The following is a 57,671-nucleotide window of genomic DNA, read 5'->3' as shown; positions in this document are numbered from 1 at the left end:
CAGATCCCACAGGTGGGCCCGTTCGGCTTCGTCGAGTTCGAGCACCTTGGCCACCGCGCCGAGCACGGTGTCCGACACTCCGGTGAGGTTGCCACGCTCAAGTCGGGTGTAGTAGTCGACACTGACCCCGGCCAGCAACGCGACCTCTTCCCGGCGCAGCCCCGGGACCCGTCGCTTCGCCCCGTAGTCCGGAATGCCTGCTTGTTGCGGGGTTATCCGGGCCCGACGGGTGGTGAGGAACTCCCGAATGTCTTTGCGCGGGTCCATGGATCCCAGCCTAGGACGCGGCATCAACGTGTAGGGGGGTTTGCTGGTACCCCGGTAAAGCGCGTCCTGTTGCCGACGGTGTCGACACGGTTGACTGACCTTCAGAGATCAGAAAACCGAGCCACCCCGACAGCCGAGGAGCGCAGCATGGATTCCGTCACCTTTGCCAACGGCCCGATCAGCATGGCGGGCAACCTCTTTCTGCCGCCGGACTTCGATCCGGAGCAGAGTTACCCGGCACTGGTCACCGTGCACCCCGGCGGGGGAGTCAAGGAGCAGACTGCCGGTCTGTATGCCGGAAAGCTCTCTGAACAGGGCTTCGTCACGCTGGCCTTCGACGCGTCCTATCAGGGCGACAGCGGCGGCGATCCGCATCATCTGGAGGATCCGGATGCCCGCGTGGAGGACATCCGGGCCGCGGTGGACTACCTTCAGTCGCTCGACTACGTCGACGCGGAGCGCATCGGTGTCTGGGGTGTCTGTGCCGGCGGCGGCTACGCGGTCACAGCCACCATGACCGATCACCGCATCAAGGCGGTCGGCACGGTCAGTGCGGTCAACATCGGCGCATCGTGGCGCCGGGGCTGGTACGGCACCGGAGTCGACTCCGATGCGCTGCCCACCCTGCAAGCCACCGCCGCTCAGCGCACCGCCGAGGCACGCGGCGCCGAAGTGGCGTTTGCTCCCTATGTCCCCGCGCAGCTCGATGCCGACACCCCATACGACCTGAAGCAGGCCGCCGACTACTACCTGACCCCGCGAGCACAGCATCCGAACGCGCAGAACAAATATCTGATGAGCAAGAGCCTGTCGAAGATCTTCGCGTTCGACGCGTTTCACCTCGTCGAAGACCTGCTCACCCAGCCGATCCTGATGGTCGCGGGCAGCGACGCGGGATCACTGTGGGCCACCACCGGGCTGCATTCGCGGGTCCGCAGTGACAAGAAACTGGTGATCGTCGACGGCGCCACCCACATGGACTTCTACGACGTACCCAAATACGTCGATCTCGCTGTGGCCGAAGCAGTTCCGTTTTTCCACCAGAACCTGAAAGGACACTGACATGGCACTGGACAACAGGGAATCCGTCACGGTCAAGACGCCGTACTGGGACATCGCTGCCGACATCTACTTCCCGCCGGATTTCGACGCGTCGGGCAAGTACCCGGCGATCGTCAGCATGCACCCGATCGGCAGCTGCAAGGAACAGACATCCGGCAATGTCTACGGCACGGCCCTGGCCGACGAGGGCTTCGTGGTCATCGCCTTCGACGCGAGTTTCCAGGGCGCCAGCGGAGGCGAACCGCGCTTCATCGAAGATCCGACCCAGCGGGTCAAGGACGTCAGCCACGTCATCGATCACCTCGTGACGCTGCCCTATGTGGACGAGAATCGGATCGGCATCATCGGCGTGTGCGGTGGTGGGGGGTACTCGATCAATGCCGCAACCACCGAACGGCGCATCAAAGCGGTCGCCTCGATCACCGGAGTGAACTTCGGGCGGCTGATGCACGAGGCGTTCTCCGGTTACGACCCGATCGGGACGCTGGAAGCTGTTGCGGCGCAACGTACCGCTGAAGCCCGAGGTGGGGAGTTGAAGGTGAACAACCGCTGCCTGCCAATCCTCAGGTGGCGGCCGAGCAGGGCATCACCGAGATCGATGTCAGCGAGGCCACCGAGTACTACCGCACGCCGCGCGGGGAAAAGCCCGGTGGTGCAACGAGTTCACTCTTCTCGCATCAGGCGACCGCGGTCGGATGGGATGCCTTCAACAGACTGGAGGTGCTGCTCACGCAGCCGACGATCATTGTGATCGGCGACAAGCCGGGTGCGTTCGGTGCCTACCGCGACGGGATGGAGGCATACCGCCGGGCGGCGTCGAAAGACAAGGAACTCGTGGTGGCCGAGGGCTTCTCGCACTACGACCTGTACGACAAGCCCGAACCTGTCGGCATCGCGCTGTCGAACGTGGTTCCCTTCTTCAAGAAGCACCTCTGAGCTCAGCGTCGTAGATACCGCACCGGCATGGTGCGTGGATGGCCGTCGACGAATCCCAGTGTGGTGGTCGCGTAGGGCGCCAGGGCGCGGCTGCGGGTGACCGCGCTCGACGCGACGTATTCGTTGTCGGGGTCCGTGCCGCCGGGCTGACGGATGTACGGCCGGATCAAGCGGTACATGCCGGTGCGGGTCTCGTGCATCTGACCGAACGCGTCGGGGTACACCTGCGTTCGGGTGGCGTGCGTCTCGTCCTCGACGGCCGGTGGCGCCGCGCCCGGCGACCGCTGATCGAACGCGGTGGGGTCGAAGGCCAGACCATAGCCGCGTGCACGACCCACCATCCACAGCAGCGCGATGTCGCTCAGATCGTGGTCCGGATAGCCGCCGCCGACGTCGGAGTGTACCCCGGAGAACCACACCTGCTCCACCCGTTGACCTTTCGGCGGATCCGGCTGTTCGGCCCACAGCGTCGGCTGGAACGGGCCCCGCTTCTCGTCGATGGCCAGCGCCTGGAAAGCCGCGTCGACGTAACTGCTCAGCGCGGTGTCATGGAACGCCCATCTCTCGTTCACCAGCTGGGCCAGACCGAAGCCGCTCACCGGAATGCCCAATGCGCCGACCGTGTCCCAGACGCCGATGAAACGGATCCGCGATTCGTAGGAGTACGAGCGCCGGAACAGTGTCGATTCGGTGCTGCGCGGGTGGGTCTTGCTGCTGCGGTCGCGGTAGAGCGCGTACGCATCGTCGATCCGGTTGGTGTGCTGCGGCCGCAGAATGCCGGCGTTGCGGACGAAACCGGCCGTGCTGCGTGCGGTGAAGGCACCACGGCTGAAGCCGAAGAAGAACAGTTCGTCCCCCGGGGCGTAGTTCTCCACCAGGAATCGATAGGCCTCGATGACGTTGTGCGACAGCCCGTATCCGAACGCGCCGCCGATGACGCGCTCGCCGCGGCCGGTGCCGACCCCCAGGGAGTAGAAGACGCGCTGCTCGATTCCCTTGGCGCCGTGATCTGCCACCGCTAGGGCGACCTTGGTGACATTGGTCGGGGCCAGTTGATCGGGGGTGTTCCAGGTTCCGTCGCAGCACACCACCAAACGTTTCGGCATGTCACTCCCTCGCCTGGATAGCCGACCGGTATCACAGCAAGTTTGACTGTGCCAGAAGGCTTATGGTCGACATTCGGCGTGGGCCGCTTCCCGGGTGCTTGCGTGGGCAACCAGAATTCAGCGCAGGCGCAGCACCACTTTGCCCCTGGCGCTGCGGTTTTCCAGCGCGGCGATGGCGTCGCCTGCGCGCTCCAGGGGATAGACCTCAGGCGTCGGCGCTGCGATGGCACCGTCGGCGAGCAGCGGTTGCAGCTCGGCCCACTGTTCGGCGAGGTAGCCCGGGTGGGTGAAGGTCCAGGCGCCCCATCCGGCACCGACCACGTCGACGTTGTTGAGCAGCAACCGGTTCACTTTGACGGTCGGGATCTCACCACCGGTGAACCCGATCACCAGCAGTCGGCCTCCCACCGCCAACGAGCGCAGCGAGTCGGTGAACCGGTCGCCGCCGACGGGATCGACGACGACGTCGACCCCGCGCCCGGCTGTGAGCTCCTTGACCGCGTCGCGGAAGCCGTCGGCCAGCACCACGTCGGAAGCTCCTGCCGCCCGGGCGATCTCGGCCTTCTCCTCGGTGGACACCACGGCGATGGTGCGTGCGGCGCCCAGCGCGGGTGCCAATCGCAGCGCCGCGGTGCCGATGCCGCCGGCCGCACCGTGCACCAGCACCGTCTCGCCCTTCGCCAGCCGGCCACGCGTCCGCAGCGCGAAATGCACCGTCATGTCGTTGAACAAGATGCCCGCCCCGGCTTCGAATGACACCGAATCAGGCAGCGCAAACACGCGATCCGGCGGCAGCACAACCACTTCGGCCATCCCGCCGGACAGCATGGTCAGCCCGAGCACCCGGTCGCCGGCCGCCACGTGCGCACCCTCGGGGGCGCTGCGCACCACGCCTGCGACCTCGGCGCCGGGGGTGAAGGGCAGCTCGGGCTTGTATTGGTAGAGGCCGCGGGTCAGCAACGCGTCGGGGAAAGCCACTCCGGCCGCATGGACGTCGATGACCACCCCGTCGCTGTCGGCCGGTTCGTCGATCTCGACCAGCTGTACCGCCGACGGTCCATCGAGCCGGGTGATCTGTGCTGCGCGCATCGGGGCCTCGTTTCTGTGTCGGGTCGGGCCCAATTCTGCGCCTGCCCCCCGCGGGGTTCTCGTCCGGTCCGGGTAACGGCAGCCGCTCTCGACAGGTGTCAAGTTCGTGTCCTAGCATCAGCCGATGCTCACAGCCCGCGCCGCGGTCATGTTCGACGCCGGAGCCGATCCGCACCTGACCGACGTCCAATTGCGCGATCCGGTCGGCGACGAGGTGCTGGTGCGCATCGACGCGGTGGGCATCTGTCACACCGACATCAGCGTCGCCGCCCGATTCCGCAAAGTGCCGATGGTGTTCGGGCACGAAGGCGCAGGGACCGTGGTCGCGACGGGACCGCAGGCCGGGCGCAGGGTCGGTGAACAGGTGGTGCTCACGTTCGCGAGCTGTGGCGAATGCTGCAACTGCGCCGCGGATCGGCCCGCCTACTGCGACCGCGCCACCGACCTCAACATGCGGGGTGGGCGTCGCGACGAGTCCAGCGCGCTGCGCCTCGATGGAGCGCCGATCGCCGGAGGCTTCTTCGGCCAGTCCAGTTTCGCCACCCACGCCATCGCCCGCACCCGCAACGCGGTGGCCCTTCCGGAGCCGATCGACCCGGCCCTGGCGGCGCCGCTGGGCTGCAGCGTGCAGACCGGGGTGGGCGCCGTACTCAACGTGCTCGCGCCCGACGCGGGCGATTCACTCGTCGTCTTCGGCGCGGGAGCCGTGGGCCTGTCATCCGTCATGGCCGCCCGCATCGCCGGTTGCCGAACCATCGTCGCCGTCGACCCCATCGAGCAACGACGCACGCTGGCAACGGAATTGGGTGCCACCGCCACCATTGACCCGACCGGCGTCGACGTCGCCGCCGCGGTGCTCGACGTCACCGGGGGAGCGGGAGCCGCGATCGACACCACCGCGCGTCCCGACGTGATCGCCGCGGCGGTCGGGGTGCTGCGCACGCGCGGGTCCCTCGCGCTGGTCGGCCTCGGTGCGCTGACCGCCGAGCTACCCGTCGCGCTCATCATGGGCAAGGGACTGGCGCTGCGCGGCGTGGTCGAGGGCGACAGTGAACCGCAAACGTTCATACCCCGGCTTGCGGACCTGTATCGCCGCGGCGAGCTGCCGTTGGACAAGCTCGTGACGACCTACCCATTCGACGACTTCGACTGGGCGTGGGCCGCCGCCAAGGCCGGTGAGGTGGTCAAACCGGTCCTGATTACCGGCGGGTAGGCTGCCAGTTCAGTGCACTTCCTCAAGGCAACGACGCCGACGATCGGAGCATCGATGACCGCAGCAGCACTTCCCCAGCTACCTCCTGGACGTCCGCTGCAGGTCCGCGGCACCGACGGGGTCCGGCTGCACGCCCAGGTGTTCGGGCCGGCCGACGGTCAACCGATCGTGCTGGCGCACGGCATCACGTGCGCCATCAGGGTGTGGGCGCACCAGATTGCCGACTTGGCCACCGATCACCGTGTCATCGCCTATGACCACCGTGGGCACGGCCGCAGTGAGACGCCTCGTGGGCGCCGCGGCTACAGCCTCAACCACCTGGCCAGCGATCTGGACGCCGTGCTGGACGCCGCCCTGGCACCGGGGGAACGGGCGGTGATCGCCGGCCATTCGATGGGTGGCATCGCGATCAGTGCGTGGTCGCAGCGCTACCCGCAGAGAGTGCGCGAATGCGCGGCCGCGGTCGCGTTGATCAACACCACCACCGGAGACCTTCTGCGCGACGTGCAGCTGGCGCAGGTTCCCGCGCGGTTGAGTGCGACCCGGATCCGGGCTGCCGGGACCCTGCTCAAGACGTTCGGCGCGACGCCGGTGCCGCACCTGGCCGACGGACCCAACAAGCGGTTCGTGTCCTACCTTGCCGTGGGTCGCGATGCCGACCCCTGGGTCGCGCAGTGCGTCTACGAGCTTTTCGCCTCGACACCGGCCGCGGGGCGGGGTGGTTGGGCGCGCGTCCTGGTGGACAACCTGGGGTCGCAACATATCTCGCTGCGCAACCTGGCGGTGCCCACCCTGGTGATCGGCAGCGTTCAGGACCGGTTGCTGCCGATCAACGCGTCGCGCCGGATCGCCGCGGACGCGCCCAACCTGGCCGCGTTCGTCGAGCTCACCGGCGGCCACTGCGCCATCCTGGAGCGTCCCGAGCAGGTCAACCACCAGTTGCGGGCGCTGGCCGACTCGGTGGCCACACAGGAACGCGTCAGCTAGGGCCTGCGAGCGCCTCAGCGACCTCGGTGGCGGCGCGTTGCCCGGAGCGCACGGCGCCGTCGAGGAACCCCGTCCACCGGTCGGCCGTCTCGGTGCCGGCCCAGAAGATGCCGTCCACTGGTTTGCGCAGCCAGGGCCCGTAGGTGGTCCAGGACTTCGGCGGCACGGCCGCTGTCGGTCCGCCCGGGGCGAATTCTTCTGTGCCCCAACAGTGGTCGACATAGTCGATGGGCTTCAACGCGGCGTTGCCGAACAATGTGGCGAAGCCGGCGAGCGCCTGGTCGCGTCGTTGGTCGGCGGGCAGCGGGTCGAACGCACGGGCGTCGGTGAACCCCAGCAGGATGCCGGGGCCGTCGTCGGGGCTGACGTCGAAGGTGATGAACACCGGCCCCTCGTCGGACAGCGCCTCACCCGAGCAGCCGCCGGCCCGCCAGAACGGCTTGTCGTAGGCGGCATACGCCTTGCTCAACGTGCCCTGGGGCCAATGCTTGGTGAGCTCCGTGTACTGGGTGGGTAGCGGCGGGTCGAACGTGATCTGTGCGCGATGCTGGGGCGCGATGGCCACGATCACCGCACGGGCCGACGCCTGGCCTCCCGCGTAGCCGACCACGACGCCGCCGTCCGGTCGGCGCTCGATGCGCTGCACAGGCGTTCCGAGCACGACGCGCTCACCCAGTTCCTCGGCCATCCGCAGGGCGATCTGCTGGGTGCCACCCGGGAAGCGGTCCTGCTGAGCGCCGCCTTTGACGTCGAGCAGGCGGCCCAGCCCACCGGCGGCCCTGATGTAGCGCACGGCGTGCAGCATCGATACCGCATCCGGTTCGGCACCCCAGGTGACCCGCGACATGATCGCCATCAGGTTGCGGGTCGAGGCGCTGGCGTGCACCGAGCGCAGCCAGCGCTCCATGGTGATCTGGTCCAGCTTGCGCGCGGTGGCTCCGCTCCACGGTTCGGACACCCGGACCTGGCGACGCAGCCGCTCAAACCTCCATTGGATGCGCGACACGTCGACCAGTTCGATGATCGACAGTTTCGGGATGGTGCTGCGATAGGACCGCACCTTGCCATGCCAGCGGATCAGGTTCTTGCCGCGGCTGTAGGTCGGCACCGTCTCGCAGCCCAGCTCGGCCGCCAATTTCAGCACCGCGTCCTGCGTCGGCCCGACGAACGTGCCGCCGAGGTCCACCGGGACACCGGCGATGGTCGTGGTCGACGAACGGCCCCCGACCCGGTCGCGGCCCTCAAGCACCAGCACGTCGTGCCCGAGGCTCTCCAATTGGCGGGCGGCCGCCAGCCCGGCGAATCCGGCCCCCACCACGACGACGTCGGCGTTGGTTGGGATGCTCATCTGACTAGGCTCTCACGCCATGCAGGTGCTGACGGCGTTGTTCGGGCCGATGGACGCGATCGACCGGGCTCACGCCCTCCGCGAAGCCGGTGCCACTGGCGTTTTCACCTTCGAAGGCCCGCACGACGTGTTCGCACCTTTGACGTTGGCCTCGACCGTGGGTGGCCTGGACCTGCTGACCAATGTCGCAATCGCCTTTCCGCGCAACCCCATTCAGCTGGCCCACCAGGCCGTCGACCATCAATTGCTCTCCGGCGGGCGGTTCACCCTCGGGTTGGGCACGCAGATCCGGACCCAGATCGAAAAGCGCTACGGCACCGACTTCGACCGCCCGGTGGCGCGGATGACCGAATTGATCGCCGCCCTGCGAGCGATCTTCGCGGCATGGCAGACGGGCGAAAGGCTGAACTTCCAGGGAGAGTTCTACCGGCACACGCTGATGACACCCACGTTCACGCCGCGCGACAACCCCTTCGGGCCGCCACCGATCTACGTCGGTGCCCTCGGGCCGCGGCTGACACGGGCGACGGCCCAGTTCGCCGACGGGCTGCTGGTCATGCCGTTCGGTTCTCGACGGTTCCTGCACGACGTGACGCTGCCCGCGGTGCGGGACGGGCTGAGCGCCTCCGGTCGCGAGCTCGCCGATTTCGCGGTGGTCCCGGAGATCATCGTGTCGGTGGGAGACGATCACGACGCGACGCGGCGGCTCCTGGCGTTCTACGGGTCCACGCCGGCGTATCGGCCCGTGCTCGACGTACACGGCTGGGGCGACCTGCAACCCGAACTCAACGCGCTGTCCAAGCAGGGCCGATGGCAGGACATGGGTTCGCTGATCGATGACGAGATGCTCTACACCATCGCTGCGTGCGGTAGCCCGAGTGAGATCGCCACGCACATCCGCGACCGGGTGCGCGGGGTGTCCGACAGGGTGTGCCTGTATCAGCCCGGCCCCATCCCGGTCGATTCGCTGGCCGAGATCGTTGACGCACTCCGCACCTGAGGTCTTAATGTGGATGGTACGCAGCGGGACCAGAGGAGGTTCGCATGGCGGCCACAGAACCCGATTACACGGATGTTCTCATCATCGGGGCGGGTATCTCCGGTATCGGTGCGGCCTACCGCATCCATGAGAAGAACCCTCACCTGACCTACGCGATCCTGGAGCGCCGCGCGCGCATCGGCGGAACGTGGGACCTGTTCCGCTATCCGGGAATCCGATCCGACAGCGACATCTTCACGCTCAGCTTCCCGTACGAACCGTGGACGAGGCCCGAAACTGTCGCCGACGGTGCCGATATCCGCGACTACCTCACCGAAACCGCCCACAAATACGGGATCGACCGCCACATCCGGTTCAACACCCATGTGTTGTCAGCGGATTGGAACTCGTCGACCGACACCTGGACTGTGCAGGTGCAGCACGACGGGCAGCCGCGTACGTACCGGGCGCGGTTCCTGTTCTTCGGCAGCGGCTACTACAACTACGACCAGCCATACACGCCGGATTTCCCGGGGATCGGCGACTTTCGTGGCGAGGTGGTGCATCCACAGTTCTGGCCGGAAGCCATCGACTACACCGGCAAGCGGGTGGTGGTGATCGGCAGTGGCGCGACAGCGATCAGCCTGATTCCGGTGCTGGCCCAGCGCGCCGCGCACGTGACCATGCTGCAGCGGTCGCCGACCTACATGTTGTCGATGCCGCGGATCGACCCGATGGTCCAGCGGATCCGGAAGATCTTGCCGCGCAGGGTGTCCCACCAGGTTGTGCGGTTCCGCAACGCGATGATCCAGGTTCTGCTGTACCTGATGTTCCGCAAGGCGCCCGAATTCGGGCGCAGGCTCATCCGTAACCGCACCACGACCGCGTTGCCGGCTGGCTACCCCGTCGACGTGCATTTCAAGCCGCGGTACAACCCGTGGGATCAGCGCATGTGCTTTGTGGTCGACGGCGACCTGTTCGAACAGATCAGTTCCGGGCGCGCCGACGTGGTGACCGACCACATCGACCACATGGATGCCAGCGGCATCGTCTTGCGCTCGGGCGACCGCCTCGACGCCGACATCATCGTCACCGCAACGGGTTTGCAGTTGCAAGCCCTCGGCGGCGTCACCCTGAGCATCGACGGGGCCGAGGTGCAGCCGACCGAGCGCTTCGTCTACAAGGAATTCCTGCTCGAAGACGTACCCAACATGGCGTGGTGCATCGGCTACACCAACGCGTCGTGGACGCTGCGCGCTGACATGACCGCCCGCGCCGTGGCGAAGTTGTTGGCCTACATGGATTCCCACGGGTACACCCACGCCTATCCGCACCGGGGGCCGGGCCCCATACAGGAGAAGCGGACCTGGGATCTGGAGGCGGGCTACATCAAGCGCTCCGAACATGCGCTACCCCGCTCGGGTACCAAGCGACCATGGCATGTTCGGCACAACTACGTGCTCGATGCCATCGACCACCGCTTCGACCGCATCGAGGAGTCCATGGTGTTCGGTCGTGCACCCGCAGTTGCCCAGGCCACGCCCGAGTCGGAGTCCGTCGCCTAGGCACCGCGAGCGTGCGTGTCTGTCCTCCGACACGCCGTGTCTCGTCAGCACTTCGCGCACGCTCGTCACAGCGTGCGGACGCGCAGTCCTGGCTTGAGGAGCCCTGTCAACGCTTTCCCCCGCGAGTTTCTCCCGCGAGCAGACGCAAAGGTTCGCCAGGCCCGGCGTGTCGGGCACCTCCATGTCTGCTCGCGGGAGAGAAAGTTTCGCGGGAGAAAAAGTTTCGCGGGAAAAAAGTTACGGGGCGACAGTCAGCCAGTCCTGGAAACCCGACGGGTCATGGCGGCCCAACGCACCGTGCTCGAACAGACCCCAGCCCTCCACGGGTGCACCGTTGCCTTCGGTGCACACTGCGCGGCCGACGTGGTCGATGACGCCGAACCCGGCCCTGCCGATGATCGCGGGGTCGGTCATGTCGTAGGTGACCCGTTCGGTGAACCGGTGGCCTTTCCACATGCCGTGCAGCCAGTCGACGTCACCGCCGTAGCCGCCGCCCACGTGAATCGGCACGGGCAGTTTGGATTCCACGTCGAACCGCACGGGCGAGCCGTCGGGGGCCGTGGCGTCGATGGTGGCGCCGGCGGGAATGCGGGTTCCGCTGCGGTAGTGGATCTTCACGCGCGGCCAGCCGAGTTGCTCGACGCGGCCGTCCTTCCAGATCCGCGTGCAGTCGTTGAGCGAGCGGAATCCGTCGGGGTCTTCTTGGATGATGATGACGATCGAGAACTCGTCGAACGCGATCGGTACGTAGAGCCACCACATGCCCTCGAACGGCGGGTCGGCCGGTCGGCCGGCCGGCTCGGCCTCGCCGATCGGCCGGATTCCCCAGGAGCGGTCCCGCGAACCGATCCACGTTGCCGGGTCGACGGCGATGTGCTCCCCATCGATCTCCAGATGGCCTGTCCACGAACCCAATTGGGCGAACCGCTGGGCGTCGAGGGTGACGCGGTTGCCCTGTCGCATCAGATGTGGCTGTTCCTGGACGACGTCGAACAGTCCGTTCCAGGTGAGATCGGCTGCGATGCCGTCGGTTTCGTCGAGGACGATGCGCACCTGCTGCAGAGGCTCGGTGACCTCGACGCGGTAGCCGAGGACATGCTGGTGCAGCCGGTCCTGGTCGACGGCATCGGACAGATGGACCGCGGTTTGCGTGTCGCCGCCCTGCCCGAATTTGCCGCTGCCGCGGCGGGACACCAGCAGATAGGCATCCTTGACCCCGAGGTTGGGGTAATAACCGATGCCCGTGATGACGAAGATGTCGCCGGTGCGGTCGTGAGCGTTGAAATACGAGCGGTCGTAGAAATTCCGGTCTGATGATCCGGGCCACGCGATGGGCTGGGGGACTTGATGTACCGGGAATTCGTCCATGGGGCCGAGCATCAGGGTGTCTCCTCGATCATGCGTTGCAGCAAAGGGCGGTGGTAGAACAGCGTTTCGACGTCGTCGGGTTTCTCCATCTCGCCGAAGTGCACGCGGCGTGCGCCGGTGCGCATGAACACGCAGGCCCACACCACCCCGGAATAGACGTAGAACCACTTCAGGTCACCGACCTCGACACCGCTGTGCTCGCGATAGGTGGCGCGGACATCTTCCTCGCGCAGCACATCGGGCAGTCCGGGCAGGCCTGCCATGCTGCACAGCTCCTGGAACACCATGTGCGCGTAGATGATCCACGCGACGTCGAACTCGCGCGGGCCTACCGTGGCCATCTCCCAATCGAGGACGGCGGCGGGTCGGAAATCCTGGTAGAGCACGTTGCCGATGCGCGAGTCGCCCCAGACCAGGACAGACTCACCTGCCGCGACATCCTCGGGGAAGTGCTCTTCCAGCCATCGCAGCGCCCGCTCGACCAGCGGCGACCGGCCGACATCCGGTACGGCGAATTCGTACCAGTCCTTGAGCCAGCCGAAGTGCCTGCGCAGTGCGGTGTCTCCCGGCGGGTCGGCCTCGATCAGGAAACCAAAGGTGCTCTCTGCGTTGGGAATCGCGTGCAGCTGGGCCAGTACGCGCACGGTTGAGTCCTGCAGTGTCCGCTGCTGCTCGGTGGTGGCGTCGGCGAACCAGTTGTTGCCGAACGTGTAGGGCATGACGTCGGGCGGCACCACACCGTCGACGCGGTCCATCAGGAAAAACGGCCGGCCCAGCACCTCGCCCGTGGGTTCCAGCCAGCGCACCGTGGGAACAGGGACATCGGTCAGTTCGCGCGCCAGCCGCATCACCTCGAACTGGTCGCCCAGCCGGTATGCCGAAAACACGGGCACGTCGTCGTCGCTGGGTGCCACGCGGGCCACCCACTGCTGTTCTCTGGCCTCGCCGTCTTCGGTCCAGCGTCCCGTGAGAATGATTGTCTCCGAAGACATTCCGTTGGAGTCGACGCCGCTTTCCACGGTGATCTCCGGCGCCACGCCACCGGGCATCACCGTGGAAAGCCACTGTGACATCACCGCGGGCAGATCGCTGGTGTCCCGACTGGACCGTTGCAGTCGGTTGACGTCCTCTACGGCCCGTTCAGCGGCCACAAGCTTTTCCTTCCGGACGGAATTACGATACTGTGGGTAGCGTTATGAAAGCAGACCCGTCTACGAATGGCAAGGTTTCCGGCGCCGGCCGCCCGCGCGACCCGCGCATCGACGCTGCCATACTGCGCGCCACCGCGGATCTGCTTGTCGAAATCGGCTATTCAGCAGTCACCATGGCCGCCGTCGCCGAACGCGCGCAGACCACCAAGACAGCGCTGTATCGGAGGTGGTCGAGCAAGGCCGAACTCGTGCACGAGGCCGTGTTCCCCGCGGCGCCGAGTGCGCTGGCCACCCCGGCAGGCGATGTCGCCGCCGACGTGCGGGCAATGATCAGCGCCGCTCGCGACGTGTTCACCAGTCCCGTGGTGCGTGCCGCCTTGCCGGGGCTGGTCGCCGACGTGGCCGCCGACCCCGAGCTCAACGCCCGGGTGATGGCCCGCTTCACCGGGATGTTCGCCGCGGTGCGCGAGCGGGTGGTCGACGGCATCGCCCGCGGTGAGGTGCACGCGGACGTCGACCCCGACCGGCTGGTGGAGATCATCGGCGGGGCCACCATGCTGAGAATGCTGTTGTGGCCGGGCAGCGACCTCGACGACGAATGGGTGGCCCAGACCACCGCGATCGTGGTGCACGGTGTGACGATCGGGCGGTGACTCCCGACCCTTTTGCGTCACGGTGAGGACAAACCTTCCGGGTGGCCTCAGTGCTGCATAGTCTGTGGCCACGTGACGCTTACTGCCCCACGTTCAGCGGCCAAACCCACTGCGCGCACCGTCGCGTTGGGCAGTGCGGTCGGCACCACGATCGAGTGGTACGACTTCTATCTGTATGCCACGGCCGCAGCGCTGGTCTTCAAACCACTGTTCTTCCCGAACATCTCATCGACAGCGGGAACGCTGGCCTCGTTCGCGACCTATGCGGCGGGGTTCGGGGCGCGGCCGCTCGGCGCGCTGATCTCAGGTCACTACGGAGACCGGTTGGGACGCAAGGCTGTTCTGGTGACCGCGCTCGTCGGGATGGGCCTGAGCACTTTCGCGATCGGGCTTTTGCCGACGTACGCCCAGGTTGGGCTGCTGGCTCCGGCACTGCTGGTGAGCCTGCGGTTGCTACAGGGCCTTGCGGTGGGCGCGGAATGGGGCGGCGCGGCACTGCTCTCGGTGGAGCATGCGCCGGCGGGGCGCCGCGGCCTGTTCGGCAGTTTCACGCAATTGGGCTCGCCGGCAGGCATGTTGCTGTCGACGGGGGTCTTCTACGCGACGAGGACGATCACGGGCCCCGATGCCTTCCTCAGCTACGGCTGGCGAATCCCGTTCCTGCTGAGTGCCGTTCTCGTCGTGATCGGGCTGGTGATCCGGCTCAGGCTCACCGACGCCGAGGTGTTCACGCGAATCCGGGACCGCGGCGAGGTGGTGCGGTTGCCGGTGCTGGAGGTGCTGCGTACCCAGCCGCGAAATGTGTTGATCACCACCGGGTTACGGTTCTCACAGATCGCCCTGTTCGTCCTGCTGACCACGTATTCACTGACCTACCTTGCGGATTCAGAGGCGGGCAGCCAGGTCGGCCTGACAGCCGTCCTCATCGCGTCGGCCATCGGCCTGATCAGCACGCCGGCGTGGGCGATGCTGTCCGACCGGGTGGGCAGACGGCCACCGTATCTGTTCGGTGCGGTGGCGGGTTTGGTGGCCCTGACCCTGTTCTTCGTGGCCGCCGGCACCGGATCCCACGTCGCGATCGTGCTGTCCATCGTGTTCGGGATCAACATCGCGCACGACGCCATGTACGGGCCCCAGGCGGCCTGGTTCGGTGAACTGTTCGACACCCGCCTGCGCTACAGCGGTGCATCGCTCGGGTATCAGATCGGTGCGGTGCTCTCGGGTGGATTCGCACCGTTGATCGCAGCGGCTCTGCTGGTGGCCGGTGGGGGCAGCCCCTGCCTGATCGTCGGGTATTTCGCGGTGCTGACCGCGATCACGCTGGCATCCGCCTACTTCGCGCGGGAAACAAATCTGGATCAGATCGGGGATGCGCAATGAACAGGATCTATCTCAACGCCTTCGACATGGCCTGCGTCGGACATCAGTCAGCAGGGCTGTGGCGTCATCCCGACGACCAGGGCTACCGCTACCGCGAGCTCGGGTACTGGACGGAGTTGGCCCGCACGCTGGAGGCCGGTGGCTTCGACGCGTTGTTCCTCGCCGACGTGCTCGGCGTCTACGACGTGTACGGCGGTTCACGGGATGCGGCCGTGACCGATGCCGCGCAGGTACCGGTCAACGACCCCACGCTGACCGTGTCCGCCATGGCGGCGGTCACCGAAACCCTCGGGTTCGGCGTCACGGTGTCGCTGACCTACGAGCAGCCCTACGCTCTGGCCCGCCGATTCTCGACGCTGGATCACCTGACCGGCGGCCGGGTGGCCTGGAACATCGTCACCTCCTATCTCGACAGTGCCGCCCGTAATCTCGGGCTGGACGCCCAGATCCCGCACGACGAACGCTACGAGATCGCCGAGGAATACCTCGAGGTCTGCTACAAGCTGTGGGAGGCGTCGTGGGAGCCGGGCGCCGTGATCCGCGACCGCGATCGGGGCGTGTTCACCGACCCGGCCAAAGTGCATGACATCGAGCACAAGGGCCGCTACTTCAACGTCCCGGGGCCGTTCCTGTGCGAACCGTCCCCGCAGCGCACGCCCGTGCTGTTTCAGGCGGGCGCCTCGCCGCGCGGAGTCCAGTTCGCCGCGGCGCACGCCGAGGCGGTCTTCGTGTCGGGCCCGACGCCCGAGATCGTCGCCAAGCCGGTCAAGGCGCTGCGCGACGCCGCAGCCGAACACGGCCGAGATCCGCAGTCCATCAAGGTGTTCACGATGCTGACCCCGATCGTCGCCGAGACCCATGAGGCGGCCGTCGCCAAGCTGCACGACTACCGGCGGTATGTGAGCACCGACGGTGCGCTGGCGCTGTTCGGCGGCTGGACCGGGGTGGACCTGGCCGAGCTCGGCCCGGACGAACCCCTGAGATACGTCCAGACCGAGGCGAATCGCTCTGCGCTGGCGTCGTTTACCACGCCGGACCGCTCGTGGACGGCGGCGCAGTTGGCCCAGGAGGTCGGTCTCGGCGGCCGCGGGCCGGTGGTGGTCGGTTCACCCACCGAAGTTGCCGACGAACTCGAACGTTGGGTCGAGGAAGCCGGCGTCGACGGATTCAACCTGGCCTACGTCACGACGCCGGGCACCTTCGTCGACTTCGCCCGTCACGTGGTGCCCGAGCTGCGCCGGCGTGACCGGGTCCCCGCTGACACCGAGCGCGTCACCCTGCGCGAGCGGCTCGGCGGTACCGGACCCCTGCTGGCTGCGGATCATCCCGGTGCCGTCTACCGGCCGCCGGGCTGGTTCTGAGCTGCGGTCAGCGACGCTGGGCTCGCTCGATGCACTCCTCCAGATAATTCGCGAAACGTGCATTTTGGACAGCGTCGCGGATGCCGTCACCATCCATGACAACGATCAGGTACGGCTCGCGGGTAAGGCTCGGATGCGTCCCTGCCCAGGTACGTAAGGCTCACGGTGCGCCGATCAGCGCACGGACATTCATTCGCGCCTCCATATGGGCACAGAATGACAGACGACACCGACATCGCAGAGCAGAAAGGTGTCGCCATGACGGAGCAACCGTTCCCTGCGGACTGGCAGATCGCACTCGTGCTGGTGCCTCACCCGGACGATCCCGAGTACGGCGTCGGTGCGGCCGTCGCCAAGTGGACCGATTCCGGCAAGACCGTGCACTACGCCCTGGCCTCTCGTGGCGAGAGGGGAATCGCCGGCATGCCGCCCGAACAGGCCGGACCGTTGCGGGAAGTGGAGCAGCGCCGGTCGGCGGCCCTCGTCGGAGTCAGCGACGTGGCGTTCTGGGACTTTCCGGACAGCGACATCCGCAACACCCCCGAGCTGCGGGCCAAGATCGCCGCGACCATGGCGAGCCTGCATCCCGACCTCGTCGTCACGATCTACAGCGGCCCGAGCTGGGCGCCCGACGCGCCCAACCAACGAGACCACATCGAGTTCGCGCACGCGGTCGCGGAGGCGTACGACAGTCTGGTCGAGCCGCCTGCGTGGCTGTTCGAGAACGGGCCGGACCCGACGCACTACGAGCTGGTTGACGGCTATACCGATCGGGCCGTCGAATCGCTTGCCGCCCATGAGGTTTACCTGTCGGTGCTCGATCCGCACACGCCCATCGTCGAACAGGCCCGCCGCCAGGTGGAGATGACCACGCCGGTACGCGAGGCACTCGGGGGACGCACGGTCGAGTTCATCCTCAAGCGACACCGCTGAGCAACCAACCGGGCCACCTACCATCTACTTGTGCGAGCCGTGGTGTATCCCGAGGTCGGTGTGCTGCCGACGGTTGTCGATGTGGCCGATCCGCAATGCCCTGCCGATGGCGTGATCATCGACGTGGCCGCGACGGGAGTGTGCCGTTCCGACTGGCATGCCTGGCGCGGTCACGATCCGGTCGAAGTGCCGATCATCCCCGGGCACGAGTTCGCCGGGACCATCGCAGCGGTCGGCACGGAGGTCACCGGCTGGCAGGTGGGGGAGCGGGTCACGGTGCCGTTCGTGCTGGGTTGCGGGCTGTGTGAGTACTGCGTCGCCGGTGACGCGCAGGTGTGCCCCGACCAACTGCAGCCCGGGTTCACCCTGCCGGGCTCCTTCGCTCGGCAGGTGGCTGTGCCACGCGCGCAGACCAATCTGGTGCGGCTGCCGGATACCGTGTCGTTCGTCGCGGCGGCAGCTCTGGGGTGCCGGTTCGCCACGTCGTTTCGAGCGGTCGTCACCCACGGCGCCGTGCGGCCCGGACAGTGGGTCGCGGTCCATGGCTGCGGTGGCGTCGGTCTGTCGGCGGTGATGATCGCGAAAGCCTTCGGCGCCAACGTCGTTGCCGTCGACCGCAGCGCGGAAGCCCTCGCGACGGCCGGTGCGCTGGGCGCCGATGAACTGATCAACGGCGCTGAGATCGACGACGTCGCAACCGAAGTCGTCCATCGCACCGGGGGAGGGGCGCACATCGGGGTCGACGCCATCGGCCATCCCGCGGTCGCGGCTGCCTCGGTGTCCTCGCTGCGCCGTCGCGGCCGCCACGTGCAAGTGGGTCTGTTGCTCGGCGACGCCGCACAGACCGCTCTGCCGATGGACCGCGTGATCGCCCACGAGCTCGCGGTGCTCGGCTCGCACGGGATGCCCGCCGTGGACTATCCGGCGATGCTCGAGCTCCTTGCGAGCGGTGCGCTCGACCCGGAACGGCTGGTGACCCGGGTGGTCGGACTCGACGAGGCCGGTGCGGCGCTGGCGGCCATGGATGCGCCGACGGGTCCCGGGATGACCATCATCGAACCCTGTCGTTCAGCCTGAGTCGTACCATCAGCCTGTGATCAGCGCTTCGCAGACCAACGGCAGCAGCCATACGGTGCTGGCCGAGGTCGACAGCACCTCCTACCGGTCGCTGCGGCACCGACCGGTGTCGCGTGCCGAGCGGTACGCGATCGGTAAGGGGCTGCGGAAGCGAGTTCCGCGTCGCACGCTGGCAGATTGGGATCTGCGCATCGGCCGGCCCGACCCGATCCAGCTGATTACGATCAGCCACGAAGGCCGCGTCGACCGGCTCATTCCAATCCGGGTCGGCCGTATGGTCGCGTCCCCGTACGGCTTTCTGCGTGGTTCGGCGGTGGTCATGGCCGACGACGTCGCGCACCTCCCGAGCACCGGCATCAACCCGGTCGTCTGCGGTGACGCGCATCTGGGCAACTTCGGGTTCTATGCGTCGCCCGAGCGGGATCTGGTCATCGATCTCAACGATTTCGACGAGGCCCATCCTGGTGGGTGGGAATGGGACCTGCGCCGGTTGGTGGCCAGTATCTGGGTCGCGGGCCGGCACAACGGCGCCACCGAAGAGCAGTGCGCCACGTCGGTGCAAGCCTGTGTTGCGTCCTACCGCAAGCAGATTCGCTGGCTTGCCGATCAGCCGCTGTTCGCCCGCTCGTTCCAGCGGATCGGCGCCGACGAATTGGCGGCCGAGGCCGGGGGCAAGCTGCAGGACGAGGTGAACCGCGCCGCCAAGCGAGCCCGCAACCGCACGAGTGACCGCGCCCTGCCCCGGTTCACCGAGGAGGTCGCGGGAGTACGCCGGCTGGTGGAGGAGCCCCCGCTGATCACCCGGCTGTCCGAACCGGACGCCGATCAGCTCGCCGAAGCGCTCGACGAGTATCTGTGCACGCTGGCCCCGCACTGGCGTCGCATGCTCGGTGGTTACACGCTCGTCGACGTCGCGCACAAGGTGGTCGGCGTCGGCAGTGTCGGATTGCGTGCCTACGTGGCGCTGCTCGAAGGCTCGACGCCCGACGATGTCATCTTCCTGCAGCTCAAACAAGCCCGCCGGTCGGTGCTCGCGCGGTACGTCCACGGTGAATCCGCCTGGCACGCGCACCAGGGACAGCGTGTGGTGGAGTATCAGCAGGCGCTACAGACCGTCAGCGATCCACTACTGGGCTGGACGAGCATGGACGGTCGACAGTATTACGTGCGGCAGTTCCGCAATATGAAAGGCACCATTCCGCTGGATGCCATCGATGCCGACGCGCTCACCGACTACGCGGGTGTGGTCGGACAGCTGCTCGCGAAGGGCCATGCCCGCACGAGTGGCGCGTCGATGATCGCCGGCTACATGGGCGGCTCGGACCGAGTGGATCAGGCGCTGTGTCTGTTCGCCCGGCGGTATGCCGATCAAACCGAGGCCGACCACGCCGCGCTGGTTGCCGCTGTGGATCGTGGGCTGCTGCCCGTGGAGCGCGGGGTCTGACTGTCGAGCCGGTCGCTACGCCGAGCGGGTCGACGATCGCGGAGCCGGATCCTTGCGCGAGAGCGGATCGCCGACCTCGACGCCTGGGGCGTCGTGAACGTGGTGGGCGAAGGCCGCCCTGATCGCGGCCGCGTCACCCGACTGGATCGTGGAGATCAGATCCAGGTGAACTTGTGCGACGTCGCGCGCGTCCCGGAACGCCTCATGGTCGACGATGAAGAACAACCGCAGTTTCGATTCCCAATCCCGCCAGATGGACAACAGGGATGCGTTGCCGCACCGCTCGTAGAAATAGCGGTGAAACGCCAGGTGCTTCTCGATTTCAGTGACCGGGTCCTTGCCGACTGCACGGTCGAGTTGCTCGACGATCCGGCGCAGATTCTTCCAGTCGGCCTCTTTGAGGTTCGCGATTGCCAGGCTCACCGCATACGGCTCGAGCAGGGAGCGCAGCGCCGCGATCTCGGCGACTGTGGCGGGGGAGACCGATGCCACGAAAGCGCCCTTGAACGGCACCTTCTCAACGAGACCTTCTTCTTCCAGCCGGCTCAGGGCCTCGCGTACCGGTGAGCGACTGATCTTCATCTCGTCAGCGATATGGGCTTCGCGCAACTGTGCGCCAGCCGGGAGCTCGCCCGACAGGATCGCCTGCCTGATCTGCGCGAGAACAGCAGTCGGCGCCTTTTGGTGCTCAAGCGGTGCGAACGTGGCCACGGTCTTCTTTCCCTGATGGAATCTAGTCGACAGTATACGGCCGCCCCAGCTACGTTAAGCCCAGCCTGCGCGGCCGAGTCAATGGACCACGTCGGTCGAGATTGGCGCCAGCCAGGTGTCGGTCACGGTGTATCCCGTCGGGAATGGGTCGGATGGATCCAAGACCACTTTGGTGAAATCGGTGATCCAGGCCTGGCCGGCGATGCTGGGCACCACCGCCGCGAGATCGCCCTGTGTGGTGCAACTCTCGATGACGCCATCGAACTGCGTCCCGATGATCGATCGGTGAATGAAGTGCTCACCGGGTTCGATCTGGCCGCGCGCATGCAGCACCGCCAGTCGTGCGGATGTGCCTGTACCGCACGCGCTGCGATCCACACGCCCTGGTGAGACGATCACAGCATTGGAAGCGGTCAGTTGCCCGTCGACTCGCTCGATCGGTGTGGTGAATTCGGTCTGGGTGATGCCGGGATATTCGGGATGGACTGGGTGCACAGCCGAAAGCTGTTCGGCAGCTGCCTCTTTGATGCGCTGGCCGAGATGGCATAGATCGCGGGCCTGCGCTGGTTCAATGCGCAGACCTACGGTTGCGGCATCGACGAGCACATAAGCCATGCCGCCCCAGGCGACATCGACGGTGAGCGGGCCGATGCCTGGCACATCAATCTCTGCGTCGAGGTGATAGACAAAGGCCGGCTGATTGATGAACCGAACACTGGTCACCTTGCCGTCATTACAAGCGCATTCGAGCTCGATCAGTCCCGCCGGTGACTCCAGCGTGAGGGTGGTGATCGGCTCGATCATCGGGACCATCCCGGTTTCGAGCAATACGGTGGCCACGCAGATGGTGTTGCTGCCCGACATCACCGGGTACTCGGTCGATTCCATCACCACGTAACCCATGGCGGCCTTCGGATTGCTGGACGGGAGAACGACGTTGGTCGATCGCACGACATTGCCGCGCGGCTCGTGCAGCAGCCGCTGCCTGAGCTCGTCGCGATGTTTTTGTAGATAGTTGCGCTTGTCGAACATCGTCTGGCCGGGTACGTCACCGATCCCACCGACCACCACGTTGCCGATCTCTCCCTCGGCATGACATCCCACCACGTCGACGAGATTGGTCAACCGCATGTGCTATTCCTCTCCGAAGCTGTTGTGCCGCTCAAGTGTCGCGCGGTGCTCTCATGGATCTGGCCAGCGGTGGGCCGGCAGACGCCGGCCCACCACGGAGATATCTGGAACCGTCAGCGGTAGCCCCTGCTGAGTGCCTCCTCGGTGTCTTTGCGTACCTTGGCGGCGATCTCGGGAGACAATGGCAGCCGTGGAGGACGGCACGCGCCCCCCTTTCGGCCTGCAACATCCATTGACAGCTTGATTGCTTGTACGAAGGCCGGTTTCGAATCCCAGCGCAGTAGTGAGTGTAGGTCCCGATACAGCGGCAGCGCCTGGTCGAGGTCCTGTGCAACGGCGAAGTCCCACAGTTGCGCAGAAGCGACCGGCAAGGCGTTGGGATAGCCCGCGATCCACCCTTTGGCGCCCGCAATCGCCAGTTCCAGGACCACGTCATCGGTACCGACAAGCACGTCGAGGTCCGGAGCGAGTTCCTGAAGCTCGTAGATGCGGCGCACGTCCCCGCTGAACTCCTTGACCGCGACGATCAGGCCCTCGGCGTGCAGCCGAGCCAGCAGTGCCGGCGACAGGTCGACCTTGGTGTCGTATGGATTGTTGTATGCGACCACGGGCAGACCAGCTGAGGCGACCTGTTCGTAGTGGGCGACGACGATGTCGTCGTCGGCGCGGTATGCGTTGGGCGGCAAGGACAGTAGGGCGTGGGCGCCGGCGTCTTTGGCTTGGCGAGCCCAGTTGAGCGCCTCACCGGACCCGTAAGCGCCCGTGCCCGGCACGACAGAGAATCCGTCGGGTGCCGCTTCGACGGCGACGGCGACGACCTTGGCGCGTTCCTCACGGCTCAGGCACTGGTACTCGCCCAGAGAGCCGTTCGGAGTGACGCCATGGCAGCCGTTCTCGGCGAGCCACTTGACGTGTTCTGCGTACGCGTCGTAATCGACCGACAGGTCAGCGTTGAAAGGCAGCGCTGTCGCCACCACGATGCCGTGCCACGGTTGCGTGGTCATTGGCCCTCCTCGTTTTGGTTGTTGCATGTTGTCGACAATGTACTACATCGAAGGGTCGGCGCAAAGCGCCATCGGTACCTCGTTCGTGCACGCCCCGAACCAGTTATTCGGCGCCATCGACCTTGCGGGCGGCCGCAGCCGGCCAACCGACCAGCAGCACGGTGAGCGTGCAGATCAACAAGATTGCTGTCGGGACGGTCCACGCGCCGGTCCCGTCGTGCACGGCACCAACAAGGAGGGGGCCCACTGCAGCCGTCAGATATCCGACTGTCTGCGCCATGCCGGACAGCGCGGCGGCCGCCTTGGCGGTGTGCGACCTCAAGACGAACAAACTCAACGCCAGCCCGATCCCGGATCCCTGCCCTGCGCCGAGAAGAATCGCCCACACTGTCTCCCACCGGCCGGGGGACAGGAGCAGTCCGGTCGATCCACATCCGAAGCCCAGTGCGGACGCCAGCACCAGCGGACGTTGATTGCTCAGGCGCACAGCGATGACGGGAACGACCAGGGACGTCAACATGCCTGTTGCGCTCATGGCTGCTGAGCACAACGCAGCGGTCGATTCCCGGTTTCCGGCGTCGTGCACGATGGCCGGCAGCCAGGCGATCAGGGCGTAGTAGATGAGTGACTGCACGGCCATGTAACCCGCGACTGCCCATGCCAGCGATGACCGCCACATCCGACTCCCGGCGTAGGCGGCTGTGGTGTCTGTGGGCGGTCGGATGGCGCGGGGGATCCACGAGGCCAGTGCCGCCAGCGTCAGTAGCCCCCACACCGCAAGCGCGGCACGCCAATTGTCATGCAGCGCCGCGGTGATCGGCACGCTGATACCAGCCGCCAATGCTGCGCCGCCATTGAGGCACAGTGAGTAGACGCCCATCATCAAACCCACCCGGGTCGGGTAGTCGCGCTTGATGGCGCTGGGCAGGAGAACGTTGGTCACGGCAATCCCTGCACCGGCGAGTGCCGTGCCGATGAACAGGCCCGTCAATGACGGCAGCGCGCGTACGGCGATACCGCATCCGAGAATGAGCAGGGCGCCGACGAGGGTGCGGTTCAGCCCCCACCGCGCGCTTGCCCGAGCCGCACATGCGGAAACGACTCCGAAGCACAACAGCGGCAATGTGGTGAGGATGCTGATCGTGGATGCGGTGAGGCCCGTGTCGTCTCGAATTCGAGTGGTCAGCACGCCGACTGCCACCAGCGGGGGTCGCTGATTGAGTGATACGGCGATCAACCCGAACAGTACGCCGATGGTCTCCCAACCTGTGCGCACCGCCGGGGCTGTCATGAATTCCGACCACAGAATACGGTGAAAAACCCTGTGCTAGAACGCGATACAGCGACGCCCGCGGCCGATTCCAGGGCGCCGGGATATGCGACGGTCCGCCGCTCGGTGGTGGTATCGAAAGCCGGCGTCACGAGCGCCTTCCTCTGCTCCGTGCGCGCACATGTCTGGCCGCCGACCTCTTGTGGCGGTGCAGTACCAGCAGGTCTGTGGTCGAACCCCGGCCGCGCGCAAATTCCGCTTGCCTCACCGTCTAGCGTGGCATATTGTCGACAAAACACTACGTCCAATCTACCGCCTCGGCACCGGTGACGGGTGCATTCTCAAATCACGCTGGAGCAAGGAACAGAAAAAATGACCCTTGAAGACAACGCGTTACCCACGCCACGCGCAGCGGTGGGAGGACACCAGCACGCCGCTGACGACGCGCAACATCTGGAGAAATTCGGCTATAAACAGGAGCTCAATCGAGCACTCGGACTGTTCTCGTCCTTCGGCGTCCAGTTCACGTCGATCTCGGTCGGCTCGGTACTGTTCACCACCATCATCGTCGGCTTTGGCTTCTTCGGGCCGGCCTCGTTCTGGCCCTTCATCATCGGCGGAGCGCTACAGGTCTTCGGCGTGGGACTTGCAGTCGCCCAACTGGTCTCCGCATTTCCGCTCAGCGGCGGGGTCTACCAGATCATCAGCCGTCTCGCCCCGAAAGCCCAATGGCTGGCCTGGCAGGGCGGATGGTGGCTGGTCATTGCGCACACCGTCGCGGTGGGCGCACTCGCGGTGAGCATGGTGCCGTTCATTGCCGGTTGGTTCGGTATCGATGACCTCTCGGCCGGACAGGTCACGCTGTGGGCGATCGGCATCATCGTCTTGGTCACCTTGGTCAACATCGCCGGCGTAAGGGCTGCTGCTGTTCTCAACAACGTCGGCGTCGTGGCCGAGGCGGCGATCATCATCATGGTCATCGTCGGCCTGGTGGTCGCGCACTACGATCGTGCCCCCGCGTCCGTACTGTTCGACACAGCGGGCACCACGGCCGACCGGCCCGCATGGATCGCGTTCCTCTTCGGAATGATCCTGCCCGCCTACGCCATATCGAGTTTCGACGCAACCGGCAACGCGGCCGAGGAAACCAAGAATGCCGCGCGCAACGCCGCGCTCGGAACTGTGCTGGCCAACACCGCAGCCGTCATCGGCGGAGCCGTGTTCTTCTATCTACTGGTGCGGGCCATCCCCAACGTCGACGCGGTGATGGCCAGTGCCACACCGGTGAAGCTGATCCTGGACTCGACCGTGGGCACCACCGTGACGACGATCTTCGAAGCCGTCGCCATCGTTGCCCTGATGGCTTGTATCGCGATGCTGCAACTGACCGCCGTCCGTGTGATTTGGTCTCAGGCCCGCGATCGACAGATGCCGGCGGCACGTTGGCTGCACAAACTCAACGGCAACCGCATCCCGATGAACGCGACGTTCGTCGTGACGCTGATCTCCATCATGGTGTGCTGCTGGTCGTCGCTGCTCACGGTTCTGTCGGCCATGACCGCCCTCGCCTGGGCGCTCGCCTACGGCGTCGTCGTCATCGTCGGCTTCAACGCCGTGATCCGAAAGAGGCTGCCCGAACACCCCTTCAACCTCAAGGCCGCTTCGCCGATAGTCTTCCTCGTCGCGATTGTTTGGTCGGTTGTGCTGTGTGCCCTACTCGTGTGGTCGGATTGGCTGCGTGTCGGCGTCGGAATGCTGGTCGCCATCGGCATCGGATTCCTGATCTACTTCACCATTCCGTCTGCAGATCGTGGCAATCTGCAACGCGAGGGGATCCACGACTGATCCGCGACGCACTCGACGAGCCGCACTACACAGGTCCGTTCTCACGTCGACAACGGGCCACGCAGAAAAGGAGCTTCCACCAAATGGTTTTCACAATGCCGCAGCTACCCCGCGTCGCCAACCTGATCGCAGGGGAATGGGTCGACGGTTCGGGCGCCGACACTCTCGACGTTCTCAACCCGGCCACGGGCGAGGTGTTGACGAGTTTCAGGGGATCCACGGCCGACGACGTCGACGCGGCGGTCGCCGCCGCTCGTGCTGCCCAACCTGCATGGGGAGCGCTTTCGGCGCGGCAGCGGTCAGAGGCGCTGCACGCGATATCGGCGGAGTTCAGTGACCGTCTCGATGAATTCGTCGCCTTGGAAGTCCTCGACGCGGGCAAGCCGCTCAGTGCCGCCCGGGACGCAGAACTACCCGATATCGCTGACTCGGTCCGGCACTTTGCCGGGGCGGCACGGACCCTCAGTGGTCAGGCCTCAGGCGAATATGTCCCCGGCACTTCGACTTTCATTCGTCGTGAACCGGTCGGTGTGGTGGCCGGCATCACGCCGTGGAATTATCCGTTGTGGCAGGCGGTGTGGAAGATCATGCCGGCCCTCGCCGCCGGTAATGCCGTGGTGATCAAGCCTGCCGAGCTCACTCCACTGTCCACCGCGGCCTTTGCCGACCTGGCCCAGAAGCATCTTCCGCCAGGCGTTCTCAACATCGTCAACGGGTACGGTTCTGTGGTCGGGACGGCGTTGGCGTCGCACGCCGACGTCAACCTGGTGTCGTTCACGGGTTCGACTGCCACCGGGCGCAATATCGCACAGGCCGCTGCAGCAAGCCCCATTCGGACTGTCCTTGAGCTCGGCGGCAATGCTCCGGTCATCGTTTTCGAGGATGTCGACGTCGACGCGTCCGCGTCCCTGATCGTCGAGGCTGCGCTGTACAACGCCGGACAGGAGTGCATGGCAGCGACGCGCCTCATCGTCGCGGAGCCCATCGCCGAGCGATTCTTCGATGCTGTGGTGAAGAACCTCGAACAGGTGCGGCTCGGCGAGACGACGGACGAGGCCACCACTTTGGGGCCGCTGATCTCCGCAGCCCAACTCGCCCGGGTGGAAAAGCTGATCGCAGGTCGCCCCAGCTCGGCGTCCTTGCGATTCGGCGGAACCAGGCCTGACCGTGCCGGCTTCTATCTCGAACCCACCCTCATCACCGGGCTGTCCCAGGACGACGATCTCGTCCAGCACGAGATCTTCGGCCCGGTGCTCACGGGCCAAACGTTCGCCGATGAGTCCGAGGCGATTTCGTTGGCCAACGGTGTTGGCTTCGGTCTGGCCGGATCGGTGTGGACGAGGGATGTCGCCCGCGGCCTGCGAGTGGTCAACGCGCTGAACTTCGGGAATGTCTGGATCAACACTCATCTGGTGGTGGCTCCAGACCTGCCGATCGGCGGTTTGAACCAGTCCGGCTATGGAAAAGAGGGCGGCCAGCTGGGGATCGAGGAGTTCACCAGGGTCAAGCAGGTTGGAATCTCCTTGACGTGAGACCGAATTCGAGTTTTACGTTCCAGCACATCAGACAACAGAAGGGTCTTTGATGGCTATCGTCGCCGGGGTCGACCCCCGCACCGCGACCCGCCTCCCGACCGTCACGGAGGCCACGACGCCTGCCGAAGTGGGCGAGACAGTGGCCGCTGCAGTGAGGTCGGTGCCGGCACTGGAAGAGTCCGGGCGCCAGTTCAGGGCCATGATGCTCGACGCCATGGCCGACGAAGCCGAAGCGCACCGTGACGAGTTGGTCTCCACGGCTGAGAGCGAAACCGGTTTCACCCCGGTCAAGCTCAACGGCGAGTTGACCCGCGCGACGTTTCAGTTGCGGTTCTTCGGGCAGGTGCTGCGCGAGGGAAGCTATTTGGAAGCCACCATCGATCCTGCCGCCCACACCACCATGGGCCCTCGCCCAGACCTTCGGCGTCTGCTCGTTCCGGTCGGGGCAGTCGCGGTCTTCGGCGCGAGCAATTTTCCGTTCGCCTTTTCGGTACTCGGTGGCGATACCGCGTCGGCCCTGGCGGCCGGGTGCCCCGTGGTCGTGAAAGCACACGACTCCCATCCAGCGACAGCGAAGTTGTCCCATGATCTGTTGGTCGAGGGGGCGCGACGCGCGGGCAGTCCTGGCGGTGTGGTGGGAATCGTCTACGGCCGTGAGGCGGGCACCGAACTGGTGGCACACCCCGACGTGCGGGCTGTCGGATTCACGGGTTCGCTCACCGGCGGTAAGGCCCTACTCGAGATCATCGGGCGCAGAACCGATCCGATTCCCTTCTACGGCGAACTCAGCAGCATCAACCCCGTCATCGTGACGCCGGCAGCCGCCGCGCAGCGGGGCGCATCGATCGGGTCGGAACTGGTCGGTTCCTTCACCCTCGGAGCCGGACAGTTGTGCACGAAACCGGGAGTGGTGCTGGTGCCCGACAACTCGGATGGCGACGCGGTGGTCGCCGCCGTACGGGCTGCGCTGTCGGACGTTGCGGCGCAACCGCTGCTCAATGAGCGGATCTTCTCGACCTATATGACAGAAACCGGCGCCCGACGCAGGGACAGCAGAGTCGCCACGATAGGGGGACCACTTCGGAATATCGCCGGATTCTGTGTCGACCCCGTGGCTTTCGAGACGGACATCGACACGCTGGACCGTGATCTGGTGGACGAGATCTTCGGCCCTGTCACGGTCATCGTGCGCTACCGGGCCGACGATGTCGAGGCGGCGGTCGTCTCGGCACTCGGGGCGCTGCCCCGCTCGCTGACCGTCACTCTGCAGCACGGAGACGACGAAGTGGACCTCATCCGGTCACTGACTCGGATCGCGCTTCCGACTGCAGGCAGGGTGATATTCAACGGATTCCCAACAGGCGTCGCGGTGTCTTGGGCGCAGCACCACGGAGGCCCTTGGCCGGCCACGAACTCGCTGCACACTTCGGTAGGGGCCACCGCGATCCGCCGATTCCTGCGTCCCGTCACGTTTCAGGATGCACCGCAAGAGATTCTGCCGACAGAACTGCAGGATGACTACGACGGAATTCCACGACGCATCGACGGAGTCTGGCGTACACCAGGGGAAGCATGAGTGTCTGGACCCCAAAGGCGCACGGGCGTAATCCAAGAGGAGATCGAAGCGAAACCATGACATCCCCAACCACCATCGTGACGGGCGCATCATCCGGTATCGGGGCGGCCGTGGCCCGCCAACTGGCCGCACAAGGACATCGGGTCGGTCTGGTCGCCCGCAGCAAGGATGCGCTCAACGCCGTGCTGGATCAGTTGGTAGTCGGCGGCCCGCATCTCACTGTCTCATGTGACGTCAGCGATCCCGAGCAGGTGACCCGTGCGGTAGACGAGATCACCGCTCATCTCGGTCTGCCCACCGGACTCGTCAACGCTGCCGGCGTGTGCCATCCGGCACCGTTGGACAAGGTCACACCGGAGCAGTGGCTGACGACCATCGGTGTGAACTTGACTGGGACCTTTCTTGTTTCGCAGGCGTTCTGCGGCCGGCTGTCTTCGGTCGGAGTCCGCGGCGGAATCGTCAACATCGGGTCGGAAGCCGGCACAATCGGGATGCCGCACTACGCGGCTTATTGCGCAAGCAAAGCCGGCGTGATCGGGCTGACCCGAGCGATGGCAGCCGAACTCGCTCCGCATGTTCGGGTGAACGCTTTGTGTCCGGGCCCGGTCGACACTCCGATGCTCCGCAGCGAGCTCGCCCTCAGCGGTGATCTGGATGCCGCCTGGGAGGCCGAACTCTCTCGGGTCCCGCTGCATCTCGTCGCGACGCCAGATGAGGTGGCGGAGGCTGCCGTCTGGCTGTTGGGCGCACGGCACGCCACCGGGACAGTCCTAGCGCTCGACGGCGGCACCACCGGGGCTTTCTACGCGACGCGCGGATAACGCCGCGGTTGTGAGGTGCGGCCAACGGTTGTTCGGCCACCCGATGACGTGGCCTTCAATCACTCGGCCACGATCGGGCCACGGCGACCGCGGCGGCGACCAACGCCTCGAAATCCCTCACATCACCGATCGGTTGCAGCACGACGGTGTCGATTCCGACGTCGACGTAGCGGGCGATACCTTCGCGGATCTCGCCGGTTGTCCCTCCGACCCCGAACGCTGCGGCGTCAACATTCCATCGGGTCGCCTCGGCGCGGAGTCGTTCGCGGGCACCATCTCTAGGAGCGCAGGGGAGGTACATCACTCGAGCGAACGATGTTGTCTCGGTCAGCGATTCGCAGCCACTGATATCGGTCAAGGTGGCCTGTACCGAGGCGACGGTGTTCTGGCAATCGATGATGACGCCCTGGCCGACCTGGGGTGCTAGACGGAGCGTCTTGGGGCCTGACCCACCGACCAGAATGGGCACCGGTTGTGGTGGAACCCAACTGAGGCGCACCGACGCCAACTCGACATAGCGACCTGAGCGAGTGACGTTCTCGCCGTCGAGAAGTGCGCGCAGAGCACTGACATACTCGCGGAGGAGTGTCAACGGAGACTGCACCCTGACACCAGCCTGGCTCATCCAATCCTGAACGCCATTTCCGATGCCGAGCTTTACCCTGCCGGGGTAGATCCTGGCCAGGGTCGCGATCTCCATCGCCGTGGCAACGACGCTGCGTAGCGGCGCCGGAACCAGTCCGATCCCGACCGAGAGCCGGTCTGACGAAGCTAACGCAACTGCTGCCTGCGCTACTGCTCCCTGTAGAAAGCAGTCCTCCCACAGCCACAGCTCTGCTATCGACGCGTCGTCGACCGCCCGCGCAATGGCGGGCAGGGTTTCCGGTGGGAAGTCCGGGCGGTAGACGACGCCGAATCGGGGTGCCGGCCGAGGGCTGCGCGCGGCCTTCGACATCTCAGTCGTGCTCAGCGGACGACGTGTTATCCGCCGAATTTGGGTTGACCGCAGGCGAACCCGGCACCGGTTCCGGCCTGGAGGTTGGCACGTAAATCGGGCCACGGTCGATGACCGGATCGAGGAGGCCCTCGATGTCATTCGCCGCCTGCTCCACAGGCGCCGGATCGCGATGCTGGCCGGGATAACCGATGAGCGCCTTGACCTGCGGCGTCATGAAGTAGGCTCCGGCGACAACAGCCGACAGCGGGTCGAATGTCCTCCTGTCTCGAGACCAGAGGTCTTTCAACGCGTCCCACATCGCATCGTCGGCGGTGTCGGCCAGTTCAGCCAACGCCGTCACCACTCGTTCGAATGCGTCGCTACGCGCGCCGAGGGCGAGTTGCAGGTACTCCCGGTAGTTTTCGGCGGCACTGGCCTTCGGATTCGGCGCGACGGCTGGGATGAGACAGTCGGCGATGCGAAGCAAGGTCGCCCACTCCATATCTGTCAGCTCGCGGGGCGCGCGTGTGCGTCGAGCCGGGACTGAGAGCCGCTGCGTGGCAGGCGACGGGCTGATGATGTCGGTCATGAACAAGTCTCCTGTGCGCGCTCAACGATCTTCTTGCCGACGCGAAGCGCCAACGCGCTGATGGTGCATGTCGGGTTTGCCGATCCGGATGTCACGAAAATGCTGCCGTCTGCGATGTAGAGGTTGTCGACGTCGTGCGTCTTTCCATACGAGTCGACGACCGAACGTGCAGGGTCGTCGCCCATCCGGGCGGTGCCCAGAAGGTGACCGGGTTGGTCGACCCATATCTCCTGGGTCAGGATCTTCGTGGCGCCGGCCGCTTTGTGCAGTTCGACCATGCGGTCGACGGTGAATTTCAAAAGGGCCCAGGTATTCTCGCTGATTCGGTATTCCACCTTGGGAGCAGGCAGACCGTCCGAATCGACGAGGTCGCGGGAAAGAGTGACCCGGTTGTGCAACTCCGGCAGATCTTCGGTGTTCGCCGCCCAGAGGATGCCCCGCTGCGCCTGACGCGCGATCTCGTGGATCGGCGCACCCCACACCTCGTCGAAGTCCAATTGACGGTGCGCCTCAATGGCATTGAGCGGCCCCGGCGTGGGAAGCACATGCATCTTCGCGCCTCGTACGAAGCCGCGTGACGGGTCGGTCTCGTAGAACTGAAGCGAGTGGATCAATTGGCCGGCGGGCCCGCGCCAACTCTCCAGGTCATCATCGTAGAACCCCAGCGCGCTGCAATTCGGATGCAGCATCAGATTTCGTCCGACCAAGTCCGACGAGTTGGCCAGTCCGTTGGGGTGCCGGTCGTTGGCCGACATCAGCAACAGTCGCGGCGTTCCAACGCCGTTGGCGCACAACACCACGACACGGGCCGACTGAAAGTGCTTCACGCCGTCTCGATCGATGTACTCAACGCCTGTGGCGCGCCGGCCATCATCGTCGGTGATCACCTTGCTGACGCGTGCTCCGGTGATCACGGTGGCGCCGTGTTGCATGGCCTGCGGCATGTAGATCAGATCGAACGATGCCTTCGCGCCTTGTGGACATCCCCATTCGCACGTGCCCCACCGCGCACACTGCTCGAGCGTCTTGAACTTCTGGCTCGGGATCGCGTTGGTTCCCGGCCACCAGTGCCAGCCAAGGGAGTTCGCGGCTTCGGCCCCCTTGATACCGGCCTTGCCGAGCGGGTTCGGTGGAAGGGGGTAGGTCAGGCCTTCGGGATATGCCGTGTCACCGTCGACGCCCGAGACGCCGATGAACGCGTCAACCTCGTCGTGGTAGGGCTTCAGTTCGTCGTAGCTGATGGGCCAATCGTCTGCCACCCCGTCGAGGGACTTGACGCGGAAGTCGGACGGGACGAGCCGAGGCCACTCGGCTCCGTAGAAGATGGAGCTCCCACCGACAGCGTTGAACATCACCGGCCACATGTCCGATTCGGACACATCAACGGGATAGTCGGCCGGGAGCATCCGTTCATTTGGATCATGCGCCCAGTTGTGTTGAATCAGCAGCTCCCACTCGGGGTGGTTCGCAGGAAACTCGTTGGGATTGACCCAATCACCCTGCTCCAGACAGACGACGCTCAGACCCGCCGACGCCGCGGTGTGGCTGACCACCGCTCCCGATGGTCCCGCGCCGACGACCAGTACGTCGACGACATCTGGTACGTGGTCGCTGTTCGCAACGGCTGCCATGATGGCCATCCCTTCTGTGCCTCTTCACTGACAGCGACCGGGCCTTTTTCCACCGCGCACATCGCATGTCTTCATCGAGCTACGGTGCGTTCGGCGGGCTCGTTCGCAAGCTAGATTGTTCATTGTCGACCATGCTCAATCTATTGCGTCGATGGTGACAACGTCAAGCGCACGCTCGGCGTGGTTTCGGGGGGAGCCAGGCGGCAGCCACCGCAGAGACCCACGGCGCTGAGCGCGGAGGAACTGCACCGTAACTGGCGTGCCGACTATACGTCGTAGTCGGCCGACAACGCTGCGTCGAAGCGCTTGACGGTTTCGTTCACGTCGGCAATCGTGTGGGCCGCCGAGACGTACCAGATGCCGCGGTATGCGACCCAAATACCGGCGGCGATGAGATGCCTGGCCAGACGGCTATACCGTTCCTGGTCGATGGTTTGAAGCTGTGCGTAACGCGTGATGGACCTGTTCTCGGCGTCGAACCGGGCGTGGAATGCCATCGGAAGACCTTGGAACCTGACGGGAATCCCGCGGAATTCCATCAGCGCGGTAAGGGAGTCGATGAGCTCTGCGCCGACTGATTCGACATGGCGGTAGACGCTGCGATCCTCGAGTTCGTCCAGTGAGGCCAGGACGGCGGCGGTGGCAATGGTGTTGCCGTTGAACGTGCCGGCATGGGTGAGGGCGCCGGTCGCGACGTCGGCAAACAGGTCCTCTGTACCAACCACGGCTGCGCAGGGCCAGCCCGCGGCCATCGCCTTGCCGTAAACGGCGAGATCCGGTGTCACACCGAACCTTTCGGCAGCGCCGCCGAGCGATACCCGAAATCCCGATATGGTCTCGTCGAAGATCAGCACGATCCCCTTCTGGGTGCAGAGCGTGCGGACATGCTCCAGATAGTTCGCGGCCGGGACGATGGCGCCGGCGTTGAGCATCATCGGCTCCATCACCACCGCGGCGATGGTGTCTCCGTGTCGGGCCACCGCTTCGGTGAACGCTTCCTCGTCGTTCCACTCGATGGTGATCGTGGCATCAAGGGCCTCATGCAGCTGCCCCAGACTGCCCGGGTGGACTTGCCCGCCGTCCGAACGGATTTGGATGTTGTCGAACCATCCGTGGTAGTGACCGTGAAAACGCAGGATGTCGCGTCGTCCGGTGGCGTTGCGCGCAATTCGCATCGCGGCCTGAACCATCTCGCTGCTGGAGCTTCCGAATCGCAGTCGATCCGCCCAAGGCAGTACGGCGAGAACGCGTTCGGCGGCTTCGATCTCACGGCGGTGGGTGGCCGCGTAGATGATTCCTTCGCGTTGGGCGGACACGACCTTCTCCACTACGCGTGGTGGGGCGTAGCCGAGGAAGTTGGGTCCTTGGCCGAGCAGGTAGTCCAGATACTCGGTGCCGTCGGCATCCCACAGGCGGCAACCACTGGCCCGTTCGACGATCAGGTGTGGGTTGAGCAACCGGGTGTTGCTGCTGACCCCTCCCGCCAATGTGTGCAACGCCCGCTGCTGTAGATCTTGTTGATTCGATGTCGTGGCTGTCATCTGTTTCTCCTGGTTAGCCGATGCCATCTGGAAAGTAGAAAGCGATTGCGTTGTGGCAGAAAATGTTGCGCGAGGCCACGTCATCCAATGAGGCGAGGCTTTGAGTAGCCACCCCCAGCACACGGCCGTAGTCTGCGGCCAGCTCGCATACCGGCCAGTCCGACCCGAACATCAGTCGTTGCGCGCCGAACGCGCCGACCAGATGATCGATGTATGGCTGCAGATCTGCCGGCGTCCACGTGGTCCAGGACGCTTCGGTGACCAGTCCCGAGAGTTTGCACCAGACGTTGCGATGCCTGGACAGGGCTGTGATCCCGTTGGCCCAGTGTGCAGACCAGCCTGCGGCAATAGGAGGCTTGGCACCGTGGTCGACCACCAGGCGCAGTTCCGGATGCCGGTCGGCCAGGGTGTCGGCGGCGGCTGCCTCCCGGTCCGTAATCTCAAGATCGAAGGCCAGCTTGCGCGCAGTGATCGCGCGCATTGCGTCGTCGACGTCCGCACGGAGTAGCCACCGCGGATCGGGTTCGTCGGCAACGCCGTGGCGTAAGCCGACCAGGCGATGGCCGCCGGGGCCCGCGCGCAGCGTGTCGATCTGATCGCCCACGTTGGATGCCGTCAGATCCACCCATCCGACGACTCCGACGATGGCCGGTGTGTGGTCGGACAATTCGAGCAGTTCCCGGGTCTCGGCCATGTCGGCGCGGACTTGCACCACAATGGTTCTCGAGACGCCGTTGGCTCGCAGATGCGGTTGTAGGTCCGCGAAGTCGTAGCGACGCCGCAGTGCCGCGAAATCACCTGTCATCCATGGATATGCGCCGACTGCGGGGTCCCACAGATGGTGATGTGCGTCAACGATTGTCATGGGCACTTCGGTCTGCCGGTGTCGGCGCGTCAGCGATCAGCAGTCCCTCGTCCTTCAGGTCGGTCCAGAGATCATCGGGGATCGGCTGATCGAACAATGTCACGTTCTCCATAACCTCGGCGCGGTTGCGTGCTCCGGTGAGGACGGCGGCGACGGCCGGGTGCGCTGCCGGAAACTGCAGCGCTGCCGCCTTGAGTGGGACGCCATGGCGCTGGCAGACCTGGGACAGCCGATGGGCGCGGGCGACGCGGTCGGCAGGCGCCGGGTCGTAGTCGTACCGTGCACCTGGACCCGCGTCGGCCAGTAGACCACTGTTGAAGACAGCGCCGGCGACCACAGCGATGCCACGCGCTGCGCACAGCGGCAGAAATGACTGCAGCGCAGTCTGTTCCAACAACGTGTACCGGTTGGCCAGCAGGAACATGTCGGGGTCGGATTCCCGGGCGAACCGCTCGAGTGCGGCCGTCTGGTTCATCCCCGCGCCGATCGCGGAAACCACCTCCTGGTCGCGCAGATCGATGAGCGTCGGCAACGCGGTGTCCAGCGCCTCGTCGACGTAATCATCCGGGTCGTGTACCAGGACGATGTCGAGGTGATCGGTACCCAAGCGGGTCAGGCTCTCCTCGATGGAGCGCAGCACGCCGTCGCGCGAGTAGTCGTACACCGTGGCTACGTCGGGCGCACCGGCGTCATACGGCCGGCCCGTGGAGTCGAAGTCGTCCGGATGCGGTGGCGCGTCAGCACGCAGCAATCGGCCCACCTTGCTGGACAGCACATAGTCTTCGCGCGGGTAGGGCGCCAGGCCGCGGCCCAAGCGCACTTCACCGTTGCCGCGTCCATACTGCGGGGCGGCGTCGAAGTAGCGGAGCCCGGCCGACCATGCTGCTGCCACGGCGTCGTGCGCCACGTCGTCGGCCACTTCTGTGTACATGCCGCCGATTGCGGTGGCTCCAAACCCGAGCGCCGTGATCGTCAACTGGGTCCGGCCCAATCGGACCGGGGTGTCATGCGCCATCCGGGCAATCTCCTGCCTACTCGTTCGTGGTGCGGTTTCGGTCATCTAATCCACCGTGCCGTCGGGGTGCAGCCCGGCGACGGTCTCGGCGTCGTAGAACGTCGCGACGACCTCTGTCGTTTGGCTCTCGCCCGGGCTCAGCAGTCTCGACCGGCCGGCGGTCACGGCGCCCTGCAATGGGCTGGGATATCCGGTCCATGGCTCGATCAGGGCTTGCTGGTATCCGCGCCATCCGCCGTAGACAAGGCAGAACCACACCACCGAGAAAAGAGCGTGGTCGAAGCACAAGCCGAATCCGCGCCTGTCCGGAACGTCGGTCGCGGCAACCCAGCCCGCGGTCAGTCCCGTCAGGTAGTGCAGGGCGAACGCGCCGGCATCGATGTCGGTTACGTGTCGCAAGTCGTATCCGCGAAGCACCGGCCAGTCGTACGTGTCGCCGGGACGGCCGAGGACTTCGCCGCCCGCTTCGTCGACGATTCCACCGGTAGCGGGGATGTCGAAGCGCATACCGGGCCGGATCGCCAGACTGGGATGAATGCCCCAGTTGTAGTCGAAAGGCAGTGTGCCGATATTGCGCAACCCGTACGACAACGTGAAGCGTTGCTCGTCGGCACGCAATGTGATGGTGCGGTCCAGTTCGGCCGGTGTGATCGGGGTGCGCACCGTGGTGGTCAGAGAAACACTGGCGGGATCGCGGTGCAGTCGGTATTCGGCCGGCGCGGTCCAGACCTCGCCCATATACGGCAGCTGGTCACCGTATCGGTTGCGGCTGGCGCGGCCACCGGGAAATGCGTCGTCCCAGCCGCCGGCCCAGTGGTCGTCGAAGTCGGCGTGCACCGCTGCGAGATGTGGTGCGACTCGCGGCGACTTCCACAGCACGTTGAGGTCTCGGTGCTTGTCGAGCAGCTGCAGGATGTTGGCGCCGCGTTGGGGGAGAACATCCAGAGCGAGATGGCGATTCTGCAGCCGCACCACCTTCAGGCCGTGATACGTCCAGTGGTCGTCGATGTCGAGGTGTGATCCCACGGTTCAGCTCTTTGCGGCCCGGGCTGAGCCTCCGCGCTGCGCCGTGCCGGGCGCAGCCGTCGGAACATTGTGTTCACGAAGGCCTTCGTCCACTTCTTCGATCGCGACCGCCAGGTAGCCGGCCTCGGAGGCCAGCCCTTCGTCGCTGTTCAGCGATTGCGCGATTCGTCGGGTGGCCTTCGGTGCGGCGACGATGACGACGACGATGGCAACGACCCAGACCATCGCGATGACGATGTTTGCGCGGCCGGAAGCGGTGTCAGGCCACGGAATAACGTTGCGGAACATGGTGTAACCGATGACCGCGATCGCCAGCAGCGGGACGACGTAGTCGAACGCGGCGGCCTTGTGGCCCTGGCGAGGTGCGCGGAAGCACAGGTAGTACCACGCACCGACAGAGAACAGTCCGTAGGCGACCAGAAGCACCAGCGTGCCGACCGTCCCGGACCAGGCGAACAGGTCGAATGCCGTGTCGGTGACGGCGACGCGGACAAGCACGATGATGGCTGCGGCGAGTCCGCAGACGAACAGCGTCGCGGAGATCGGAGTCCCGGTCTTCGGTGAGACTTTGGTGAATCCGCGACCGTCGAAGACGCCCCTGTTCAAGGCGAACAGCAGTCGTGAGGCGGCGACGGCGGTGGCCAGGGCGCAGCCCATCGCGGAGACCGCGGTGCCCAACGTCACCAAATCGCCCACCACGGCGCCGATGTACTGCTCACCCAACGTCCCGAACAGCGAGGCCGATTTCGAGAACGCGTCGACTCCCGCTGCGTCTGTGCCGAATCCGAGCATTTGCACGCTGGTGCCGATGATGTAGAACAGGCCACCGAACAGTGCGACCCCGAAGATGGCGATTGGAATCGCACGCTTGGGGTTGGTGGTCTCTTCACCCAGTGACGCGGCGGCTTCGAACCCAGCGAAGGACAGAAAGCCGAATACGATGCCGAGGAACAGCGTGCTTGTCGACGTGCCCGGCGGCACCGTGAACATGTCGAGGGTGAAGCGCTGACCGCCGGGAGCGTTCCCGCCGACGACTCGCACCACGACCACGACGGCGATGATGGCGATTACCGCGGTCGTACAGATCTCGACCCACAGCAGTGTGGCCATCGATTTCTTCACGGGGGAGATCGCCAGCAGTGTCGCGATGCCGACGGACACCAGCGCGATGATCCAGGGCACGATGTCCGGCGTCGTCTTGTACAAGCCGAGGCCGCGCAGGAATTCCGCACCGAAGATTCCGGCCGTCATCGACGTCGTGAGCATGAAACTGAGATAGGCACCCAACAACGCCCAGCCGGCCACCACCCCGGCGCGCGGCCCGATGGTGATGCCGGTCAACCCGAAAACCGAACCGGCGTGGCTGAGGCGACTGCAGATCCGGGCGAAGCCGTACGCCACCAACAGCACACCGATCGTGGCGAGGACGAAGGTCAGTGGCACCGCGCGTCCAACTGTCGCGCCGGCGCCCTGTGGGTTGATGTTGATCGCCAGGCTCGCTCCCATGGCGGCGACCGACAGAGAGATCGCTGCCCACGTCGCAAGGGTGCGGCGCAGTCTTGGCTGTTGCCCTGTCGGATGTCCTGCTGTTGACGTCATGATTCCCATTTCCTTGTGCGACGGCCGAAAGGCCGCGTGCCGCCAGTCGTGTGCGGGTCTGAACCGCCTGAGCGCCTGCGCGGTTACGAATATCCCAACGCAACATTGCAAGCGGCTCTTTGTTCGAACTGCGTTGAACGTATTGCCGCATGACTGGCCACACAATGACGAACCTAACCGCGGATTATTCGGCGCAACCGAACGATGTTGGTAAGTGTGTGGCGATGGGTCGGTAGGTGAGCGTCACGTCGCCTCCATCGGAGATGTGTTGCGGCTGAGCTTGTTTGGGTGCTCGACTGACCCAGCCCTGTGGTGTGCGCGCTCAGTCGGCGTCGGGGATATGCCTCAGCTGGTCGGCGACGCGGCTGAAACCCGTCGCGATGGTGACGAGATCAGCGACTTTGGCGGTGTGTTCGGGCCACCATGCCAGAGCTACCACACACGGCGGGATATCGCGGATGCGACGGAAGGCCACACCGGGGCGCGAATAGAACCGCTGGGCTCCTGCAGACGTCACGCTGATCCCGATACCGCGGGCAACCAGATGTAGCTCGGCATCGCGTGTGCTGGCCTCCTCGACGACGGGTGCCGGGGAGGTGCGGTAGTCGGACAACAGCCAGTAGTCGCGCCACGGGCCAGGGGCTTTGGGGGCAGCGATGATGGGTTCTTTGAGCAGGTCGGCGACAGAGACGCTGTCCTGGTTGGCCAGCGGATGGCCCTCGGGCAGGCAGGCAACGCGGTCTTCGGTGAGTAGCTCGAGAGTGGTGAGACCGCCCAGTCCGATCGGTGGTCGGATGATCGCGGCATGCACTGCCGAATCACGCAATCCGGCAGTGGGATCGGCGAAGTCGTATTCCACTGAACGCAACGGGCGCTGCGGGAACTCGGCGGCGAACGATCGCAATAGCCACGGGATGACCTCAAGCCCGGCGCCGATCGTGTACCCCAGGGTCAGCACCGACCCGTCGCGGTCCGCGGTGCGCTGGGCAGCTTTGATGGCGGAGTCGAGATCGTCGAGGACTTGGGCCACCAGACTGGCGAACACGACTCCGGCGTCGGTGAGTTCGACCGAACGGGTAGTTCGGGCGAACAGCTGGAGTTTCAGTTGACGTTCGAGGTCTTTGATGGTTTCGCTGAGCCACGGGTTCGACACCACGAGCTGTTCGGCTGCACGGGAAAAACTGCGGTGCTCAGCGACCGTCAAGAATGCTCTCAACTGACGCAGGGTGATGCTTGGCTGCGGCATGGTGCCAGAGGCTACTCCGCTGCGGGCCAGAACTCTTCGGCAAATGCGAACAATCTCGGGATCGACCCGTCATTGTCCGTGACGGCCGCAGTCCTTAGTGTCAGGAGCACTCGCCAGTCCGTCGGACGTCGGCCCCGTTCATCGAGTGTGCAGTGCACATGTTGAAAAGTGAGGACACCTTGGATTCCACGATATGGCAGCAGTCGCAGGCAAACATCTCGCTCCTCTTCACCGAATTGCCGTTCGAGCGTCGGCCGGCGGCTGCTGCCGAGGCAGGTTTCACTGCGATCGAATGTTGGTGGCCGTTCGCGTCTGCCACTCCCGGCGCCGGCGTGGTCGACGCCTTCGTGGCGTCGGTTGCCGACGCGGGCGTTCGGTTGCGGGGCCTGAATTTCTTCGCCGGTTACATGGCGGCGGGGGATCGTGGCATCGCGTCACATCCCGGCCGCCGACAGGAGTTCGACGACAGTGTCGCCATTGCGCTGGACATCGGTGCGCGACTGGGCGTCACTGGATTCAACGCCTTGTACGGCAACCGATTAGACGATGTGAGCGACGCCGATCAGGACGACGCTGCACTCACCGCTCTGACTTCGGCCACAGAGCTGGCTGATTCGATCGGGGCGACGGTCCTCATTGAACCTGTCAGCGGCGTGGCGACGTATCCGCTGCGACTGGCAGCCGATGCACTCGATGTGATTCGGGCGGTCCGCCGGCGAATTACGAAGGGACGCATCGCATTGCTCGCGGATTTGTACCATCTCACGGTCAATGGAGACGATCTCTTCGGGTTGGCCACTGCTCATGCCGACGACATCGGGCATGTGCAGGTGGCCGACGCGCCCGGTCGCCACGAACCGGGCAGCGGAAACGCACCACTCACCGACGTGATCGAACTCTTGGCCCAGCGCGGCTATACCGGGACTCTCGGTCTGGAGTACATCCCGATAGGGGACACCGTGGCCGGGCTGGAATGGCTGCGGCAGTTGGTTCCATCGTTCGGTCACGGCAACGAGGCGGCGCGCACCGAGGTGGCCCGATGACCGCAATGTCCGACGCAGGCACGAAGATCGGTTTCATCGGGCTGGGTATCATGGGTGCGCCGATGGCAGCCAATTTGTGCGCCGCCGGATGGAGCGTCGTGGGCCATAGTCGCACGCGCGCGAAGGTCGACGCCCTGGCCCCTCGCGGGCTGCGTGCCGCCGCCGACGTGGCTGACGCGGTGCGCGATGCCGACATCGTCATCACGATGCTGCCCGACTCGCCAGATGTCGAGCGGGTCGCGCTCGGGCCCGATGGGATTCTGGAAAACGCCAGTCCGGGGGCGCTTTTCATCGACATGAGCAGCATTCGGCCCGACACCGCACGCTGCATTGGTGCCGAGGCCCAGAGCCGGGGGCTGCGGTTCCTCGATGCCCCGGTCAGCGGGGGTGAACAGGGTGCAATCGACGGTACTCTGTCGATCATGGTCGGCGGGCCGGCCGACGTGGTGGACGCGGCGATGCCGGTTCTGAATCCGCTGGGTCGCACCATTGTGCACGTCGGACCGCTCGGAGCGGGCCAGACCGTGAAAGCCGCCAACCAGCTGATCGTGGCCGGAAACATCGCGTTGATTGCCGAGGCGCTGGTGTTCCTTGAGGCGCACAAGGTGGACACCACCGCCGCGATCTCGGTGCTGGAGGCAGGTTTGGCCGGCAGTACTGTGATGGCCCGCAAAGCCCGCACCATGGTTGCCCGCCAGTTCGCACCCGGGTTCCGTATCGCCTTGCACGATAAGGATCTCGGTATCTTCACCAGTGCAGCGCGCGAGGCCCGCACGGCCGCCCCACTCGGTGCGGTCGTCGCGCAACTGATGTCCGCCGCGCACGCTCAGGGCGACGGTGATCTCGACCACTCGGCGCTGTTTCGTTTGGTCGAGCGACTCTCCGGCCAATCGGCGTAGCCGAGCCTGCCCCCATCAACTCGACCCCCGGGAGAAACCATGACCGACCTTGATGTCACCGTCGACGTCGACACGGTCGCCGTCAACACGATTCGGACACTGGTCATTGACGCTGTAGCGCAAGCGAAATCAGGACATCCAGGGGCTGCGATAGCCATGGCTCCGGTCGGTTACACGCTGTGGAACCATGCGCTCCGATACGACACGGCCGACCCGACCTGGATCAACCGGGATCGCTTCGTGTTGTCGGCGGGGCATGCCTCCATGCTGCTCTACGCGCTCCTACACCTTGCTGGGGTGCGCCGCACCGACCGGGATGGGTTGGCAGTGCAACTCGACGACATCCGCCGCTTCCGGCAGCTCGGCAGTCCCTGTGCAGGCCACCCGGAACACGGCCTGACCGACGGCGTCGAATGCACCACAGGACCGCTCGGAACCGGGGTGGCCACCAGCGTCGGAATGGCCATGGCCGGCAAGTGGCAAGCCGCGCACTTCAACCGACCCGGCTTCGACATCTTCGACTATCGCGTGTACGCGCTGGCCGGCGACGGCGACATGATGGAGGGAATCGCCCAGGAGGCGGCATCATTGGCGGGCCATCTCAAGCTCGACAACCTCTGCTGGATCTATGACAGCAATGCCATCACGATCGAGGGCGAAACGTCGCTGTCCTTCACCGAGGACGTCGCCGCACGTTTCCGGTCGTATGGCTGGACAGTGACCTCCGTGCCGGATGCCAACGATATCGCAGCGCTGCGAAGGGCATTCGATCATTTCCACGAGCACAGTGGGTCACCGATGCTCATCGTCGTCAGCAGCATCATCGGATACGGTGCGCCCACCAAGCAGGGCACCGCCGCAGCCCACAGTGAACCACTGGGCGGAGAGGAAGCCCGCGCAGCCAAACGCTTCTATCGCTGGCCGGATGATTCGGACTTCTTGGTGCCCGAGATTGCCTACGAGCAATTCCGGCTCGGCGTCGCCGCCCGTGGTCACCGGCAGCGAGCTCATTGGGACACACTGCTCCTCAGCTATCAGGCCACCCATCCCGAGCTGGCCCGTGAACTGACCGACATGCTCGCACGAACCCCGTCGGAAGGTTGGGACAGCAACCTTCCGACGTTCGTGCCGGGCGACGGCCCGTTGGCAGGCAGGTCCGCCAATCACCTGGTACTCAACGAGGTTGCCGCCGCAGTGCCTTGGCTGATCGGCGGTGCTGCCGACCTCGCACCATCGACCAAGACAGCGCTCGACGGTGTCCGTGGGCACTTTGGTCCGGCTGACTACAACGGGCGAAACCTGCATTTCGGTGTTCGAGAGGCCGCTGCCGCAGCCGCTGCCAACGGACTCGCGCTCTGCGGATTGAGACCATTCCAAGCCGGATTCCTGGTCTTCTCCGACTTTCAGCGCGGACCGCTTCGTCTCGGCGCCCTGATGCGGCAGCCCGTCATTCACATCTATACCCATGACTCCATCGGTATGGGCGAAGATGGCCCCACACACCAGCCGATCGAACAGCTTGCGTCGCTGCGTGCGATTCCCGATCTCATCGATCTCCGGCCCGCAGATGCCAACGAAGTCCGAGAAGCTTGGCGAGTGATCATGTCGGTGGTAGACCGGCCGGTCGCCTTGGTGCTGTCGAAGCAGGACCTGCCGGTCCTCGACCGCAGCCGCTTCGCGCCGGCCTGCGGACTTGCCCGCGGTGCCTACGTCTTGGCAGATCCGCCCGGCGGCGGAAGACCCGACGTTCTCATCATCGGCACCGGCAGTGAGGTGGCCTTGGCGTTGGACGCCAGAAACATCTTGGCCGGCAAAGGAATCGGTACACGTGTGGTCAGCATGCCGTCGTGGGCGCTGTTCGACGAGCAGGGCCAGGACTACCGCGACTCGGTGCTCCCACCGGACTTGATCCTCAGGATAGCTGTGGAGGCGGCGTCGGGGTTCGGCTGGGAGCGGCACGTGGGACCGAGTGGCCGCATCATAGCCATGCGCAGCTTCGGGGCCTCTGGCCCTGGGCATGATGTGCGTTCCCACTATGGTTTCACCGCCGAGGAAATCGTCTCAGCAGCAAGTGAATTGGTCGGCCGAACACGCCACCACGGATAATCGGCGAGCCGGTGAACGATGACGGCAGCCTGATACGCGAACCTAACCGGACCTGATCATTGAGGATCTCGGGCGTCAACTGAACCTGGCGGCCGGCCATAACAGAGTGTACTTTAGTTACGGAACCGTTTCGTTATTTAAGTAGGCGTCGTGGTCGATACCCAGGTGCTCATCGCGGGCGCAGGCCCTGCCGGGCTGGCCGTGGCCTGCGGCCTGCTGAGCCACGGTGTGCCGGTGCGCATCGTCGACAAAGCTGAGGGACCTGCCACGACATCACGGGCCAACTTCGTGCACGCGCGGGGCTCGGAAGTGCTCGACCGGCTCGGCGCACTCGGTGAGTTGCCACGACAGTCGGTGCGGGCCATGCAGATCACCACCTACCTCGGGGACCGGCCGGTCATGCGGGTCCGGTTCGGTGATCCCGGGATCCGCTCAGCCGCGCCACCCATGGTCATATCGCAAGCGACCGTCGAAGCGTCCCTGCGAGACCGGCTCGCCGAGCTGGGCGGTGCGGTCGAATGGTCGACACCGCTGACCGACCTTCGCCAGGACGACACCGGTGTGGTGGCGACCTTCGGGGACGGTACGACCGGCCGCGCGGTCTGGCTCGTCGGCTGTGACGGCGCGGCCAGCACTACTCGCCGCCGCGCCGGGATCGGCTTCCCTGGCGTGCAGCTCAGCGAGCGCTTCCTGCTGGCCGACGTGCGGCTCGACTGGGATATCGATCGGTCGGGAACCACCGGCTGGATCCACCCCGACGGCATGGTCGGGGCCATGCCGATGCCCGGCGGCATCTGGCGCATCATCGCGTATGACCCCGGCCTCGCCGGTGATGCGTCGGACGACGAGGTGCTGCAGCGGCTGCGACGATTACTGCCCGAGCGGACCGGCCGCGACGTGCGGGTGACCGAAGCCGCATGGCTGTCGATGTTCACCGTGCACCGTAGGCTCGCGGACACCTACCGCCGAGGCCGTGTCCTCATCGCAGGCGACGCCGCGCACACCCATGCGCCGTTCGGCGGGCAGGGCATGCTGACCGGGCTCGGCGATGCCGAAAACCTCGCGTGGAAACTGGCTTTGGTGGCCCAGGGACTAGCAGAGCAAGCGCTGCTCGACAGCTACGAGGCCGAACGCCGTCCATTGGCCACCGAGGTGCTGCGGGGTACCAGCGCGGTCACCAAGGTGAACATCACGCAGCGGCCGGTGGGCCGGTTCATCCGGGACCGGCTCGCGGTGCCTGTGCTCAACCTGCCTGCCGTGCAACGCTGCATCACCTATCAGACGTCGCAACTCTGGGTGAGCTACCGCAAAGGACCGCTGGCCGAAAGGTCACTTCCGTTGGCGCACAAGCCCAGATCAGGTGACCGAGTCCCGGACGGAACCTATCTGACATGTGATGGCAGCCCAACGCGGCTGTACCCGCAGCTGCGCGGACATTGGGTGCTCATCGCTGATGCCGAGTCGGTGGCGTGCGACGTCGTAAGGACCCATCTGGCCGATCGTGTGACGGTCCTGCACCAGCCGGGCCGCGCCGAGGTATTCCTCATCCGCCCAGACGGCCATCTGGCTTGGCGGGGAACGGATCCCGCGCGACTCGGCAGCTGGCTCACGGCGGCCCTGGCCACCGGGCGCGTCCGATGACCGCCGCGCGCGGACGCCCCCGCGACCCAGCGGTCGACACCGCGATCCTCACCGCCGCGCTGGATCTGTTCATCGAACAAGGCATCTCCGCGATGAGCATGGAACAGATCGCCAAGCGAGCCCGCGTCGGGAAGCCGACGCTGTATCGACGGTGGTCGACGAAAGAGGCATTGGTCGCCGATGCCATCGAGACACTCGTGACCGCCGACGTCACCTGGCCGACCAACGACGAGATCGCTTCGACGCCAACACATCAGCTCGTCGAGCGCAACATCGCCGCTGCCGCCGCAACGGCGGCTGACCCGCGGTTTCGTGCGCTCGTCGCCCAGATCTACGGTTCGGCGGTCACACACCCGCTCCTGATGCAGACCTATTGGACGCACTACATCCAACCTCGGCGCGCGTTGGCCGTCGCGATGCTGCGCCGGGCCCAGGCCGACGGCCGGATCGCGCCCAACACCGACCTGGAAGTCCTCGTCGACATGCTCGCCGGCGGCGTGACCTACCGTGTCCTGCAACCAGATCCACCGTCGAGAACGCAGATGAAACGCTACCTGGAGGCCGCCTACCGCCAGGTGGGCCTGTTGTCGTAACCGCGAGCAGTCCCCCGCAAGCGGGCGGTACCCCCAACAGCGGTACCGGAACTGCGGCGTGTCGCGGACCTGCGTGACTGCTCGCGGGGAAAGTGTCAGCGCAAGAAGGCCTCGGCGTTGTTGGCGAGATCCAGCAGCGGCTGGGGGAGAGCGCCGAGGACGAAGGTCACCACGGCGGTGACGGCCACCACGGTCATGGTCGGCCCGCTCGGCACCACCACGTCAGGGGCGTCGTCGGGAGGGTCGGTGAAGAACATCAGCACGATCACCCGTACGTAGAAGTAGGCGGCGACAGCGCTGGCGATCACGCCGACGATCACCAGCGGAATGGCGCCGCCCTGGCCGGCTGCCTTGAACACCGCGAACTTGCTGACGAAGCCACTGGTCAGCGGGATGCCCGCGAACGCCAGCAGAAATAGCGAGAACACCACTCCGACAATCGGATAGCGCCGCCCCAGCCCGGCCCATCGCGACATCGCGGTGGCTTCCTCACCTGTGTCGTCGCGAACCAGACCGACCACCGCGAATGCACCGACCGTGCTGAAGCCGTAGGCGAACAGGTAGAACAACGTCGACGACACCCCGGCCGGGTTGGCGGCGATCACACCGGTGAGGATGAAGCCCGAATGCGCGACGGCCGAGTACGCCAGCATGCGTTTGACGTCCGTCTGGGTGACAGCGGTGACGGTGCCGATCACCATGGTCAGGATCGCGACCGCCCACAGCACCGGGCGCCAGTCGGCGCGCAGCTGCGGTAGCGCCACATAGAAGATGCGCAGCGTCGCACCGAAGGCGGCGATCTTGGTGGCGGCCGCCATGAACGCGGTGATGGCCGTCGGGGCCCCTTGGTACACGTCGGGAATCCACGAATGGAACGGCACCGCACCGACTTTGAACAGCAACCCGACCAGCAGCAGGCCGATGCCGATGAGCGCCAGGGACGTATGACCGCTGCCCGTTGCGACCGCGTCGGCGATACCGGGCAGCGTCAGCGTGCCGGAGTACCCGTACAGCATCGCCGCGCCGTACAAGAAGAACGCCGACGAAAACGCGCCGAGCAGAAAGTACTTCAGCGCCGCTTCCTGTGAGAGCAACCGGCGCCGCCGCGCCAGCCCGCACAGCAGGTACAGCGGCAGCGACAGCACTTCGAGCGCGATGAACATGGTGAGCAGATCGTTTGCCGCAGGGAATAGCAGCATGCCGCCGATGGCCAGCATGGTCAGCGGAAACACCTCGGTCTGCATCACCCCGGCGCGCGTGGCCAACTGCTCGGCGACACTGCCCGCGACCGCCGACGCTTGCGGCGTGAAACCATCCAGACCCCGGGCGCTGTCACCGGTTTGGCTACCGATCTGACGCTCGGCGATCAGCAGTATCCCGAGAATACCGACCAGGGCGATGGTGGCCTGCAGGAACAGTGCTGGAGGATCGAGCATGACCGCGCCAAGCACCGCGGCCCGGCCCGGGCTGCCGTGCAGGTCGCGCGCCAGCAGCCCCACCGCGGCGACCGCGGCGACCAGCCCGCCGAGTGCGAGGGTGACCTGAATCGGGTAGCGACCGCGCCGCGGCGCGAAAGCCTCCACGAGAACACCGGCGACCGCCACGCCGAACACGATCAGCATGGGGGAGAGCAAGCCGTATTCGATGCTGGGTGTCACCATGTCAGTGGCTCCCTTCCGCCGCGGTCGGCGGTGCGCTCGGTACGGGGTCGGTCTGGCCGATGGTCGTCAGGGTGTGGTGGACCGCCGGATTGATCACGTCGAGAGCGGGTTTGGGATAGATCCCGAGCACCAGTAGCAGCGCGAGCAGGGGTGCCACCACGGCGAGTTCGCGAGGAACGAGATCCCGCAGGTTGCGCACACCACCGTCGCCGTCGTCATCACGGACTGGTCCGGTCATGATCCGCTGGTAGGTCCACAGGATGTAGACCGCGGAAAGCACCAAAGCAGTGGCGGCGAACACCGCCAATACCGGGTAGCGCGTGAATGTGCCGATGAGGACCAGGAATTCGCTGATGAACGGCGCCAGGCCGGGCAGTGACAGGGTGGCCAGGCCTGCCACCAGGAAGGTGCCTGCCAGCACCGGCGCCACTTTCTGCACTCCGCCGTAGGACGCGATCAGCCGGGAGCCGCGCCGCGACACCAGGAAACCGGCGATGAGGAACAGGGCAGCGGTGGAGATCCCGTGGTTGATCATGTACAGCGTCGAGCCGGACTGACCCTGGCTGGTCATGACGAAGATTCCCAGGATGATGAAGCCGAAGTGCGAGATCGACGTGTAGGCGATGAGGCGCATCACGTCGGTCTGGCCGATCGCCAGCACCGCGCCGTACACGATGCCGATCACCGCCAGGGTGATGATGGCGGGCCGGAAATAGGTGGCCGCATCGGGGAACAACGGCAGGCAGTAGCGCAGCATCCCGAAGGTGCCGACCTTGTCCATGATGGCCATCATCAACACCGCGCTGGCCGGGGTGGCCTCCACCGCGGCGTCGGGCAGCCAGCGGTGGAACGGCCACAGCGGGGCCTTGACGGCGAACGCGAACATGAACCCCAGGAACAGGAAACCGCCCACCACGGGGCTGAGCGTCAACCTGCCCGACGCCACCGCCTCGACGATGGCCCGGAAATCGAAGGTACCGGAGCGGAACACGTCGCTCTGCGCGGTCACCACGTACAGTCCGATCACCGCGGCGAGCATGACCAGGCCACCGAAGAGGTTGTACAGCAAGAACTTCACAGCCGCGCGCGACCTGTTCTCCCCGCCGAAACCGCCGATGAGGAAGTACATCGGGATCAGCATGGCTTCGAAGAACACATAGAACAGCAGGATGTCCAGGGCCACCAGCGACATGAACACCATGCCCTCGACGGCCAGCATCAGCGCGAGGTACGCCTGCACCGACCGGCCGGCCAGCCCGGTCCGATCGGCGGCGTCGTTCCAGCCCGCGATGATCAGCAGAGGCATCAAGACCGCGGTGAGCACTACCAACGCCAGCGCGATCCCGTCGACACCGAGGATGTATCCGGTCCCGAAAGACGGTATCCACGCGTGGGATTCGACGAATTGGTACTGCTCGCCCGCCGGGTCGAAGCCGACCGCGAGCACCACAGCTATACCTAGCGCCGCCACCGACACCACGAGCGCGAGCCATTTGGCCAGGACCCGCTGCCCGGCGGGGATGAGGATCACGATCGCGGCACCGATCGTCGGGACCGCCCAGAGCGCCGTCAGCCACGGAAAGGTGTTCACCACAGCCGCACCGCCAGGATCGCCGCGACCACGAGCGCCGCGCCGGCGAGCATCGACAGCGCGTAGGACCGGGCAAAACCCGTCTGCCATTGTCGGAACCGGTCGGAGGCTCGGCTGACCAGCGCGGCCATCCCGGTGGCGGCCCCGTCCACACCTTTGTCGTCGACCTCGACCAGAGCCGCGGTCAACGTCTGCCCGCCTCGCATGAACACCGCCTCGTTGAACGCGTCACCGTAGAGGTCGCGGCGGGCCGCCACCGTGAGTGCCGATCCTGCGGGGACCTGCTCCGGAACGGGTTGCTGCGCGTACATGCGGTAGGCGATCGCGATACCGACGGCCACCACCGCCAAGACCACGACCGTGACGACCCACGCGGGCACGCCGTGGGTGGCCTCATGGCTGCCGACGACAGGCTCCAGCCAGTGCGACAACGTCCCACCGATGGCCAGGGCACCGCCGGAGAGAACTGAGCCGACCGCGAGCAGGATCATCGGCCACGTCATGACGGCCGGTGCCTCGTGGGGATGAACGCTGGAATGCTCTCCGGTCGCTTCGTTCGCCCCGGTGTCCCAGCGCTTCTCGCCGAAGAACGTCATTAGCATCACCCTCGTCATGTAGAACGCGGTGATCCCGGCGCCGAGAATGGCTGCGCCACCGAGGATCACACCGCGGACGCCGTCGGCGCCGAGTGCGGCTTCGATGATGCCGTCCTTGGAGAAGAACCCGGCCAGCGGAGGCACGCCGATGATCGCGAGATAGCCGAGCCCGAACGTCGCGAAGGTGACCGGCAGGGCCTTGCGCAGCCCGCCGTAGCGGCGCATGTTCACCTCGTCGTTCATGGCGTGCATGACCGAGCCGGCCCCGAGGAACAGCCCGGCTTTGAAGAAGCCGTGGGTGAGCAGGTGCATGATCGCGACTGCGTAGCCGGTCGGGCCGAGCCCGGCGGCGAGCACCATGTAGCCGATCTGGCTCATGGTCGACGCGGCGAGCGCCTTCTTGATGTCGTCCTTGGCGCAGCCGATGATCGCGCCGAACAGCAGCGTGACGGCGCCCACGATGACGACGCCGGTCTGCGCGGCGGGCGCCAGGTCGAAGATCGGACCGGACCGCACGATCAGGTACACCCCCGCGGTGACCATGGTGGCCGCGTGGATCAGCGCCGACACCGGCGTCGGGCCCTCCATCGCGTCGCCCAACCAGGACTGCAGGGGCACCTGTGCGGACTTGCCGCACGCCCCGAGCAACAGCAGCAGCCCGATCGCAGTCAGCGTCGGCTGGCTCAGGCCCGGCGCGGCGGAGAACACGCCCGCGAACGAGATGGAGCCGATGGAGGCGAACATGATCATCAACGCGATCGCCAGCCCCATGTCGCCGACGCGGTTGACGATGAATGCCTTCTTGGCGGCGGTGGCTGCCGACGGTTTGTACGACCAGAACCCGATGAGCAGATAGGACGCCAGGCCGACGCCTTCCCACCCGGCGTAGAGCCCGAGGTAGTTGTCCGCCAACACCAGCAGCAGCATGGCCGCCAAGAACAGGTTGAGGTAGGCGAAAAACCGTCGCCGATCCGGATCTTCGGCCATGTAGCCGATCGAGTAGATGTGGATCAGCGAGCCGACACCGGTGATCAGCAGCACGAAGCACACAGACAGCGCATCGAGTTGCAGACCGAAGTCGACCTGTAGCCCCGCTACCGGCACCCAGGAGAACAACGTCTCGTGCACGGTCCGCGCTTCGCCGGTGCGGCCCAGCATTGCGGTGAACAGCGCCGCACCCACGACGAACGCGGCGATCGATGCGGCACAACCCAACAGGTGGCCCCAGCGGTCGGACCTGCGCCCGGCCAACAACAGGATCGCTGCTCCCGCGGCTGGGAGGGCGATGAGCAGCCAGATAGGAAGTGTCATGGCGCCCTTAGTGTTTGAGCAGACTGGCGTCGTCGACCGAGGCCGAGTGCCGGGTGCGGAAGATGGTCATGATGATGGCCAGGCCGATCACCACCTCGCAGGCGGCGACCACCATGGTGAAGAACGCCACCACCTGACCATCGAGATGACCGTGCATGCGGGAGAAGGTGACGAACGCCAGGTTCGCCGCGTTGAGCATCAGCTCCACGCACATGAACATGACGATGGCGTTGCGTCGCAACAACACTCCGGCCGCACCGATGGTGAACAGCAGCGCCGACAGATACAGGTAGTTCGCGGGATCCATCATGCTCCTCGCGTCCGCAGATACATATGTGCTCCTCGCGTCCGCAGACCCGTTCGTGCTCCTCGCGTCCGCAGAAACATTTAGGGCTCCCTCTCCACATCACCCGCGACACTGCGCTGCGGCAGGATCGCGCTGACCGACAACACGGCGTCCGAACCGTCGGGCAGCCGCGCCGGGATGTCGACGGCGTTGTGGCGGGCGTAGACGCCGGGATTGGGCAGCGGTGTCGGTCGCCCCCCGGCCTGGAAGCGTTCGATCGCCAATTCGCGCTGGGTTTTTCGGCGTTCGAAGCGTTCCCGGTGGGCCAGCACCATGGCCCCCAGCGCGGCGGTGATCAGCAGGGCACTGGTGAGTTCGAACGCCCACAGGTACCGGGTGAAGATCAGCGCCGCCAGACCTTGCACGTTGCCGCCGCTGTTGGCCTGCGCGAGCCCGGTGAAACCCACCGCCGAGACGTTGCCGATCCCACCGATCAGCAGGATGCCGAAACCGAGTCCGGCGATCAGTGCCGCGACCCGTTGTCCGCGCAGGGTTTCCACCAGCGACTCCGTCAGGTCCACACCGATGAGCATCAGGACGAACAGGAACAGCATCATCACCGCACCGGTGTAGACCACCACCTGCACGACTCCGAGGAACAGCGCGTCCTGGGCCACGTAGAGCACTGCGAGCGCGATCATGGTCGAGGCCAGGAACACCGCTGAATACACGGCCTTGGGGGCGGCCACCACACCGATCGCTCCGAGTACCGCGACCGCGCCGAGGACCCAGAACACCACGGCCTCCGACGTCGAGGTCCTGATGGCTGCGTCGGTTGCCGCCGCGAGCAGTTCGGGCGTCACCGGGCGTCCTCGGTACAGGGCGAGATCTTGCCCAGGTAGTAGTCGTCATCGGTGCTGCCCGGTGCCATGTCGTGCGGCGGGGCCAGCATGCCCGGCTGCAGGGGCGCCAGCAGTTTGTCCTTGCCCAGGATCAGGTCGGCGCGGTTGTCGTCGGCCATCTCGTAGTTGTTGGTCATGGTCAGCGCCCGCGTCGGGCACGCCTCGATGCACAGCCCGCAGCCGATGCAGCGCAGATAGTTGATCTGGTACACCCGTCCGTAGCGCTCACCCGGCGAGTAGCGTTCGCCGGGCAGGTTGTCGGCGCCCTCGACGAAGATGGCGTCGGCGGGGCAGGCCCATGCGCACAGTTCGCACCCGATGCACTTTTCCAGTCCATCCGGGTACCGGTTGAGTTGATGGCGACCGTGGTATCGGGGTGCGACGGGCCCGGGTTTCTCCGGATACTCTTCGGTGATCGGCTTTTTGAACATCGAGCCGAACGTGACCGCGAAACCGGCCAGCGCGTCGAGGAACTTAGGCATCAGCCGTCTCCTTCCTGACGGACGGGAGTGGCGGGACGGGATACGCCCCGGCGCCCTGCTCGGGCGGCGGCGGGAGGCTTCTGCGCCGCAACGACTTCCACAGCGCCACGGCCAGTAGCAGGACGATGATGACAGCGGCGCTGACCAGGCCGGTGGCCCAGCCTTGGTAACCGTGGGTGCGCAGACTGTGGGTGACGGCCACGACCATGATCCAGACCAGCGATACCGGGATCAGGACTTTCCAGCCGAGCGCCATGAACTGGTCGTAACGCAGCCGCGGCAGAGTGGCCCGCAGCCAGATGTAGATGAACATGAAAGTCCACACCTTGGCGGTGAACCACAACAGCGGCCACCACCCGCTGTTGGCGCCGTCGATCATGTTGAACGGGAACGGCGCATGCCATCCACCGAGGAACATCGTGGTGGCCAGCGCCGATACGGTGGTCATGTTGACGTATTCGGCAAGCATGAACATCGCGAATTTCAGCGACGAGTATTCGGTGTGGAAACCGCCGACCAACTCACCTTCCGCCTCGGGCAAATCGAAAGGCGCACGGTTGGTTTCACCGACCATCGACGTCACATACACCACGAACGAGGGGAGCAGCACGAACACGTACCAGATGCGATCCTGAGCCGCCACGATCCCGGAGGTCGACATGGTGCCGGCGTAGAGGAACACCGCGGCAAACGAGAGCGCCATCGCGATCTCGTACGAGATCACCTGCGCGCTCGACCGCAGGCCGCCCAGCAGTGGGTAGGTCGAGCCCGATGCCCATCCGGCCAGCACGATTCCGTACACCCCGATCGAGGTGACAGCCAGCACGTAGAGCACCGCGACCGGCAGATCGGTCAGTTGCAGCGGTGTGCGGTGGCCGAACACCGACACCGCGCCGCCCATCGGAATCACCGCGAACGCCATGAACGCCGGGATCACCGAGATCACCGGCGCCAGTAGGTAGATGGGCTTGTCCACGCCGGCGGGTGTCAGACCCTCTTTGAGGGCCAGCTTGACGCCGTCGGCGAGGGACTGCAACAGGCCCCATGGGCCGACCCGGTTGGGGCCCGGTCGCATCTGCATGCGGCCCAACACTTTGCGTTCGACGAGGATGGCCGTCAACACCGTCAGCAACAGGAACACGAAGATCGCCAGCGACTTGGCCAGGATCAGCCACCACGGATCATGGCCGAACAAGGTGGGATCAGGATATGTCATGCTCCGGCTCCGATCGACACGATGGCTCCGGCGGATGCGCCCAACTGCCGGTATACCGCCGATCCGGGGGAGTGCAGCGGCAGCCATACCACCCGGTCGGCCATCGCGGTCACCGCCAGCGGCAGGGTGACCGCACCGCGATCGGTCCGGACGGTCACCGGATCACCTTGTGCCGCGCCGATTTCAGCGGCGGTCGCGGCCGAAAGCCGGACCACCGGCGTGGGTGCCGTGCCGGCCAGATACGGCTCGCCGTCCTGCAGCCGCCCGGAATCCAGCAGCATGCGCCAGCTCGCGAGGACCGCCTGCCCGGGGCCGGGCTCGGCCTGCGCGGCGGGCGGCACCGACGGTGCGTCGGCTCGCGGCCCCGACCATGAGCCCAGCGCCGCGAGCTCGGCGTCGGCGGCCGCCGGGCCCGACATCCCCAGATCGACACCGATCTCGTCAGCGAGGTAGTGCAGGACCCGCAGATCGGGAATCGCGTTGGTGCGCAGCGACGGTTCGAACGGCCGGATGCGGCCCTCCCAGTCGACGAAGGCCCCGGCCTTCTCGACCACCGGCGCGACCGGGAACACCACATCGGCCAGTTGGGTCACCGCGCTTTCCCGCAGTTCCAGGCTCACGACGAACGGCGTCGCGCGTAGAGCTGACACCGCCAGCGCCGGATCCGGAAGGTCGTCGAGTTCGACGCCGCCGACGAGCAGCGCCCCCAGTCGCCCGTCGGCCGCGGCGGTCAGGATCGCCGTGGTGTCGCGGCCGGGCGTGCTCGGCAGTTCGCCGGAGCTCCAGGCTCGCTCGGTCTCCGCGCGGGCCTGCGGATCGGTGACCGGTCGGCCGCCCGGCAGCAGGTTGGGCAGGGCGCCGGCCTCCACGGCGCCGCGTTCCCCGGCTCGACGCGGAATCCACGCCAGCCGGGCACCGGTGGCTGCGGACAGCCGGGCAGCTGCGGACAGCGCGCCCGGCGAGCCGGCGAGCCGTTCACCGACCAGGATCACCGCACCCGGCTCGCGTAGCCGCTCGTCGCGCGTCAACGCGTCGAACGCGGCAGCCTCGGCGCCGGGGACGGTCGCAATCAGTGTTCCCGACATCTTCTCCAGACCACGCGTGGCGAACGGCGCCAGCGCGAGCACCCGCACCCTGTGCTTGCGGACCGCTTTACGTAGCCGCAGGAAGACGATCGGGGATTCCTCTTCGGGTTCGAAGCCCGCCAGCAGGACGGTCGGCGCGGTCTCCAGTTCGGCGTAGCGCACCGTCATCGGCCTGTCGGCCACGGCGCTGGCGAGGAAGTCGGCCTCTTCTGCGGAGTGGTCACGGGCCCGGAAATCGATGTCGTTGGTGCCCAGCACCATTCGAGCGAACTTGGCGTACGCGTAGGCGTCCTGCAGCGTGCTCCGTCCGCCCACCAGGACCCCGGTGTTGCCACCCGCTGCCAACAGCCCGGCGCCGGCCACGGTGAGGGCCTCCGACCAGGACGCCGGCCGAAGGCCGCCGCTGTCGTCGCGCAGCAGTGGGGTGGTGATGCGGTCGCCGACGGTCGGATACGTGAACGCCCACCGGCCCTTGTCGCAGTTCCATTCCTCGTTGACCTCGGGATCGTCACCGGCCAAGCGGCGCAGCACTTTTCCGCGGCGATGGTCGGTGCGCTGGGCGCATCCCGACGCGCAGTGTTCACACACACTGGGACTGGACACCAGGTCGAACGGCCGGGCGCGGAACCGGTAGGCGGTACCGGTGAGGGCCCCGACCGGGCAGATCTGCACCGTATTGCCGGAGAAGTAGGACTGGAACGGCTCGTCGGGGGCGATGCCCACTTGTTGCAGCGCACCACGTTCCAGCAGCGCGATGAACGGGTCTCCGGCAATCTGGTCGGAGAACCGGGTGCACCGGGCGCACAGCACGCAGCGTTCGCGGTCCAGCAGGACCTGGGCGGAGACGTTGATCGGTTTGGGGAACGTCCGCTTGACATCGGTGAACCGGGTCTCCGGACGCCCGTTGGACATCGCCTGGTTCTGCAGCGGGCATTCCCCGCCCTTGTCGCAGATCGGGCAATCGAGCGGATGGTTGATCAACAGCAGTTCCATCACACCGCGCTGGGCCTTGTCCGCCGCCTCGGAACTGAACTGCGTCCGCACCACCATGTCCGGGGTGACGGTCGTGGTGCACGATGCCATCGGCTTGCGCTGTCCCTCGACCTCGACCAGGCATTGGCGGCAGGCACCCACGGGATCCAGCAGCGGATGGTCACAGAACCGGGGGATCTGGATGCCCATCAGCTCGGCCGCACGGATCACCAATGTGCCCTTCGGAACACTGATTTCATCGCCGTCGATGGTCAGCGTGACCATCTCCACCGGCGGAGTGTCTTTGGTCGGCTCGGCCAATGTCACGAGCGGCCCCCTTTCCTTGCGCGAGCAGACACGAAAGTCCCCGTTACCTCGGCGTGTCGGGTACTTGCGGTGGGGGACCCTCCCGCTTGCGTGGGACTGCTCGCGGTGAGAAACATCTACACACCTGCCTCTTGGGTCGCCATCAACGCCGAGGCGTGCGGGTCGAACGGACAGCCGCCGTCCAAGTGGGCGACATACTCGTCGCGGAAATACTTGATCGACGAGATCACCGGCGACGCGGCGCCATCGCCCAACGCGCAGAACGACTTCCCGAAGATCGTGTCGGAGATGTCGAGCAACTTGTCGATATCGGCGGCGGTCGCGGCACCGGTTTCGAGGCGGGCGTAGATCTGCGCCAGCCAGTAGGTGCCCTCGCGGCATGGAGTGCACTTGCCGCAGGATTCGTGGGCATAGAACTGGATCCAGCGGCGTACCGCGCGGACCACGCAGGTGGTCTCGTCGAAGATCTGCAGTGCCTTGGTGCCGAGCATGGACCCGACGGAGGCCATGCCTTCGTAATCCAGTGGGACGTCGAGGTGTTCGGTGGTCAGCAGTGGGGTCGAGGAGCCGCCGGGGGTCCAGAACTTCAACGTGTGGCCGGTCCGTATCCCACCGGCGTAGTTGAGCAGCTCGCGCAGCGTGATGCCCAGCGGCGCCTCATACTGTCCAGGCCGGTTTACATGTCCCGACAGCGAATAC

General features: G+C 65.8%; 49 protein-coding genes and 1 pseudogene (1 of these 50 running past the window's edge). 22 read left to right on the top strand and 28 right to left on the bottom strand.

What is annotated here, in order from left to right; translation table 11 throughout:
• Nucleotides 1-267: the beginning of a helix-turn-helix transcriptional regulator gene (locus RMCB_RS00245; RefSeq protein ID WP_062827151.1), read on the bottom strand. Its footprint begins 624 nt before the window's first position; only the first 267 of its 891 coding nucleotides appear in the window; the start codon lies at nt 265-267; its stop codon lies off the left edge, out of view.
• A gap of 147 nt (nt 268-414) precedes the next feature.
• Here RMCB_RS00245 and RMCB_RS00240 point away from each other — a divergent pair, with 147 nt between their 5' ends.
• The 3 genes from RMCB_RS00240 to RMCB_RS36925 are packed head-to-tail and all read left to right on the top strand — an operon-like array spanning nt 415 to nt 2,265.
• Nucleotides 415-1,329 (top strand): alpha/beta hydrolase, encoded by a 915-nt coding sequence (locus tag RMCB_RS00240; protein WP_062827150.1) that lies wholly within the window; start codon nt 415-417, stop codon nt 1,327-1,329.
• Nucleotide 1,330: 1 nt separating this feature from the next.
• Nucleotides 1,331-2,080, top strand: a complete 750-nt coding sequence (locus RMCB_RS00235; protein ID WP_234791941.1) for an alpha/beta hydrolase — start codon at nt 1,331-1,333, stop codon at nt 2,078-2,080.
• On the top strand, nt 2,050-2,265 hold the full coding sequence (locus tag RMCB_RS36925) for an alpha/beta hydrolase family protein (RefSeq protein ID WP_234791940.1): 216 nt from the start codon (nt 2,050-2,052) through the stop codon (nt 2,263-2,265). The genes RMCB_RS00235 and RMCB_RS36925 overlap by 31 nt, the downstream gene beginning before the upstream one ends.
• A gap of 2 nt (nt 2,266-2,267) precedes the next feature.
• On the opposite strand, the gene RMCB_RS00230 is transcribed toward RMCB_RS36925, so the two are convergent.
• Nucleotides 2,268-3,371 carry a T6SS phospholipase effector Tle1-like catalytic domain-containing protein gene (locus tag RMCB_RS00230; RefSeq protein ID WP_062827149.1) on the bottom strand — a complete coding sequence of 368 codons (1,104 nt, stop codon included), beginning with the start codon at nt 3,369-3,371 and terminating at the stop codon, nt 2,268-2,270.
• Between the two features lie 117 nt (nt 3,372-3,488).
• Nucleotides 3,489-4,460, bottom strand: a complete 972-nt coding sequence (locus tag RMCB_RS00225) for an NADPH:quinone oxidoreductase family protein (protein ID WP_062827148.1) — start codon at nt 4,458-4,460, stop codon at nt 3,489-3,491.
• A 124-nt stretch (nt 4,461-4,584) separates the two neighbouring features.
• Here RMCB_RS00225 and RMCB_RS00220 point away from each other — a divergent pair, with 124 nt between their 5' ends.
• Both RMCB_RS00220 and RMCB_RS00215 read left to right on the top strand, forming a co-directional pair.
• A complete protein-coding gene (locus tag RMCB_RS00220) occupies nt 4,585-5,673 on the top strand; it encodes an NAD(P)-dependent alcohol dehydrogenase (RefSeq protein WP_062827147.1) in 1,089 nt (362 codons plus the stop codon).
• Between the two features lie 54 nt (nt 5,674-5,727).
• Nucleotides 5,728-6,660 (top strand): alpha/beta fold hydrolase, encoded by a 933-nt coding sequence (locus tag RMCB_RS00215; protein ID WP_062827176.1) that lies wholly within the window; start codon nt 5,728-5,730, stop codon nt 6,658-6,660.
• Here the strand turns inward: RMCB_RS00215 and RMCB_RS00210 are convergent.
• Nucleotides 6,653-8,008: a flavin monoamine oxidase family protein gene (locus RMCB_RS00210; RefSeq protein WP_062827146.1), complete on the bottom strand. Its 1,356-nt coding sequence runs from the start codon at nt 8,006-8,008 to the stop codon at nt 6,653-6,655. The genes RMCB_RS00215 and RMCB_RS00210 overlap by 8 nt on opposite strands.
• A 28-nt stretch (nt 8,009-8,036) precedes the next feature.
• On the opposite strand from RMCB_RS00210, the gene RMCB_RS00205 reads away from it, so the two are divergent.
• Together RMCB_RS00205 and RMCB_RS00200 are read left to right on the top strand one after the other, a co-directional pair.
• On the top strand, nt 8,037-9,008 hold the full coding sequence (locus tag RMCB_RS00205; protein ID WP_062827175.1) for a TIGR03617 family F420-dependent LLM class oxidoreductase: 972 nt from the start codon (nt 8,037-8,039) through the stop codon (nt 9,006-9,008).
• A 44-nt stretch (nt 9,009-9,052) separates the two neighbouring features.
• Entirely contained in the window at nt 9,053-10,552 is a 1,500-nt protein-coding gene (locus RMCB_RS00200) for a flavin-containing monooxygenase (RefSeq protein WP_062827145.1), read from the top strand.
• Nucleotides 10,553-10,789: 237 nt separating this feature from the next.
• Here the strand turns inward: RMCB_RS00200 and RMCB_RS00195 are convergent, their stop codons facing one another.
• Entirely contained in the window at nt 10,790-11,932 is a 1,143-nt protein-coding gene (locus RMCB_RS00195) for an Rv3169 family protein (RefSeq protein ID WP_062827144.1), read from the bottom strand.
• Entirely contained in the window at nt 11,932-13,071 is a 1,140-nt protein-coding gene (locus tag RMCB_RS00190) for a phosphotransferase family protein (RefSeq protein ID WP_062827143.1), read from the bottom strand. The genes RMCB_RS00195 and RMCB_RS00190 overlap by 1 nt, the downstream gene beginning before the upstream one ends.
• 44 nt (nt 13,072-13,115) lie before the next feature.
• Between RMCB_RS00190 and RMCB_RS00185 the strand changes: the two genes are divergently transcribed.
• The 6 genes from RMCB_RS00185 (at nt 13,116) to RMCB_RS00160 (ending at nt 19,919) form a co-directional block, all read left to right on the top strand.
• Nucleotides 13,116-13,724: a TetR/AcrR family transcriptional regulator gene (locus tag RMCB_RS00185; RefSeq protein WP_062827142.1), complete on the top strand. Its 609-nt coding sequence runs from the start codon at nt 13,116-13,118 to the stop codon at nt 13,722-13,724.
• Between the two features lie 72 nt (nt 13,725-13,796).
• Nucleotides 13,797-15,104 carry an MFS transporter gene (locus RMCB_RS00180; RefSeq protein WP_062827141.1) on the top strand — a complete coding sequence of 436 codons (1,308 nt, stop codon included), beginning with the start codon at nt 13,797-13,799 and terminating at the stop codon, nt 15,102-15,104.
• A complete protein-coding gene (locus RMCB_RS00175) occupies nt 15,101-16,465 on the top strand; it encodes an LLM class flavin-dependent oxidoreductase (RefSeq protein WP_062827140.1) in 1,365 nt (454 codons plus the stop codon). Before RMCB_RS00180 ends, RMCB_RS00175 begins: the two co-directional genes overlap by 4 nt.
• 258 nt (nt 16,466-16,723) lie before the next feature.
• A complete protein-coding gene (locus tag RMCB_RS00170; RefSeq protein ID WP_062827174.1) occupies nt 16,724-17,398 on the top strand; it encodes a PIG-L deacetylase family protein in 675 nt (224 codons plus the stop codon).
• A gap of 30 nt (nt 17,399-17,428) precedes the next feature.
• Complete coding sequence (locus RMCB_RS00165) at nt 17,429-18,475, top strand: zinc-dependent alcohol dehydrogenase family protein (protein WP_062827139.1); 1,047 nt, start codon at nt 17,429-17,431, stop codon at nt 18,473-18,475.
• 16 nt (nt 18,476-18,491) lie between these two features.
• Nucleotides 18,492-19,919 (top strand): DUF2252 domain-containing protein, encoded by a 1,428-nt coding sequence (locus RMCB_RS00160; RefSeq protein ID WP_062827138.1) that lies wholly within the window; start codon nt 18,492-18,494, stop codon nt 19,917-19,919.
• A 15-nt stretch (nt 19,920-19,934) separates the two neighbouring features.
• Here RMCB_RS00160 and RMCB_RS00155 read toward each other — a convergent pair whose 3' ends face one another.
• The 4 genes from RMCB_RS00155 to RMCB_RS00140 all read right to left on the bottom strand — a co-directional run bounded on the left by RMCB_RS00155 (nt 19,935) and on the right by RMCB_RS00140 (nt 24,056).
• Nucleotides 19,935-20,630: a GntR family transcriptional regulator gene (locus RMCB_RS00155; protein WP_029372592.1), complete on the bottom strand. Its 696-nt coding sequence runs from the start codon at nt 20,628-20,630 to the stop codon at nt 19,935-19,937.
• A gap of 78 nt (nt 20,631-20,708) precedes the next feature.
• Entirely contained in the window at nt 20,709-21,761 is a 1,053-nt protein-coding gene (locus RMCB_RS00150) for a proline racemase family protein (protein ID WP_062827137.1), read from the bottom strand.
• A 113-nt stretch (nt 21,762-21,874) separates the two neighbouring features.
• On the bottom strand, nt 21,875-22,765 hold the full coding sequence (locus tag RMCB_RS00145) for a dihydrodipicolinate synthase family protein (RefSeq protein ID WP_062827136.1): 891 nt from the start codon (nt 22,763-22,765) through the stop codon (nt 21,875-21,877).
• Between the two features lie 103 nt (nt 22,766-22,868).
• Nucleotides 22,869-24,056, bottom strand: a complete 1,188-nt coding sequence (locus tag RMCB_RS00140; protein WP_062827135.1) for a CynX/NimT family MFS transporter — start codon at nt 24,054-24,056, stop codon at nt 22,869-22,871.
• Nucleotides 24,057-24,407: 351 nt separating this feature from the next.
• On the opposite strand from RMCB_RS00140, the gene RMCB_RS00135 reads away from it, so the two are divergent.
• The 4 genes from RMCB_RS00135 (at nt 24,408) to RMCB_RS00120 (ending at nt 29,812) form a co-directional block, all read left to right on the top strand.
• Complete coding sequence (locus RMCB_RS00135) at nt 24,408-25,880, top strand: APC family permease (RefSeq protein ID WP_084388320.1); 1,473 nt, start codon at nt 24,408-24,410, stop codon at nt 25,878-25,880.
• An 83-nt stretch (nt 25,881-25,963) separates the two neighbouring features.
• Nucleotides 25,964-27,412, top strand: a complete 1,449-nt coding sequence (locus tag RMCB_RS00130) for an aldehyde dehydrogenase family protein (protein WP_234791939.1) — start codon at nt 25,964-25,966, stop codon at nt 27,410-27,412.
• A 52-nt stretch (nt 27,413-27,464) separates the two neighbouring features.
• A complete protein-coding gene (locus tag RMCB_RS00125; RefSeq protein ID WP_062827133.1) occupies nt 27,465-28,991 on the top strand; it encodes an aldehyde dehydrogenase (NADP(+)) in 1,527 nt (508 codons plus the stop codon).
• Nucleotides 28,992-29,047: 56 nt separating this feature from the next.
• A complete protein-coding gene (locus RMCB_RS00120) occupies nt 29,048-29,812 on the top strand; it encodes an SDR family NAD(P)-dependent oxidoreductase (protein ID WP_062827132.1) in 765 nt (254 codons plus the stop codon).
• A gap of 55 nt (nt 29,813-29,867) precedes the next feature.
• Here RMCB_RS00120 and RMCB_RS00115 read toward each other — a convergent pair whose 3' ends face one another.
• From RMCB_RS00115 to RMCB_RS00075, 9 genes are all read right to left on the bottom strand, one after another.
• Entirely contained in the window at nt 29,868-30,767 is a 900-nt protein-coding gene (locus RMCB_RS00115; protein WP_062827131.1) for an LLM class flavin-dependent oxidoreductase, read from the bottom strand.
• Between the two features lies 1 nt (nt 30,768).
• Entirely contained in the window at nt 30,769-31,338 is a 570-nt protein-coding gene (locus RMCB_RS00110; RefSeq protein ID WP_234791938.1) for a hypothetical protein, read from the bottom strand.
• Nucleotides 31,335-32,969: a GMC family oxidoreductase gene (locus RMCB_RS00105; protein ID WP_062827172.1), complete on the bottom strand. Its 1,635-nt coding sequence runs from the start codon at nt 32,967-32,969 to the stop codon at nt 31,335-31,337. The genes RMCB_RS00110 and RMCB_RS00105 overlap by 4 nt, the downstream gene beginning before the upstream one ends.
• 266 nt (nt 32,970-33,235) lie before the next feature.
• A complete protein-coding gene (locus RMCB_RS00100; protein WP_062827130.1) occupies nt 33,236-34,510 on the bottom strand; it encodes an aspartate aminotransferase family protein in 1,275 nt (424 codons plus the stop codon).
• Nucleotides 34,511-34,523: 13 nt separating this feature from the next.
• The gene (locus RMCB_RS00095) at nt 34,524-35,375 is read right to left on the bottom strand and encodes an amidohydrolase family protein (protein ID WP_072278385.1); all 852 of its coding nucleotides are present in this window, start codon (nt 35,373-35,375) and stop codon (nt 34,524-34,526) included.
• Nucleotides 35,362-36,435 (bottom strand): aldo/keto reductase, encoded by a 1,074-nt coding sequence (locus RMCB_RS00090; RefSeq protein WP_234791937.1) that lies wholly within the window; start codon nt 36,433-36,435, stop codon nt 35,362-35,364. The genes RMCB_RS00095 and RMCB_RS00090 overlap by 14 nt, the downstream gene beginning before the upstream one ends.
• The gene (locus tag RMCB_RS00085; protein ID WP_062827127.1) at nt 36,436-37,416 is read right to left on the bottom strand and encodes an aldose epimerase family protein; all 981 of its coding nucleotides are present in this window, start codon (nt 37,414-37,416) and stop codon (nt 36,436-36,438) included.
• Nucleotides 37,417-37,419: 3 nt separating this feature from the next.
• On the bottom strand, nt 37,420-39,015 hold the full coding sequence (locus RMCB_RS00080) for an APC family permease (protein ID WP_165606230.1): 1,596 nt from the start codon (nt 39,013-39,015) through the stop codon (nt 37,420-37,422).
• A 322-nt stretch (nt 39,016-39,337) separates the two neighbouring features.
• The gene (locus RMCB_RS00075; protein ID WP_062827125.1) at nt 39,338-40,261 is read right to left on the bottom strand and encodes a LysR family transcriptional regulator; all 924 of its coding nucleotides are present in this window, start codon (nt 40,259-40,261) and stop codon (nt 39,338-39,340) included.
• Between the two features lie 158 nt (nt 40,262-40,419).
• Between RMCB_RS00075 and RMCB_RS00070 the strand changes: the two genes are divergently transcribed.
• The 5 genes from RMCB_RS00070 (at nt 40,420) to RMCB_RS00050 (ending at nt 46,543) form a co-directional block, all read left to right on the top strand.
• Nucleotides 40,420-41,304, top strand: a complete 885-nt coding sequence (locus RMCB_RS00070) for a hydroxypyruvate isomerase family protein (RefSeq protein WP_062827124.1) — start codon at nt 40,420-40,422, stop codon at nt 41,302-41,304.
• Nucleotides 41,301-42,203: a 2-hydroxy-3-oxopropionate reductase gene (locus tag RMCB_RS00065; RefSeq protein ID WP_072278383.1), complete on the top strand. Its 903-nt coding sequence runs from the start codon at nt 41,301-41,303 to the stop codon at nt 42,201-42,203. Before RMCB_RS00070 ends, RMCB_RS00065 begins: the two co-directional genes overlap by 4 nt.
• 39 nt (nt 42,204-42,242) lie before the next feature.
• Nucleotides 42,243-44,309, top strand: a complete 2,067-nt coding sequence (gene tkt, locus RMCB_RS00060) for a transketolase (RefSeq protein ID WP_062827122.1) — start codon at nt 42,243-42,245, stop codon at nt 44,307-44,309.
• A 150-nt stretch (nt 44,310-44,459) separates the two neighbouring features.
• Entirely contained in the window at nt 44,460-45,950 is a 1,491-nt protein-coding gene (locus RMCB_RS00055) for an FAD-dependent monooxygenase (RefSeq protein WP_062827121.1), read from the top strand.
• On the top strand, nt 45,947-46,543 hold the full coding sequence (locus RMCB_RS00050) for a TetR/AcrR family transcriptional regulator (protein WP_062827120.1): 597 nt from the start codon (nt 45,947-45,949) through the stop codon (nt 46,541-46,543). Before RMCB_RS00055 ends, RMCB_RS00050 begins: the two co-directional genes overlap by 4 nt.
• Before the next feature lie 95 nt (nt 46,544-46,638).
• Here the strand turns inward: RMCB_RS00050 and nuoN are convergent, their stop codons facing one another.
• The 9 genes and pseudogenes from nuoN to RMCB_RS00005 form a co-directional block, all read right to left on the bottom strand.
• The gene (gene nuoN / locus RMCB_RS00045; RefSeq protein WP_062827119.1) at nt 46,639-48,204 is read right to left on the bottom strand and encodes an NADH-quinone oxidoreductase subunit NuoN; all 1,566 of its coding nucleotides are present in this window, start codon (nt 48,202-48,204) and stop codon (nt 46,639-46,641) included.
• A gap of 1 nt (nt 48,205) precedes the next feature.
• Complete coding sequence (locus tag RMCB_RS00040) at nt 48,206-49,798, bottom strand: NADH-quinone oxidoreductase subunit M (RefSeq protein WP_062827118.1); 1,593 nt, start codon at nt 49,796-49,798, stop codon at nt 48,206-48,208.
• The gene (gene nuoL / locus RMCB_RS00035; protein WP_062827117.1) at nt 49,792-51,702 is read right to left on the bottom strand and encodes an NADH-quinone oxidoreductase subunit L; all 1,911 of its coding nucleotides are present in this window, start codon (nt 51,700-51,702) and stop codon (nt 49,792-49,794) included. The genes RMCB_RS00040 and nuoL overlap by 7 nt, the downstream gene beginning before the upstream one ends.
• Nucleotides 51,703-51,709: 7 nt before the next feature.
• Nucleotides 51,710-52,009: an NADH-quinone oxidoreductase subunit NuoK gene (gene nuoK / locus RMCB_RS00030; protein WP_029372627.1), complete on the bottom strand. Its 300-nt coding sequence runs from the start codon at nt 52,007-52,009 to the stop codon at nt 51,710-51,712.
• Nucleotides 52,010-52,089: 80 nt separating this feature from the next.
• Nucleotides 52,090-52,851 carry an NADH-quinone oxidoreductase subunit J gene (locus RMCB_RS00025; RefSeq protein WP_062827116.1) on the bottom strand — a complete coding sequence of 254 codons (762 nt, stop codon included), beginning with the start codon at nt 52,849-52,851 and terminating at the stop codon, nt 52,090-52,092.
• Nucleotides 52,848-53,390: pseudogene (gene nuoI, locus RMCB_RS00020) on the bottom strand (NADH-quinone oxidoreductase subunit NuoI); the annotation flags it as partial. The gene RMCB_RS00025 and the pseudogene nuoI, both read right to left, overlap by 4 nt.
• Entirely contained in the window at nt 53,365-54,588 is a 1,224-nt protein-coding gene (nuoH, locus tag RMCB_RS00015; RefSeq protein WP_062827115.1) for an NADH-quinone oxidoreductase subunit NuoH, read from the bottom strand. The gene nuoH and the pseudogene nuoI, both read right to left, overlap by 26 nt.
• Nucleotides 54,585-56,972 carry an NADH-quinone oxidoreductase subunit G gene (locus tag RMCB_RS00010; RefSeq protein WP_062827114.1) on the bottom strand — a complete coding sequence of 796 codons (2,388 nt, stop codon included), beginning with the start codon at nt 56,970-56,972 and terminating at the stop codon, nt 54,585-54,587. The genes nuoH and RMCB_RS00010 overlap by 4 nt, the downstream gene beginning before the upstream one ends.
• A 116-nt stretch (nt 56,973-57,088) precedes the next feature.
• Nucleotides 57,089-57,671 (bottom strand): NADH-ubiquinone oxidoreductase-F iron-sulfur binding region domain-containing protein (locus RMCB_RS00005; RefSeq protein ID WP_201028204.1); only part of this gene is annotated, 583 nt, incomplete at its 5' end.

This window comes from Mycolicibacterium brisbanense (assembly GCF_001570425.1).
GTDB classification, from domain to species: Bacteria; Actinomycetota; Actinomycetes; order Mycobacteriales; family Mycobacteriaceae; genus Mycobacterium; species Mycobacterium brisbanense.
This window is presented reverse-complemented; position numbering and strand designations above follow the sequence as displayed.

What these genes read in the sequence shown, in the direction of transcription:
- RMCB_RS00170 (WP_062827174.1), top strand. Translation starts at nt 16,724, where the DNA reads ATGACGGAGCAACCGTTCCCTGCGGACTGGCAGATCGCACTCGTGCTG.
- RMCB_RS00175 (WP_062827140.1), top strand. Translation starts at nt 15,101, where the DNA reads ATGAACAGGATCTATCTCAACGCCTTCGACATGGCCTGCGTCGGACAT.
- RMCB_RS00070 (WP_062827124.1), top strand. Translation starts at nt 40,420, where the DNA reads ATGTTGAAAAGTGAGGACACCTTGGATTCCACGATATGGCAGCAGTCG.
- RMCB_RS00075 (WP_062827125.1), bottom strand. Translation starts at nt 40,261, where the DNA reads ATGCCGCAGCCAAGCATCACCCTGCGTCAGTTGAGAGCATTCTTGACG.
- RMCB_RS00215 (WP_062827176.1), top strand. Translation starts at nt 5,728, where the DNA reads ATGACCGCAGCAGCACTTCCCCAGCTACCTCCTGGACGTCCGCTGCAG.
- RMCB_RS00210 (WP_062827146.1), bottom strand. Translation starts at nt 8,008, where the DNA reads ATGAGCATCCCAACCAACGCCGACGTCGTCGTGGTGGGGGCCGGATTC.
- RMCB_RS00140 (WP_062827135.1), bottom strand. Translation starts at nt 24,056, where the DNA reads ATGACAGCCCCGGCGGTGCGCACAGGTTGGGAGACCATCGGCGTACTG.
- RMCB_RS00115 (WP_062827131.1), bottom strand. Translation starts at nt 30,767, where the DNA reads ATGTCGAAGGCCGCGCGCAGCCCTCGGCCGGCACCCCGATTCGGCGTC.
- RMCB_RS00120 (WP_062827132.1), top strand. Translation starts at nt 29,048, where the DNA reads ATGACATCCCCAACCACCATCGTGACGGGCGCATCATCCGGTATCGGG.
- RMCB_RS00200 (WP_062827145.1), top strand. Translation starts at nt 9,053, where the DNA reads ATGGCGGCCACAGAACCCGATTACACGGATGTTCTCATCATCGGGGCG.
- RMCB_RS00230 (WP_062827149.1), bottom strand. Translation starts at nt 3,371, where the DNA reads ATGCCGAAACGTTTGGTGGTGTGCTGCGACGGAACCTGGAACACCCCC.
- RMCB_RS00110 (WP_234791938.1), bottom strand. Translation starts at nt 31,338, where the DNA reads ATGACCGACATCATCAGCCCGTCGCCTGCCACGCAGCGGCTCTCAGTC.
- RMCB_RS00065 (WP_072278383.1), top strand. Translation starts at nt 41,301, where the DNA reads ATGACCGCAATGTCCGACGCAGGCACGAAGATCGGTTTCATCGGGCTG.
- RMCB_RS00130 (WP_234791939.1), top strand. Translation starts at nt 25,964, where the DNA reads ATGGTTTTCACAATGCCGCAGCTACCCCGCGTCGCCAACCTGATCGCA.
- RMCB_RS00105 (WP_062827172.1), bottom strand. Translation starts at nt 32,969, where the DNA reads ATGGCAGCCGTTGCGAACAGCGACCACGTACCAGATGTCGTCGACGTA.
- nuoN (WP_062827119.1), bottom strand. Translation starts at nt 48,204, where the DNA reads ATGGTGACACCCAGCATCGAATACGGCTTGCTCTCCCCCATGCTGATC.
- RMCB_RS00090 (WP_234791937.1), bottom strand. Translation starts at nt 36,435, where the DNA reads ATGACCGAAACCGCACCACGAACGAGTAGGCAGGAGATTGCCCGGATG.
- tkt (WP_062827122.1), top strand. Translation starts at nt 42,243, where the DNA reads ATGACCGACCTTGATGTCACCGTCGACGTCGACACGGTCGCCGTCAAC.
- RMCB_RS00185 (WP_062827142.1), top strand. Translation starts at nt 13,116, where the DNA reads ATGAAAGCAGACCCGTCTACGAATGGCAAGGTTTCCGGCGCCGGCCGC.
- RMCB_RS00235 (WP_234791941.1), top strand. Translation starts at nt 1,331, where the DNA reads ATGGCACTGGACAACAGGGAATCCGTCACGGTCAAGACGCCGTACTGG.
- RMCB_RS00050 (WP_062827120.1), top strand. Translation starts at nt 45,947, where the DNA reads ATGACCGCCGCGCGCGGACGCCCCCGCGACCCAGCGGTCGACACCGCG.
- RMCB_RS00135 (WP_084388320.1), top strand. Translation starts at nt 24,408, where the DNA reads ATGACCCTTGAAGACAACGCGTTACCCACGCCACGCGCAGCGGTGGGA.
- RMCB_RS00225 (WP_062827148.1), bottom strand. Translation starts at nt 4,460, where the DNA reads ATGCGCGCAGCACAGATCACCCGGCTCGATGGACCGTCGGCGGTACAG.
- RMCB_RS00195 (WP_062827144.1), bottom strand. Translation starts at nt 11,932, where the DNA reads ATGCTCGGCCCCATGGACGAATTCCCGGTACATCAAGTCCCCCAGCCC.
- RMCB_RS00100 (WP_062827130.1), bottom strand. Translation starts at nt 34,510, where the DNA reads ATGACAGCCACGACATCGAATCAACAAGATCTACAGCAGCGGGCGTTG.
- nuoK (WP_029372627.1), bottom strand. Translation starts at nt 52,009, where the DNA reads ATGGATCCCGCGAACTACCTGTATCTGTCGGCGCTGCTGTTCACCATC.
- RMCB_RS00125 (WP_062827133.1), top strand. Translation starts at nt 27,465, where the DNA reads ATGGCTATCGTCGCCGGGGTCGACCCCCGCACCGCGACCCGCCTCCCG.
- RMCB_RS00220 (WP_062827147.1), top strand. Translation starts at nt 4,585, where the DNA reads ATGCTCACAGCCCGCGCCGCGGTCATGTTCGACGCCGGAGCCGATCCG.
- RMCB_RS00240 (WP_062827150.1), top strand. Translation starts at nt 415, where the DNA reads ATGGATTCCGTCACCTTTGCCAACGGCCCGATCAGCATGGCGGGCAAC.
- nuoH (WP_062827115.1), bottom strand. Translation starts at nt 54,588, where the DNA reads ATGACATATCCTGATCCCACCTTGTTCGGCCATGATCCGTGGTGGCTG.
- RMCB_RS00095 (WP_072278385.1), bottom strand. Translation starts at nt 35,375, where the DNA reads ATGACAATCGTTGACGCACATCACCATCTGTGGGACCCCGCAGTCGGC.
- RMCB_RS00080 (WP_165606230.1), bottom strand. Translation starts at nt 39,015, where the DNA reads ATGACGTCAACAGCAGGACATCCGACAGGGCAACAGCCAAGACTGCGC.
- RMCB_RS00150 (WP_062827137.1), bottom strand. Translation starts at nt 21,761, where the DNA reads ATGCGGTTGACCAATCTCGTCGACGTGGTGGGATGTCATGCCGAGGGA.
- RMCB_RS00145 (WP_062827136.1), bottom strand. Translation starts at nt 22,765, where the DNA reads ATGACCACGCAACCGTGGCACGGCATCGTGGTGGCGACAGCGCTGCCT.
- nuoL (WP_062827117.1), bottom strand. Translation starts at nt 51,702, where the DNA reads ATGACACTTCCTATCTGGCTGCTCATCGCCCTCCCAGCCGCGGGAGCA.